Annotated in this window: 42 protein-coding genes and 1 pseudogene (2 of these 43 running past the window's edge); 10 read left to right on the plus strand and 33 right to left on the minus strand. The window is 40.5% G+C overall.

Features of this window, described 5'->3' with window-relative positions; all coding sequences use genetic code 11:
* The 6 genes from NSS67_RS25075 to NSS67_RS25100 all read right to left on the minus strand — a co-directional run.
* Positions 1 to 7 carry the beginning of a 4Fe-4S single cluster domain-containing protein gene (locus NSS67_RS25075; protein ID WP_339316397.1) on the minus strand. Its footprint begins 602 nt before the window's first position, so the window shows 7 of its 609 coding nt (coding positions 1-7); its start codon is at positions 5 to 7; the stop codon falls past the left edge of the window.
* The gene (locus tag NSS67_RS25080; protein ID WP_339316398.1) at positions 4 to 630 is read right to left on the minus strand and encodes an FHA domain-containing protein; all 627 of its coding nucleotides are present in this window, start codon (positions 628 to 630) and stop codon (positions 4 to 6) included. Before NSS67_RS25080 ends, NSS67_RS25075 begins: the two co-directional genes overlap by 4 nt.
* Entirely contained in the window at positions 630 to 1,820 is a 1,191-nt protein-coding gene (locus NSS67_RS25085) for a hypothetical protein (protein ID WP_339316400.1), read from the minus strand. Before NSS67_RS25085 ends, NSS67_RS25080 begins: the two co-directional genes overlap by 1 nt.
* A 197-nt stretch (positions 1,821 to 2,017) precedes the next feature.
* Positions 2,018 to 3,709, minus strand: coding sequence for a protein kinase (locus NSS67_RS25090; RefSeq protein ID WP_339316402.1), 1,692 nt, complete (start codon positions 3,707 to 3,709; stop codon positions 2,018 to 2,020).
* Complete coding sequence (locus NSS67_RS25095) at positions 3,702 to 10,823, minus strand: DUF4011 domain-containing protein (RefSeq protein ID WP_339316403.1); 7,122 nt, start codon at positions 10,821 to 10,823, stop codon at positions 3,702 to 3,704. The genes NSS67_RS25090 and NSS67_RS25095 overlap by 8 nt, the downstream gene beginning before the upstream one ends.
* 40 nt (positions 10,824 to 10,863) lie before the next feature.
* Entirely contained in the window at positions 10,864 to 11,100 is a 237-nt protein-coding gene (locus NSS67_RS25100) for a helix-turn-helix domain-containing protein (protein WP_339316404.1), read from the minus strand.
* Between the two features lie 569 nt (positions 11,101 to 11,669).
* Between NSS67_RS25100 and NSS67_RS25105 the strand changes: the two are divergent.
* The 4 genes and pseudogenes from NSS67_RS25105 to NSS67_RS25120 form a co-directional block, all read left to right on the plus strand.
* A pseudogene (locus NSS67_RS25105) lies at positions 11,670 to 11,837 on the plus strand (SpoVR family protein); the annotation flags it as partial.
* Positions 11,838 to 11,909: 72 nt separating this feature from the next.
* Positions 11,910 to 12,167, plus strand: a complete 258-nt coding sequence (locus tag NSS67_RS25110) for a hypothetical protein (protein WP_339320702.1) — start codon at positions 11,910 to 11,912, stop codon at positions 12,165 to 12,167.
* Entirely contained in the window at positions 12,157 to 12,540 is a 384-nt protein-coding gene (locus NSS67_RS25115) for a retropepsin-like aspartic protease (protein ID WP_339316405.1), read from the plus strand. Before NSS67_RS25110 ends, NSS67_RS25115 begins: the two co-directional genes overlap by 11 nt.
* Positions 12,541 to 12,686: 146 nt before the next feature.
* Entirely contained in the window at positions 12,687 to 12,989 is a 303-nt protein-coding gene (locus NSS67_RS25120; protein WP_339316407.1) for a hypothetical protein, read from the plus strand.
* 136 nt (positions 12,990 to 13,125) lie between these two features.
* On the opposite strand, the gene NSS67_RS25125 is transcribed toward NSS67_RS25120, so the two are convergent.
* The 5 genes from NSS67_RS25125 to NSS67_RS25145 all read right to left on the minus strand — a co-directional run bounded on the left by NSS67_RS25125 (position 13,126) and on the right by NSS67_RS25145 (position 18,432).
* Entirely contained in the window at positions 13,126 to 13,689 is a 564-nt protein-coding gene (locus tag NSS67_RS25125) for a Uma2 family endonuclease (protein ID WP_339316408.1), read from the minus strand.
* Between the two features lie 129 nt (positions 13,690 to 13,818).
* Positions 13,819 to 14,925, minus strand: a complete 1,107-nt coding sequence (locus NSS67_RS25130) for a glycoside hydrolase family 88 protein (protein ID WP_339316410.1) — start codon at positions 14,923 to 14,925, stop codon at positions 13,819 to 13,821.
* A gap of 65 nt (positions 14,926 to 14,990) precedes the next feature.
* Positions 14,991 to 15,866 (minus strand): carbohydrate ABC transporter permease, encoded by an 876-nt coding sequence (locus NSS67_RS25135; RefSeq protein WP_339316411.1) that lies wholly within the window; start codon positions 15,864 to 15,866, stop codon positions 14,991 to 14,993.
* Positions 15,867 to 15,875: 9 nt separating this feature from the next.
* A complete protein-coding gene (locus NSS67_RS25140) occupies positions 15,876 to 16,829 on the minus strand; it encodes an ABC transporter permease subunit (RefSeq protein ID WP_339316413.1) in 954 nt (317 codons plus the stop codon).
* Positions 16,830 to 16,842: 13 nt separating this feature from the next.
* Positions 16,843 to 18,432 (minus strand): extracellular solute-binding protein, encoded by a 1,590-nt coding sequence (locus NSS67_RS25145; RefSeq protein WP_339316415.1) that lies wholly within the window; start codon positions 18,430 to 18,432, stop codon positions 16,843 to 16,845.
* A 339-nt stretch (positions 18,433 to 18,771) separates the two neighbouring features.
* Between NSS67_RS25145 and NSS67_RS25150 the strand changes: the two genes are divergently transcribed.
* Positions 18,772 to 20,163, plus strand: a complete 1,392-nt coding sequence (locus tag NSS67_RS25150) for a SpoVR family protein (RefSeq protein WP_339316417.1) — start codon at positions 18,772 to 18,774, stop codon at positions 20,161 to 20,163.
* A gap of 117 nt (positions 20,164 to 20,280) precedes the next feature.
* On the opposite strand, the gene NSS67_RS25155 is transcribed toward NSS67_RS25150, so the two are convergent.
* The 9 genes from NSS67_RS25155 to NSS67_RS25195 all read right to left on the minus strand — a co-directional run bounded on the left by NSS67_RS25155 (position 20,281) and on the right by NSS67_RS25195 (position 36,603).
* Complete coding sequence (locus NSS67_RS25155; protein WP_339316418.1) at positions 20,281 to 21,873, minus strand: extracellular solute-binding protein; 1,593 nt, start codon at positions 21,871 to 21,873, stop codon at positions 20,281 to 20,283.
* A gap of 61 nt (positions 21,874 to 21,934) precedes the next feature.
* Positions 21,935 to 22,819: a carbohydrate ABC transporter permease gene (locus NSS67_RS25160; RefSeq protein WP_339316420.1), complete on the minus strand. Its 885-nt coding sequence runs from the start codon at positions 22,817 to 22,819 to the stop codon at positions 21,935 to 21,937.
* A 116-nt stretch (positions 22,820 to 22,935) separates the two neighbouring features.
* A complete protein-coding gene (locus NSS67_RS25165) occupies positions 22,936 to 23,910 on the minus strand; it encodes an ABC transporter permease subunit (protein ID WP_339316422.1) in 975 nt (324 codons plus the stop codon).
* A 193-nt stretch (positions 23,911 to 24,103) separates the two neighbouring features.
* The gene (locus NSS67_RS25170; RefSeq protein WP_339316424.1) at positions 24,104 to 26,422 is read right to left on the minus strand and encodes a helix-turn-helix domain-containing protein; all 2,319 of its coding nucleotides are present in this window, start codon (positions 26,420 to 26,422) and stop codon (positions 24,104 to 24,106) included.
* A 230-nt stretch (positions 26,423 to 26,652) separates the two neighbouring features.
* Positions 26,653 to 30,066 (minus strand): hypothetical protein, encoded by a 3,414-nt coding sequence (locus NSS67_RS25175; protein ID WP_339316426.1) that lies wholly within the window; start codon positions 30,064 to 30,066, stop codon positions 26,653 to 26,655.
* A 20-nt stretch (positions 30,067 to 30,086) separates the two neighbouring features.
* Positions 30,087 to 33,251 carry a heparinase II/III family protein gene (locus NSS67_RS25180; RefSeq protein WP_339316427.1) on the minus strand — a complete coding sequence of 1,055 codons (3,165 nt, stop codon included), beginning with the start codon at positions 33,249 to 33,251 and terminating at the stop codon, positions 30,087 to 30,089.
* A 47-nt stretch (positions 33,252 to 33,298) separates the two neighbouring features.
* Positions 33,299 to 34,210 (minus strand): carbon-nitrogen hydrolase family protein, encoded by a 912-nt coding sequence (locus NSS67_RS25185; protein WP_339316429.1) that lies wholly within the window; start codon positions 34,208 to 34,210, stop codon positions 33,299 to 33,301.
* A gap of 133 nt (positions 34,211 to 34,343) precedes the next feature.
* Positions 34,344 to 34,505, minus strand: coding sequence for a hypothetical protein (locus NSS67_RS25190; protein WP_339316431.1), 162 nt, complete (start codon positions 34,503 to 34,505; stop codon positions 34,344 to 34,346).
* Between the two features lie 211 nt (positions 34,506 to 34,716).
* The gene (locus NSS67_RS25195; RefSeq protein WP_339316433.1) at positions 34,717 to 36,603 is read right to left on the minus strand and encodes a beta-L-arabinofuranosidase domain-containing protein; all 1,887 of its coding nucleotides are present in this window, start codon (positions 36,601 to 36,603) and stop codon (positions 34,717 to 34,719) included.
* 124 nt (positions 36,604 to 36,727) lie between these two features.
* On the opposite strand from NSS67_RS25195, the gene NSS67_RS25200 reads away from it, so the two are divergent.
* Positions 36,728 to 37,582 (plus strand): AraC family transcriptional regulator, encoded by an 855-nt coding sequence (locus tag NSS67_RS25200; RefSeq protein ID WP_339316435.1) that lies wholly within the window; start codon positions 36,728 to 36,730, stop codon positions 37,580 to 37,582.
* A 346-nt stretch (positions 37,583 to 37,928) separates the two neighbouring features.
* On the opposite strand, the gene NSS67_RS25205 is transcribed toward NSS67_RS25200, so the two are convergent.
* From NSS67_RS25205 to NSS67_RS25235, 7 genes are all read right to left on the minus strand, one after another.
* Positions 37,929 to 38,855, minus strand: a complete 927-nt coding sequence (locus NSS67_RS25205; protein ID WP_339316437.1) for an AraC family transcriptional regulator — start codon at positions 38,853 to 38,855, stop codon at positions 37,929 to 37,931.
* A 503-nt stretch (positions 38,856 to 39,358) separates the two neighbouring features.
* Entirely contained in the window at positions 39,359 to 41,152 is a 1,794-nt protein-coding gene (locus tag NSS67_RS25210) for a glycoside hydrolase family 2 TIM barrel-domain containing protein (protein ID WP_339316439.1), read from the minus strand.
* A 69-nt stretch (positions 41,153 to 41,221) separates the two neighbouring features.
* Positions 41,222 to 42,385 (minus strand): Gfo/Idh/MocA family oxidoreductase, encoded by a 1,164-nt coding sequence (locus NSS67_RS25215; RefSeq protein ID WP_339316441.1) that lies wholly within the window; start codon positions 42,383 to 42,385, stop codon positions 41,222 to 41,224.
* Positions 42,382 to 43,254, minus strand: coding sequence for a TIM barrel protein (locus tag NSS67_RS25220; protein WP_339316443.1), 873 nt, complete (start codon positions 43,252 to 43,254; stop codon positions 42,382 to 42,384). Before NSS67_RS25220 ends, NSS67_RS25215 begins: the two co-directional genes overlap by 4 nt.
* A gap of 25 nt (positions 43,255 to 43,279) precedes the next feature.
* Positions 43,280 to 44,161 carry a carbohydrate ABC transporter permease gene (locus NSS67_RS25225; RefSeq protein ID WP_339316444.1) on the minus strand — a complete coding sequence of 294 codons (882 nt, stop codon included), beginning with the start codon at positions 44,159 to 44,161 and terminating at the stop codon, positions 43,280 to 43,282.
* A gap of 1 nt (position 44,162) precedes the next feature.
* Positions 44,163 to 45,041, minus strand: a complete 879-nt coding sequence (locus tag NSS67_RS25230; RefSeq protein ID WP_339316445.1) for a sugar ABC transporter permease — start codon at positions 45,039 to 45,041, stop codon at positions 44,163 to 44,165.
* A gap of 79 nt (positions 45,042 to 45,120) precedes the next feature.
* The gene (locus NSS67_RS25235; protein ID WP_339316447.1) at positions 45,121 to 46,422 is read right to left on the minus strand and encodes an extracellular solute-binding protein; all 1,302 of its coding nucleotides are present in this window, start codon (positions 46,420 to 46,422) and stop codon (positions 45,121 to 45,123) included.
* A 296-nt stretch (positions 46,423 to 46,718) separates the two neighbouring features.
* Between NSS67_RS25235 and NSS67_RS25240 the strand changes: the two genes are divergently transcribed.
* Positions 46,719 to 47,636 carry an ArsR family transcriptional regulator gene (locus NSS67_RS25240; protein WP_339316448.1) on the plus strand — a complete coding sequence of 306 codons (918 nt, stop codon included), beginning with the start codon at positions 46,719 to 46,721 and terminating at the stop codon, positions 47,634 to 47,636.
* Between the two features lie 451 nt (positions 47,637 to 48,087).
* Here the strand turns inward: NSS67_RS25240 and NSS67_RS25245 are convergent, their stop codons facing one another.
* The gene (locus NSS67_RS25245; protein WP_339316450.1) at positions 48,088 to 49,983 is read right to left on the minus strand and encodes a PrkA family serine protein kinase; all 1,896 of its coding nucleotides are present in this window, start codon (positions 49,981 to 49,983) and stop codon (positions 48,088 to 48,090) included.
* 181 nt (positions 49,984 to 50,164) lie between these two features.
* On the opposite strand from NSS67_RS25245, the gene NSS67_RS25250 reads away from it, so the two are divergent.
* Positions 50,165 to 51,094 carry a DUF2161 family putative PD-(D/E)XK-type phosphodiesterase gene (locus tag NSS67_RS25250; protein ID WP_339316452.1) on the plus strand — a complete coding sequence of 310 codons (930 nt, stop codon included), beginning with the start codon at positions 50,165 to 50,167 and terminating at the stop codon, positions 51,092 to 51,094.
* A 574-nt stretch (positions 51,095 to 51,668) separates the two neighbouring features.
* Here the strand turns inward: NSS67_RS25250 and NSS67_RS25255 are convergent.
* A complete protein-coding gene (locus NSS67_RS25255; RefSeq protein ID WP_339316453.1) occupies positions 51,669 to 52,886 on the minus strand; it encodes a PLP-dependent aminotransferase family protein in 1,218 nt (405 codons plus the stop codon).
* A gap of 139 nt (positions 52,887 to 53,025) precedes the next feature.
* Positions 53,026 to 53,682 (minus strand): response regulator transcription factor, encoded by a 657-nt coding sequence (locus NSS67_RS25260; protein WP_339316455.1) that lies wholly within the window; start codon positions 53,680 to 53,682, stop codon positions 53,026 to 53,028.
* A gap of 282 nt (positions 53,683 to 53,964) precedes the next feature.
* On the opposite strand from NSS67_RS25260, the gene NSS67_RS25265 reads away from it, so the two are divergent.
* Together NSS67_RS25265 and NSS67_RS25270 are read left to right on the plus strand one after the other, a co-directional pair.
* A complete protein-coding gene (locus tag NSS67_RS25265; RefSeq protein ID WP_339316457.1) occupies positions 53,965 to 54,372 on the plus strand; it encodes a hypothetical protein in 408 nt (135 codons plus the stop codon).
* Positions 54,369 to 55,436, plus strand: a complete 1,068-nt coding sequence (locus NSS67_RS25270) for a phosphodiester glycosidase family protein (RefSeq protein WP_339316459.1) — start codon at positions 54,369 to 54,371, stop codon at positions 55,434 to 55,436. The genes NSS67_RS25265 and NSS67_RS25270 overlap by 4 nt, the downstream gene beginning before the upstream one ends.
* A gap of 416 nt (positions 55,437 to 55,852) precedes the next feature.
* On the opposite strand, the gene NSS67_RS25275 is transcribed toward NSS67_RS25270, so the two are convergent.
* The 3 genes from NSS67_RS25275 to serC all read right to left on the minus strand — a co-directional run.
* Positions 55,853 to 56,107 (minus strand): AbrB/MazE/SpoVT family DNA-binding domain-containing protein, encoded by a 255-nt coding sequence (locus NSS67_RS25275; protein ID WP_339316461.1) that lies wholly within the window; start codon positions 56,105 to 56,107, stop codon positions 55,853 to 55,855.
* A 122-nt stretch (positions 56,108 to 56,229) separates the two neighbouring features.
* Positions 56,230 to 56,694 carry a tRNA (uridine(34)/cytosine(34)/5-carboxymethylaminomethyluridine(34)-2'-O)-methyltransferase TrmL gene (trmL, locus tag NSS67_RS25280; protein WP_339316462.1) on the minus strand — a complete coding sequence of 155 codons (465 nt, stop codon included), beginning with the start codon at positions 56,692 to 56,694 and terminating at the stop codon, positions 56,230 to 56,232.
* Positions 56,695 to 56,817: 123 nt separating this feature from the next.
* On the minus strand, positions 56,818 to 57,671 hold the 3' portion of the coding sequence (serC, locus tag NSS67_RS25285; RefSeq protein WP_339316464.1) for a 3-phosphoserine/phosphohydroxythreonine transaminase. 235 nt of this gene lie beyond the right edge of the window; 854 of the gene's 1,089 nt are visible here — the last part of the coding sequence; the start codon falls outside the window, past its right edge; it ends in the stop codon at positions 56,818 to 56,820.

Raw genomic sequence — 57,671 nt, forward strand, 5'->3', positions numbered from 1 at the left:
TGTTCATACCGATACCTCTGCTATGAAATATGCTGCTTGGTTTTGCCGCTCACCATTTATCATTTTCCCACCTATCCCTATCTCATCTCCATTTTTAAGCAAATACGGTATATTGGCTGGGATTAGTGTGTTGTTTACGAACGTATAGTTTGTACTGCTCATGTTTTCAACATAGACTTCTCCGTTCACAATAGTGAACTTTGCATGTTTACGGCTAACATAAGTTTTGACCTCGAGATATTGCCGCATTTCTGCTTCGCGCCCAATGATTGTGACAGGCGTCTCAAGAGGAAAAATAAATTCATCGTTAATAGAACGAAGCACAGCCTTATTGGACGCTTTTAATGAAGACTGTACTTCCATTGCGCGAATATCAGATATATCCTCGCCACATGAAGAACACTTCCGAGCTTGAGGGGAATTAACTGTGCCACAATCACATGTCTTTACAAGACTGTAGTTACTACTTAAGACAGTTACACTTTTAACAGATTCATTAACAAATGATAGTCCCGCTTCATCAACAATCTTAATTCCAGTAAGATCTGTTTCACACTTTTTGCATTCCAATAATGCAGGAGGATTATGCTCATTGCAGGCAGGACACACCTTAAATTTGGTTAATATCATCAATTATTCTCCTTCCGCAGCATCTGTTTTGCTGAATTTTTTGACCTTTTTTCCTTAACTGCTATGTCCCTTGCAGGTTTCGTTGTAGTAATATTATAATCAGCAACATTAATAATTGTAGCGTATTCAGTGCTAGGCGGAGCCATAGATACTCTCGATTTTATCATTACGCCCTTGGTTTCGAGCCTCTCTTCAAAATCCTTAAAATTCAAACAAAAGGATTCCATGTCTTCGTACAAGGCATCAGCCTCATATGAAGTAGGGATTCGGTCTATTCTATCAATCCCCCCAAGTTCCATAGCGATTTGTCCATCAGTATCATAAGTCACATTGATTGCTGTACCATCTCCGTACGAGAAAAGCTCATTTCGGAATTGCTTCCCGCTGCGTTTTGTCACAGACCGGTTACCGATTATGTCATATCCCATTTCAGATATAACCTCATTAACACAATCACTGATATACTCTTGTTCAGCTTGCATAACAACCTGCTTTTCAAGAGCGGCAACATCCTTCTTAATTGCTTCAAGCCCATTACATTCTAATGTGAATGTTTCCGGCTGAATCCCAGAGATTGAACATAGTGTAGCATAGCGTACTTGAAGATCCCTGAACCCTTCCTTCCGCTCTTGAACTTGTATACGAGCGCCCTCAAATTCCCGTTGCAAAGGCTGTATTGAAACGGCGTAGAATGTATCGAGCTGTTCTTGCTTTGTAATTTTAGAAAGTAATGCTACTGTACTGATAGCTTTATCCTTAAGGTCAGCAGAGCAATCACTACACAACATTAACGCTCGAATATGTTCTTCGAGTTTTTTCTTTTCAGCCTCAAGTTTCACATCAGCATCTTCAACAGGTGCGACGAAAAATGAATGTATACTGGCTATATCTTCAACTATTTCACACTCCATAGCTTTTTTACACTGCGTTGCTCTTGCTTCCAAACCCTGCAATGAATCCTCAATATCCTTCTGCTGAGAGAGTACTTTTCTACGTAAAGTTCGCAGTTTAGTAAGTAGTTCTTTCTTAATATCTAATTCAACGTCAGACATTGTAATGTTACCCACCTGAACAATGGGTTTGTTCTGCGATAGATCATCCAGGTATGCCGAACAATCTTGTTCAAGTGTAGCTTGAAAATCAGTTAAGGTATGAATTTCTTTAGAGCAATCCTCAGTTCGTTGATTCACTAGATTAAAGGTAGAAATTAGTGAATGTATCTGACCTCCTAATCCCATTAGATAACTTACAGATTTCTTTATTTCCTCATAGCAAACGGAGCTCAGTTGGATACAGTTCAGCTGCGCTCGAAGATTCTGTTTCTGCTGCGCTGAAATTTCATACACTGATATTTTAGGCCCGCTCATATTCCCACCTCATTCATTCTCTATTCACTCATAAGAGCTCTCCAATTATCTAACTCTCTCTTTTTGCCAATGGTAGTGAGCCACATTTCAAGCTGATTATCGAGGTTACCATCATAGTCAACCAATTTGTGACAAAGCTGTTCGAATAATTCAAAAGAATCTTCAAGTCGCTCACGCATATATTCAGACAATTCCTCGACCGTTCGGAACCGATGACCCTCAATGTTGAGAAGTTTCTGACCTGAAAGTGTGTATGCCATTAAGTAGAATGTCTTTGTCAAATTAGAGTGTTCATTCTTCTCCAGTTGATAGAATTCTTCTATTGACGCCGCTGCCCTTTTTAGAGAATCGTTTTTAGGTGCCGCAGATATAACGTATTCCGTCAATAGTTTTTCGGACAGGACACTCTCGTAATATTTATCTTGAGTTTTGTCTTTCTTCCATAGATTGTCAAGCATATTACGACCAAGAGCAGGAAGACTTTCAAAAGTTCTACCTCTCCAATAAAACCCTTTTAAATTCGGATTCAGTTTATATAAAAGTTTCCAAAAGATAATATCGTCTTTTCCATTCATTTTGCTTGCTTCTTCTTCTGCAGCCAAGCAATGTTTTGAGATTTCCTGGTTGAAGATACGAAAATGTGCCGAAACAAGTCCACGAAAAAGATCTTTTTTGCCCATTTCCCAGTTTTTAGAAAATTCTTCAACTAAAATTATTGGATCAGTTATGGACTGATTCATAAAGTGATATGGCGGCATTGCACCTTTTCCTACATTGCCAACACCTTCACCGGGAATGATGAGGCTTTCGCCATCAAGCCACTTTTTCACTTCGGAGTATGTCCATCGGCGATTTGGATTGTTCTTATTGTTGCGAGAAGTAATGTCATAATATGTTAATGCTGAAATAAAATCGCTTAGCACTGCCGGCATATTTTCAGGGAAAGGAACTCGCTGAACTGACACATATTGCCCAATTTCTTCCGCACTCATATTGGCATAAGGCACATAACCAGTGAACAACTCGAAAAGCGTTATCCCAAAAGAATAATAATCAGATTCTTCAAGGAATAAATTCTTGAAGGTTTCCGGAGCAGAATATTCTGGTGTCATGCCTGTCTTAGTCACAACCACAGATCCACTATCGTTCATCACGGAGCTGATGCCAAAGTCAATTATAGCGACACTTTTTCCGTCATCAGCCATCATTATATTGGATGGTTTCAAATCCTTATGGATAATTCCTACTTGATGAAGCACTTGTAAACCTTCGTTAATGTTAGGAATAATCATCCTCATCAATTCTTCCAAAGAACAATTTTTCCCTTGAAGACTTCCGTTTTTAAAATAATGAAGAATTTCGACTGGAAACCCAATGTATGTGAATGATTCATAGAGTTTCGCGACATAAGGAGAATTGATCTGCAACAACCGCTTTACAACATCCTCCTTAATCGCTGCCTGACGCTTATAAAGTTTGGCAACATATTTTTCGTTCTTGCAGGAGCAGAGATATAGGTCAGCTTCCCCAGAGGTGACTTCTAAGCGCTTCTCGATGATATATTTATCATGGAGAACAGTACCCGCAGCCAAAAGGTCATTGGTTAAGGATACACTTTCAGTTCGCTGCTGATATTGTGCACCAATATCATTATTGATTGCTGTTCTTGGAGTTTCTTGAAGCTCCGAGTTAATTATGGTTCTCTTATTCACAGCGTCCACCTCCGATTACACGCACCTTCTCGTCAACCAACTTGATACGACCAACTTTAATCAGTCGGTCGAGTGCATTATTCATGCAAGTCAACATCCGAACGCCTCTCCTTGCATATCCTAACGCTCTTATTGTGGCGTCAATTAAACTATCCGAGGTAAGCCCGATAGCATGTTCGGCGATAGTCAGCATCGCAAGCCCAATTTCGTCAGGAGAGATAAAATCAATTTTTCTGGGCGAATTTCCATCGGATGCAATCCTAACTTTTAAGTCATGGAAACCCGCAAAGGTAACAAATCCTTCTTTATCTATAACAATCAGACTTTTTAATTGATTACCTCTTATTACCCTGTCGACCATATTCCTTACAGGTGACGTCGCTTTTTGATTACCAAAAGCACCAGCCATGCGTTGATAGAGCAAGTCAATATATATCGGTTGTTCAATCCCAACAATATACTTGATTTCTTCAGCCACTCTATCGTCACCGAAGAACTCCATTATCTCAGGTGTTTCGTGCCATACAGCCTCCGTGTATTCAGTAAAGTCGTATGGATTACTCAAGTCGGCTTTCAGCGATGGTACGCTTGCCTGAACTTGCAATTCGTTTTCAGCTTCCATTTCTTCAGTGAACGACTCAACTAGTACATTTTTGCCTGACGGGTCTGATACTTCCGAGCTTATTTCTTCTTTAAATTCCATTATTGCAGTATCGATGAAATTCAAAAGCTTTTCACCTTCAATATCCTGCCGGACCATCCACTCTGGTGACCAAGCACGGTAGATGCGCCAACCCATAGCTTCCAAAACAGACTTGCGTAAATGGTCACGGTCTCGCGCGCTTTTGGCAGCGGCATAGGAGAAGCCATCACACTCAATTCCTGCAACAAAGCAATCATCATTGTGAGGGTGGATAACTGCCAAATCAATTCTGTAGCCCGAACAACCAACATACTTCTTGATTTTATAACCATGATTCACGAGGTACTCCGCCACTACATCCAAAAACACATCTTTTCTGCCCTCGATGTGATCGATCCCCAAAGCAACAGCACCATTCATCGCAAAATCAATGTACTGCCGCAGCATTTTTACTCCCTCAGACTCTGCATGACTCAAATCGTAAGGCAATATGGAACTAACTAGCTTAATATTGCTCTTTGCTCTAGTTATGGCTACGTTCAGGCGACGTTCCCCACCTTTTTGACCAAGAGGTCCAAAACGTAATGCCATAGAACGATTATTGTCAATTTGTTCTCTTGTTTTGGCATAGCTTACGCTGAATATAATAGTATCTCGCTCGTCGCCTTGAACATTTTCAAGGTTCTTTATGAAAAACTCACCTTCTTTATTCTCGACAAAAAAGCCTTCATATTCTGGATGTTGTTCTCTGAACTTTTGTATCTCCAATGCAATTGTTTTTTGCTGGCTTTCGCTAAATGCTATTATACCAAGCGAGCGATTTGGGGTCCTTTCTATGTGTCGCTTAACAAGCTCCACACAACGGCGGGCTTCGGATGTGTTTCTCCCTTTGCCTTCATAAACACCATTCTTTACATAGACAAATTCTACACCTGTGTCAATACCATGACTTACATTACTAGGGAATGTGACTAGTTCGTTCTGATAGATTTCCTGATTCGAAAATGCAATCAGGTTTTCATGTTTACTGCGATAATGCCATAATAAAGTGCGATTCGGCAGGACATCTGTTGTTTCTTCCAATATGGAATCGTATATCTCCGTACCGACTATTTCATCATCCTCCTCGTCATATTCTTTGTCGTTACTGGTACTTGTAGCAAAAAAGTTTGATGGCGGTAGTTGCTTGCTATCGCCTGCAATAATTACTTGCTTGCCTCTAAAAATTGATCCAATGGCATCTTGTGGGAAAATTTGAGATGCCTCATCAAAAATCACCATGTCGAATTCATATGACTCTGCCTCTAAAAAATAAGCTACAGATAGGGGAGACATCATCATACATGGCTTCAGTTTTAACAATAGATTTGGTATGGATTTGAATAAATTACGCAAAGACATAATACGACGTTTTTTGCCTATTTCCCTTAGAAGAATACTTAGTTCATCGTTAGCAGCCAAAACCCTGTTTGCGTCAGGGATACCACTAATAACACTTTGCTTAATGCGCTCTTGTGCGATTAACAGCTGCCTCTCATCTAGAGAAACGAAACGATTAATTTTCTCATCGTGATTTTGGCGTCTAAAGTATTCAACAGTCTTTTTACTACCGAATACAGACTGTGTCCAAAGGGTAAAGAAGCCTCTCTTAAAGATACTTGGAATATCCTCAAGAGTATTATCATGCTGTTCAATTCTCTCTGTAAAATCCGAAAGCCCAAGCTCATCACAAGCGGCTTTTGTCTCGACACATGAGATCCAATTATCAAGCAATTTTATGTTATTTAGGCAGGACGAAACTTTGTCAACAACTTCAGAAATTTTGACGTTATCAAGATCAACTTTTGTTGCAAACAGCTTTTTAAATTCAGTGAACCTGGTTTTATTTTCCTCAATACAGGAGTGCAATTTGTTTTTTGTAGTAATAATTCTATTTCTATAATCCGCATCATTACAGAATAACGACACAAAATTTTCCACCATCAGACTTGATTCGCTGCTTTCAAACAGTGCTGAGACAGATTCTAGATCAGAAATAATGGCATCCCAATTTGTCTTAAGACCCGCAATCCGATTATCAAATTTCTCTTCATAATGTCGACAAGAAATATCCAAAATATTGCGTTTTTCAGTTACCTTACAGGCAGCTATAACCTTTTCAATTAACTCATGATTAGGAACTTGGCTTATTACGTGAACATTCATCTTATGAATCAAATCAATTAATGAATTGTTTAGCTCATTGAGACGATTAAGAAAGGGAATCAAAAATTCTTGAATTCCATAATCGGAATAATCTGATAACACTTTTCCAATATTTTCATTGATGCTCATAAGTTCATCTGTATTTATAGCAGGTAACACTTTCGTCAATTCTGCATACTCCGAAGCATGGGCTGATTTATCGCATAACAGATCTACAACCCTTTGAGGCACAGTGGACTTGTAGAAAAGAACGAATAGCGAACGAATTCGTTCAGTAAATGAGATTCCAGTCTCAATGGCAGTCCAATCAGATAACTCGCCAACATTAAATTGACCAAAATTTTCATCAAGAGTATTTTGATTTATAATAAACCAGCGTTTTTCATCGGAAAGCATTATGAGGTTATTAAGTAGAGTTCGAATATCTACATTCTCAAAAGCAATCCCTAATTGGGCTGCCTCATCAATATATTTGATGAGAGCATCAAGCGTGTTTAACTCAAGCAATGATAACTCATCGCGTTGTACCAATGGTATTAACATCCCGCATACTTCAAATATCCTTTCAAATCTTGGCAGCATAAAATCAATTATGTTGCAATTGGTGCAATCAGGAATTATTTCGCCTATAAGCCCCTCTACAATTTTAAGGTTACCATCGCTCAGCAAAGGCAATGTTTTTGCAAGTTCAGCATAGCTATTGGTGTGTGATGATTTCTCGCATATGATATCAATTACTTTCTTAGGAACAGTGGCATGCGGGAATAGCGCAAAAATGCTCTCAATGTAAGATAATCCAGCCTCAATCGCTGCCCAATCAGACTTTTCAACCAAGTAAAAATCACCAAAACAATCAAAAAGAACCTGCTGGTTCTCAACAAACCATCTCTTTTCTTCGTTAATATCTATAATATTTTGTAACAGATCAACAATGTCGTTAACGGTGAATTTCACACCTACTTTTTTTGACACGCTGCGTATTTTTTTTATATCAGAATGATACGAAGTCTTAAATATTTTTAAGATCGATGTGTATTCAGTCTTAAACCTAAGCAACATATCATCGGCATCTATACTTAATGCTTTAATATCCCAGGCCTGTAATAGGTGATTTTCTTTATCTATTAACAAGGATGCGTGAATTGAAGCTTCTTTCAACATTTGCTTTGCATTTGCGAAAATCTTGTCATCAAACCAGTTATGTTTAACACCGGGAGCATTAAAAAGATCTGAAATGTGATGAAACAATATGCTTGCATCATTAATGGTACTGTTACTTAGAATTGGGAAAATTGTAATGCTCCGCTCTAAGGCGTCCGCAATTGGCCTTAATTGTGTAATAATGTCGCTTGCCGATTTCTGGTATTCACATACTGAATGCGAAATAGTTTTGCAATCCCACTGAATTCTAAACGTATCTCTTAATATGCCTATGGTGTCAGCATGCCCTCTCGCAGCCAACAACATTTTCCGAGCGCTATGTAATGTGGACTCATCGAACCACTCACGTATAATAATTGGAGATTCTAAAACATCAGAAATAACAGTGGAATATAATTTTAAATCTTCTAGTGTTTTAACATTCAAAGGCAGCAGCTTATACCCCAGTTCATATGCAGTAATAACGGATTCCAACTGCTTAAGCACATCATTAGTTAATTCTTGAGATTCATCTATCTTCTCTAATATCGAATTATTATTAAGTGACAATCGACCGTTGATATTAAAAATATCGCTGATTGTTTTTTGTACAGCATCTAACCAAGTTGGCAAGTCTTCATTAAAAATACTCTCATTAAAATGTTTGAGAACATCGCTTAATGCAGTAAGGTATTCTTCTTTTTCAATTTTAGCCTTCTTAGCCTCATCAAGAAGACTTTTTCGGCTTTCCATCTTTGCCCATTCCGGAGGAAACAAAGGAGTACTCTCTATTGAGTAAAATAAAGCAGTAATGCGTAACGCACCATACCAAGTGCAAGCCTCTTCTAACTCAAAAGTAGATAATGTATTCGATAACTCTTTATCTAGCATATTTAAAGAATCGGATAAACCCGAAATGTTCCGGAGTAAATCATCTCTGAAATTCTGAGTTACCATTTTCACAACAGTCTCTCTCCACGGATTGTCAGAGAGCTTCTGCCCGAAGTTTTTCATTGCTTTCGCATAATTATTAACACAATAAAGCATCGTGTTATAAGAAGCTGAAGATATCTCAGCAGGGCTTGCTACGTTAAATTGAATGTAAGGAACATTCTGTAGCGAAATGAGTTCACCGAATATCTCATATAAGCTCTTCTCTAACGGAAGAACTTCTTCGTGTAATTCTCGCACATATTGATTCAAATTCTGTTTGTTCTGAAATAACTCTGTTAGTTCGAACAAAGCACTATCCTTAATCCTTTTCCGAGGCAGCTTAAGGTTAGCTGCTATACTATCAAGAATATCCTTTTTATTTGCTTTATGGCTATGCAACGCAAGACAGAAGTCATCCAACCCTACCTCAGAAAGTCTTTTATAGACGACCTGAAGAGCAGCAGCTTTTTCAGATACAAAGAGAATGGTTTTGCCATCCGCCAATGCTTCCGCAATGATATTTGTTATAGTCTGGCTTTTTCCAGTACCTGGAGGTCCCTGCATAACAAAACTGACCCCTGCTTTTGAAAGCAGAATCGCTTCCTGTTGACTCGAGTCCGAATTCACAACCTGATAGTAGTCATTTGGTGAGACACGGTCAATATCAAAGTGAGTCAGTTCACTCGGTACATTGTTTGCGGCATTTATGTCTCCCGTTATCGCGCGAATTACAGGATTTTCAAGCATACGCTCATAGTTATTGTTTAGATCGTGATACATACTAATTTTGAGGAACGATAGCAATCCAAGACTTACTTCCCGAATCACTTTCCAACCGTGTTGGTCAGCAATTCCCTCAATAGTTTGCATATATTGGACAATACTGTCTTCGCCGTTAAGCTCAAAAGTAGGTAAATCTATACCGTAACGCTCGTTAAAAAGATAATCGAGTGTCGGATTCACTTCAATGTCATCATCATAGCGTAAGAGGGTATACGGTGCTTGAATCGACTCAAGTTTCAACGAGACAGGCATCATTAATACCGGCGACTTCATCCACTGAGCTTTTGTTGAATTACTCTCTTTCCATTCAATAAAACCAAATGATAAATATAGAATATTTGTCCCTTGCTCATCTCTTGCAAGTTTTGACTTCGAACGAAGGTTATTAAGTGCATTCCTCCTCTCAAGTAGTGAACCGTCGGTCTTAATGTCCCCAACATGAACAGGGATAGGGTATGATAATGTTTCTAAAAGAGATAGCATTGAAAAGGTTCGAAGGTCAGAATCTTTATCAATAGGACGTTGAAAGGTCAATTGTTCCTCAGTAACAGCAAGACGGTTAAACAACTCTGTAAATTCTGGATCCAGTATTTTCAGTGTCGCTCGTTTTGTTTCACGGTAATTAATCATTTTATTTCGCTTTGAAAGATCTAATAGTTGCTTTTTCCAATGCTCTACCTTTCGCTTCAATACCTTTTCGTTTGAGTGGTTCCTATCACCTATAGGTGCCACTTTTGGAATCTTAAGAGCTTCGTACATCGGGCTTGGTCCAGAAGGTTTATTCTGTTGGGGTTCGATATTTTCTACTTCCAGGCCTTTCGTTGACTCTCCAACGGTAATGATGGCAACTGTTGTAGATGCAACTTCTAGATCGGATGGTCGCATGTCCGTAAGCGATACTCTTTCATTAACCACATTTGAATTCTCAATAGAATTTGGATATTGATTGTAGGTGGCAAATTTATCAGCTTTATGACCCTCTGGTAAAGATGATGTAGCTTCAATTGCAGATACTTCTGCTTCTCTATTTCTATTAGATGCCATTTGGCGGAGGATTGAACTGAGTGCAAATATAGCGTCATTACCAGATGCACCTGATGTCTTGTTAAAGTTCTGCAAATTACGATTCTGTGTTGATATGTAGGCAGTATTAACATCAGAGTTATATAATTGTTCGCCTTGAGATAAATATCGATCATATGAGTTAGAATATTTGCCACTCTCAGCACAAGATGTTGAACTATACTTAGTATTACAAACTGGGCAAATGTGTGAACTATTAAAGTTAGCAATGATTGAATTTCTATACTCATCCTTTAGTATTTGACGGCTTATCCTACCACATTTTGGGCAAGCCACAGTTGCCACTTTAGAGGCATTTTTGCTTGCTAGAAGCACCATATCAGACATCACAGTAAACCTCCATTCTCTCGAATTAAGTCATATAATTTTAATTATCACTTTCTTCTATTGCATTAACTGTATTGGGTTTGTCTGCTGCACCACCACTTCTGATCCACTCATCTATCTCGGATATCTTAAACTTCCATTGCCGCCCGACTTTGTGTGCGGGCATCCCCTTCTTATCAATCCATTGCAGAACAGTCTCACGGCTTACACTGAGATATTCCACAACCGTAGACATGGGTCTCCATTTTTCTAAATTTTCAATACTATCTTTTTTCATGACGGTCCTCCTTTCTTAGTTTCCATGCCGTGAACTATCTTCTGTGATGATAGTCCGCTCCTTAGCCTAGTTATCAAGCAATTATTAATACTTCAAATGTTAAACGTCTTGTCAGCCCACTTTCACAGGCCGACTCAACTCCATCACTAGAAAAATAAAGGGTTTTTGGAGTTAATAGTTTGGTTATGCTTTGGAAAGCTATCACATTGATATAAATATATATAGTAAATTATAAAACTAAAACGACAAAAATCATTATATATTTTGTTTATCTTATATATTTTATCTCTACTTTACGTAACTCCTCTCAATTACTTATAAACAGACAGTAAATACTGAATTCCCACATACAGTGACAGCGAAGAGGAGTTCGTCAAGTTGCTCAATGAGGTCGAAAATGAAAAATAGCCTTTCCTACAAATGAAATCACCCTCTCGTCATCCCCCCCCAACCACCCATATACATAATATGAACTATATTGATCGATCCATTTACATGTAGACAACCCCATTAGTGAGGGTTTATTCAGGTTGCAATCATGGACATATTCAGGAAGGAGCAACAGAAACATACCAAGCGGAGAAATTAATGCACTGGAGCGGGCAATCGCCGAAATTACGGAAATGGCCACGGGCTTTGGGTTGGATTTTTATCCCATGCGTTATGAAATATGCCCCGCAGATATTATTTATACATTCGGCGATTATGGAATGTCTACACGATTTGATTTTTTTTCAAAAATTACATGCGCTTCTCCTTGTCCAATATCTGATACAATTAAAGAACAAACTGAACCGGAGGTGCCAGTCATGCAATGGGAAGAAGTTCGTAAGATTTATCCCGATCAATACGTCAAACTGCAAATTCTTGCGTCACATACCGAAGGCAACACCAAGTTTGTTGATGAAGTGGCATTGATCCGTACCATTCAAGACCCGAAAGAAGCGACGAAAGAACTGCTCCAATCCAGGGACGGTGTTATCGTGTCTCATACCGCAAATGACGAGCTGAAGATTGAGATTCGTACACTTCGTGGTTTGCGGGGAGTTGTTCAGCATGAAAATTGAATTTGTCGATGGACTGTTGCAAACATCTTTAACCTTGAATTTTAAAGGACAAACAATCACCATAGACAAACTTGTTATTGATACAGGTGCCTCTCACACATTACTCTCTGCTGATGCTGTAGCAGATATTGGCGTTTATTTTGAGACTGGAGATGAAATCGTCACTGCGTTCGGTATCGGTGGTGAAGAAAGCTGCTTTCGCAAAACATTTGATTCAATTCAGTTAGGTAACTTTCATATTGATAACTATAAATTGGATGTTGGATCACTTCACGAGAAGCTCTTGATTAATGGATTATTAGGACTGGATTTGATGATAGATGCTAATATTGTGCTTGATTTAGCGGGACTTGTTATGTATTCGACAAAGTAAAAGATTAGGTTTGATTTGAATTTATACCTGTAGATAATGAATTTCTTCGAGATACAACGAAACGTTGATTAGGTGTTAATAAGTGGATTTTTAATATAAGTAATCCATCTAGCTTCTCATATAATAACGAAAAGGCGGTGAGCAGAATGTCCATCTCTAAGGAGCAATTGGAGCAACGCTTTAGAGATAAATCGTATGTTGAACTTAAAGATCTAGTCCAATTAATCGAAGAAAACTTTGAATTCAACGTTTCGCAACAAAGGAAAGAAGAGCAACCTACATTCACAGATGAACAAAAGAAGAGAATGACTTCAGTACTTTTCAAAGATGAGAGCGTTCTGGACCAACTTCAGCAAGCTCAGAAAGATCGTAAAGATGGAATTTCCACTTACAGTGACAGCGAAGAAGAGTTCACCAAATTGCTGAACGAGATCGTAAATCAAAATTAATGGCTGTAAGGTTTTCTAGACTACTTATGCACGCATAGCGTTGGCGCGAATGAAGGCGTTTAAGTAGAACCGATGAATGTATTTAAACGCTCAATAACCGGTCGAGAATGATCTCACCGGCTGTTTATGTTTGTTATTATAGACTAAATAAATGGTTCATTGGAATTTGTAAATCTTTAAAGATGTTGGATTGTATCGTTTCCAGCTCCGTATATAAGTGACGCACCTGGTAAGTGCCATCCTCCAAAGTATATACATGAACCGTTCGATTGCCAGGATCAACAATCCAATATTCCTGAACTCCATGCCTCTGGTATAAGTTGAACTTCTCATTAAAATCCTTCAATGCCGTGGAAGGTGACAGCACTTCAATAATTAGGGTCGGAGCACCGTTGCAGCCATTCTTAGCTATTTGGTCCTTCGAACAAACAACCGAAAGATCTGGCTCAGTAATATGATCGGGTGATTGATATTCTTCACTTTCACTGAAGAACACATCAAACGGAGCCACAAACACATAGCAACTCCGATTCTGGAAGAATGTCCGTAGAGCGAATTGAAGTTCTCCTACAATAAATTGATGCAATGAGGTTGGAACTGGAGACATACTATAGGCTTTACCGTTAATGAACTCCCAATTCCCCTCCCATGTCAGCCAATCTTGATAGTTATGGATTTTCTTCTCATCTGGATTTGACACTATGTTTGACCTCCTTCTGATATGCGTACGTTTTTTTACTAATTGTACCAGATCAAATGGAGTGATCCAGGGACGGCGTTATCATCTCCCACACCGCAAACTGAAGATTGAGATTCGTATTGTATAAACTTACCCTTTATTTAGCAATAACATTTCATGGAATGCCATTATCAGTGGTGCAACGCCATGTCCATTGTTTTCTACGATCCGCTCACCATGTATGTAATAGTGATAACTTCCATCACGTACAATACCAGTATCAGGATTCCTTCCTAGACCTGCGCTCTTACATATCCCGGCTAATCTCACTTCGCTATCCTGTTCATAAACATATCTATCTACCGTTCCTTGAAAAGCCTTTTCTCCATGAACCGCTAAACGATTAGGAAGATATCCGAGTCTGACACCTTTTAGGATGGCATATGAAAGCATTAACGTTCCGCTCGATTCCAAATAATTGTCCTCTTTGTCTTGCATGTTCACAACTTGATACCACATTCCATCGTCATGTTGATATACCACTGTTTCCTCAATGGTTTCTCGCAATAATTCTACTAACTGTTCACGATCTACGTTCTCTCCTTCTAATAGTTCAAGTACATCTACTAATGCCATGACATACCAACCAATAGCGCGACACCATACATGGGGAGAATGTCCCGTAACCTTGTCACACCAAAACATCTCACGGCTTTCATCATACGCATGCTTAAGCAAATGGGTTTGATCATCATAAAGAAACTTTCGGGCATTTATGAATTGATGAATCGTATCCGAGTAATTCTTCACATCTTCAAATTGTTTAATATACTGAACATAAAATGGCTGTCCCATGTATAATCCATCTAGCCACACCTGATTGGGATAATTGTCCTTGTGCCAGAAGCTTCCCGACTTCGTCCGCGGATACACCTTCAGCTGTTCATAAAGCAGATCCAGCACTTGCTTGTAACGTAGATCCTGCTCAATTTGATATAACTGAAATAATACAGAACCCATTCGAATCTGATCAATATTATATTTATCAAGTCTGATACCAGGAATATCACCATTCACATCGTACATTTGGTCTACAAATTGCTTCACATATAGGTAATCTGCTTCATTCCCAAAATACTCGTAGCTATCAAGATATCCTTTTAGGATGCAAGCCTCGACATATGCCCATTTGACACTGTACCCATCTTTCGGTTCTTTGTATTGCTCCTTTAAGACTTGAATCATCGTGAAACTCAAGCGCATGACCTCCCTGCTCATATTCTAAAAGAAATTATCTCTGTCTCAACAAGCCATCTAGCCATTCAACCTTTTATTGAGCCTAACATCATCCCTTTTGTGAAGTACTTTTGTGCGAACGGATACACGAATAAGATTGGGAATATGGCTAAGAATATCGTTGCTGCCTCAATGTTGTCTGGTAAGATCTGATGTCCGTTGACAGTCAAATTCTCGAATGATGTCCCACCATCTGGCTTAATAATTAGACGATACAGAATTAGCTGTAACGGATGAAGCGCCTGATCTTGCAAATAAATCAAAGGCGTCATAAATGAATTCCAGATTGAAACAGCGTAGAACACACCTATGGTTGCAAGCACCGGGGTAGATAACGGCAGGTAAACACGCGTCATGATCTGCCACTCGTTGGCCCCATCGATAAATGCAGATTCTTCTAGTTCACTCGGTATCGTATCTAGAAATGAGCGAGCGATGATTAATAAGAAGGTACTAAGTGCACCTGGTAAGATCATAATCCATCTTGAATTTACCAAGCCAAGCGCATTATTAACAATGTAGCTTGGAATGAGCCCAGCATCAAAAATCATACTAAATAGGAACAACAGCATGATAAAGTAACGACCTTTCAATCTTTTGCGCGATAATGCATAAGCAGTAACGAAGGTAAGCAAGATCGCTACCACTGTCCCTGTTACGGTATAGAAGATAGAATTGAATAATCCGCGCGTTATTCCTAATCGAGTATTACCTAGTACATATTTATAGGTTTCAATATTGAAATCGATAGGCCAGAGATAAACTTTACCACGAATAACCGGTACCCCATCGCTCAATGAGACAGATAATATATTCAGAAACGGATAAATACATATGAGAGCTAGCAAAATCAATAATGTGTTATTCACGATAGGGAACCATTCTATTTTCTTTCTGCTCATACGTACCTCCTAGAACAATCTGGTCTCAGAATATTTCTTAGATATAGAATTCGCACTAACAACCAGCACCATGGCTACCACGGATTGAAAGAGTCCTACAGCTGCCCCAAAACTGTAATTTGGAAATCCTTGCGATGCAAACGCCTGACGATAGACGAAGCTTTGGATAACATCAGCGGTTTCATAAATGCTTGGATTGTACATTAACAGGATTTTGTCCAGATCTACCGAAAGGATGTTTCCGATATTCAGAATGAACATGGTCACGATGATCGTCGATAAGGATGGAAGCGTGATATAGAACATTTTATGCCAGCGATTTGCGCCATCAATATCCGCTGCTTCGTATTGATGTGGATCTATTCCGGCAATTGCAGCTAAATAGATGATCGAGCCATAGCCGAAGGAATGCCATATCCCCATCCCAACATATAGACTGCGGAACCATCCAGGCTCAGCCATGAAGAAAATCGATTGTAGTCCCAACACATCAAGCAGTCTGTTCACTAGCCCTGTCTGCGGTGATAGTAAGGTGTATAGAATACTCACCATAACGGCTGATGAAATGAAATAGGGGAAGAAGCTAAGTGACTGTGTAAAGCGTTTAACTAATGCATTACGAACTTCATTCAAGAATAAAGCGAACAGGATCGGTATAGGAAATCCAAATAGTAAGCTGTATCCTGCGAGCAGTAACGTATTCTTGAGTAATACAAGGAAATACGGATCCTTGGCAAAGGTAATAAAATTATCTAACCCCACCCATTCGCTACCTGAAATCCCCAGAAATGTGTTGTAGTCCTGAAAAGCGATAACTAAACCGAAAAGCGGAGCAAGCTTGAACAGTACCAAATGAGCCAATCCAGGTAATAACAATACATACAGTAGCTTCGTATTCCATAGATGCTTAAGTAATCTACTACGAGCGGTATATGTCACCTGTTGCGTTTGTTTGAGCTCCATAGCGATACCTCCTCTATTTTTCTGTCACGGCATCATATGCAGCTTGGTCAATTTCTAAAATTTTGGAGTAACCTAAATCATCCATTTCCTTCATAAAGACATCCCATTCGCTCATTGAACGTTTACCCGTTACAAATTTAACTAGATTAGACATCAATGCTTCATTGACCTTAGCGGTAAAATTACTACGTTCTTTCAATTGATCCGTACTATAATTCAAGATAGGGAATGATTCCGTATATTTACTGAAATAATCACTGGCAAAAGATTTCGTGAAATCCGCGTTAAATTGATAGAATGCTTCATTATTAGCCGGTACCGGGAACGTCATACGATCTTGAAAGAAAGTCCAAGCACGTGTTCCAAGTGGTTTGGTAGATTCTTCTTCAAAATCCACTATGAACTCATTGTTGCCATCCGTATTTTTCTTGTAAGTCGTACCTTCAATACCCCAACCTAAGAACGTTTGTCCCTTATCGGTGTATAAATAATCAAGGAAATTCAAAATTGCTGGTGCTTTATCAGCCGATTTTGCATTAATGACAAAGGCTCGATCTAATTTGTATTCAGGAGCTGTTGGAAACTTGGATTGCACCCCAGAATCCGTGATGAACGGAGGCATCACATTCATCTTGAAATTCGGATCTGTCTTCTGACCACCATTCATCATAAACCAAGAAGGTCTAGTGTAGAATTCATTACTAATTGCTACATCGTTGTTCAGAACTTTTGTCTGCCAATTTTCTTCCTTCGCAAGTCCACTAATCCATTCCGGATCAACGAGCTTCTCATTATATAGTTGAATGTACCATTCAATTAATTTTTTGAAGCCTGGTGCCTTCAAATCACTGTTCTGACCAACATTGTACAGACCATGAACCTTACCTTCAGCATCAACGCGATCGTTTGCCTCAAATGCGGATTGATATCTCAGGAAGTTATCACGTCCGCCTAACGGATAAAAGTTCTTGTTATCCGGATAAGCTGCCTTCAGCTTTCTCAGCGCCTCTGTGAACTCATCAATGGTTTTCGGTAATTCACTTATACCCGCCTTCTGGAACATATCTTCACGATAGAAGGTTACAATGGATGTTTTCGGGGTTTGCGGAAGCAATGCATATATTTTCCCATCACTGCTTGTAATTAATTGCGTGTATTCAGGATGGTCATCCATATATTTCTTGATATTTGGCGCGTATTGCGTAATATAAGGCGTTAAATCGACAAAGGCTCCTTTGGTGCCGTAGACCTCTGCTTGGCTAAGCTGCACCATACCAACATCTGAGAATTTACCAGATCCGACCTTTAAATCGATATTCTTATAGTAAAGCTCACCATCTCCTCCATTAACAAATTCCACATTAGCGCCCGTCTCTTTCATTAATTCAGGCATCCACTTTAGATCGTTAATCCAGTTAACAAACTTACCAGGAAGTGTATAGCTAAATTCTGCTGCACCAACCTCCTGCTTTATCTCTGAATCTGTACCTTTTGCAGAATCAGTGCCTTTGTCCCCACACGCTGTTGTAAGTAGAACTAATCCTGCAAATGCTCCACATAGCACTTGTCGAGTAAATTTTAATCCATTGAACTTTGAGCTCACAGTAATTCCCCCTTATGAATTAAGCAAATGAGATAAATGGAAAACGCTTACATTTTAACAATTCAATACATGAAATACATTGTAATACATTGTATTTCAGTCCACTTTTGATTAATACATTGTCACATAAATGGGTTTAATCGACCTACACCGAATGAAATGACCTATACCATGTTAAACTTTGAGCCATTTTCACCCTGCCGTCATACTCCCCCCCTCCCATCCATATACATAATATGAACTATATTGATCGACCCATTTACAGGTAGCCAAACCCCATTTAGTGAGGGTTTATTCAGGTTGGAATCATGGACATATTCAGGAGGGAGCAACAGAAACATGCCAAGCGGAGAAATTAATGCACTGGAGCGGGCAATCGCCGAGATTACGGAAATAGCCACGGGCTTTGGTTTGGATTTTTATCCCATGCGTTATGAAATTTGCCCCGCAGATATTATTTATACATTCGGCGCATATGGAATGCCTACACGATTTGGTCACTGGAGCTTCGGAAAAACGTTTCACAAAATGAAATCCCAATACGATTTCGGGCTGAGTAAAATTTACGAGCTCGTCATTAACTCCAATCCTTGTTATGCCTTCCTGCTCGACGGGAATTCGCTGATTCAGAACAAGCTGATTGTAGCTCACGTGCTAGCGCACTGTGATTTTTTCAAAAATAACATGCGTTTCTCCATGTCCAACCGGGATATGGTCGAGAGCATGTCAGCTACAGCAGATCGGATCGCCGGCTATTCAGTAACCTACGGCACCGATGCTGTGGAGAGTTTTATCGATTCGGTGCTTGCCATTCAAGAGCATATAGATCCCAGCCTGATTCAACCGCGCAAGCTAGGGAAGACCCATCTGCTGGAAGCTAAAATGAAGGAACTCAAGGATGCTCCTCAGGGTGGCTCCAAGCCATCCAATCCCTATGACGAGTTATGGAATCTAGACAAAAGCAATTCCGGACCGCAAGAAGCATCCTCCGGAAATCGTGCTTTCCCACCTGAGCCTGAAAAAGATATTGTATGGTTCATCCAGCAATATTCCACCGTCCTAGAGGACTGGCAACGTGACATTATGACGATGCTGCATGACGAAATGCTCTATTTCTGGCCGCAGATGGAGACGAAGATCATGAACGAAGGCTGGGCTTCCTACTGGCATCAGCGCATCGTACGCGAACTCGATCTAACGGTAGAGGAAACCGTTGAATACGCCAAGCTGAATTCCTCCGTCGTACAGCCCTCACGGCAGAGCCTGAATCCATACTATCTCGGACTAAAAATCTTCGAAGACATCGAACGTCGCTGGGACCGCGAGAAAATATTTGAAGTTCGTGAGCTCGAATCCGATACCTCTTTTCTACGTAGCTATCTGTCCAAGGAACTGGTGAACGATCTCGATCTTTATGTTTTTGAGAAAAAAGGCCCGGAATGGAAAATCACCGACAAAGCGTGGGAAAACGTGCGGGATCAGCTCGTACTCGCCCGCGTCAATGGCGGGTCTCCATACTTGGTCATAGAAGATGCGGATTTCGAGAAGAATGGCGAATTGTTTATAACCCACCGATATGAAAGTATCGAGCTGGATCTGAAGTATCTGGAGCGTACGCTTCCGCATATTTACTCATTATGGGGACGGACCGTTCATCTACAGACAGTTGTGGAAGAGAAAAAGGCGCGGTTTTCATACGATGGCAAGAAGGTGCAGCGGAAGTTTATTTAAAGAAAAATAAGAGAATACTGCTTTATTACTTGAAAAACAAAGCGGCAGACCAGGACGCGTATATACGTCATGGTCTGCCGCTTCTTTATTTGATGAGCTGAATTAATGTATACTGTCTTATTTGCCACCAGCGTCTAAATACGCTTGTACTTGCTTTTGCAACTCTGTACGAATTTTATCCAATCCCAAGCCCTTCAAATCACTATTCAGCTTAACAAAATCAGACTTCCAATCCTTCACTTGACCTGCCTTCAATGTCTGAATGAATGGATCTGCCTTTGATTGAATATTTGCAAATTCAGCTTTTACATTCGACGTATCAAATTGGAAGCTGGCTAATGCTGGTGCATAGTAGCTATCTGGTTTCGCGGAATATTCGAAATATTTCTTTGCTGTTTCATCCAAATCGGAAGACAAGCGAATTGTCGTCGGGTTCCAAGTAAACTCATAGCCTGGGAAGTTATAATTCTTGGATGCATCGAGCTGCTTGTATTCATTATCGCCAACAGCTTCCCAATGTTTTCCTTCAATCCCGAACTCGAATAAATCATGATTCGCACGATCCTGGAACATCCAGTCGAAAAATTTCATCGTACGGTCAATATTTTTGCTCGTGACTGGAATCGCTATTGAGTTGTTAGACTTATAGTTTGTGGTAATTGCTTTTGCTTCCATATTGCGCATTTTGTCATTGATTACGAAGAATTCCAAATCTGCTCCTGCAATCGTTTCTTTCAATTGTTTCTTCGATGCTGCATAATCCGCTAGAGTTCCATAGAATGAAGCTGCTTTTCCGGACATAAAGTATGCCTTACGATCCTTCTGACTCAATACATCCTTCTCGAGATATTTACTCCATTCGGCGAACTTATCATACTGAATAAATGCTGAATCCATCGTATTAAATGGCGCTGGCAACTTCGCATATTCAGAAGCTGGATCCCCCAGTGCTACGATATCCTTCACTATCTTCAGATCGTCAGAGAGGTGCACCAAAAATGTAATACCACCTAAATTAATTGGTCGTACGATATTCGTATCAGGTCTCTCTGGGGTAAACATCATTTGGAAGCCTCCATTGCCTTGGACAGCAAGAGGCGTCATACCATTCTCAGTAGCAAGAACCTTATCATAGTATTGCTGAAGTTGATCATAGCTTTCAATCGGCTTCTGGAATCCAAGCTTCTCTCGTAAATCTTTACGGATAAAGACAACCGGTATATCGTAGAAATATTGCGTAAACGGTATCGTATACAGATGGTTATCATAGCGCTTGTTCATTTCAACAAATTCTGAGGAGAACGCTTTCTTTAATCCTGGGTATTCGTCATTATTAAAGTATTTATCCAGTTGTGCGTAAGCCCCTTGAGGAATAAGCTCCCTCAAGTTCTGGAAGTCTGCATCAAATACGAAGTCTACCGATTCGCCTGCAGCCATCGCTAGTTTGACCTTCTGCTTATGGTCAGCAGGTGCATTCCAAGCAATATTGATTTTTGTATTCAATGTATCCTTTGTCCGTTTCTCAAACTCTTGCATCACTAACGAAAGATCCTTTGGCTCTTCACCAAATAACATTCCCTTTAATTTTACCGACTCAACAGAGCTGGATCCCCCGTCTGTCCCCTTGCTCTCTTCCTTACTACCACAAGCAACCGTTGAACCTAATAAAACTAAAGATAACATTAGCATTCCAAATTGTTTAACTTTCATTTTTTTGCCTCCCTTTATATGTGAAAGTACATTAAAGCCAGTATGCATACTACAAGTGAGCTCAACCCTTCACCGCTCCTACCATAAGACCTCTAACAAAATACTTTTGTAAAAACGGATAGAGAAAGATAATTGGCCCAATCGTTACAACCGTAGTTGCCAAACGAACTGTCATCGTAGGAGCGATGAAGTTAGGTATGGATACATCTGCAGAGATCTGATTCACATAGTCCAAGTTGTTCATAATTCTCTGAATCAAATATTGTAAAGGGTATAAATTTTTGTCACTAATATAAAGTACAGCATCAAACCATTTATTCCAATACGCTAGTGAATAGAATAAACCTATAGTTGCTAACGCTGGTAATGATATGGGTAGAATGATTCGGAATAGAATATATGCATCATTTGCACCATCAATTTTCGCCGATTCTGCAATGGAATCATCTATGGAAGCGAAGAAATTTCGCAGCAAGAACATGTTCCAGGCACTCAGCAAGCTAGGAATAATTAATACCCATATCGTATCCTTCATATCCAAGTACTTAGAAATCAAAAGATAAGAAGCAACTAACCCACCATGAAATAGCATCGTGAAATATACGTAGAAAGCAATATGGTTGCGATATTTCATAGATTTCACAGATATGGCATAAGATAAGGCACTCGTCAAAATCATCGAGATAATCGTACCTCCTATGGTTACAATAGATGTCACGCCATAAGCACGATATATCGTGATGTCTTGAAATATCAATTTATAAGCATCTAAACTAAATTCTTTTGGCCAGAAGGTATATCCGTCACGAAGTATTGAAGCTTCACTGGCAAAAGAGCTTGCTACTACTGCCCAGAATGGAATTAAACAGTATATCGAGAATAATGCAATAATTACGTAAAAGGCTACTTTCAATAATCGATCTCCGATACTTTCCTTAATCATCATCGCAACTCACATCCTTTATCAAGCTAAAACGCCTTCGGCGTCCATTAAGGACGATAAGCGTTTATACGAGAATTATAAAGATAATGTATAGCATGAAACTTATACATTGTTATAATTTAAAAAATTGCAGATTCTGGAGCAGCTTTCTTAGCAATCGTATTTACCGTTAGGACAAGAATAAATCCAATCAACGACTGCATAAAACCAATTGCTGCAGACATACTCATATCTCCTAAATCCATCATTGCACGGAACAAATACGTATCAATAACATCTGTAGTAGGGTATAACGGCGGGTTCCGTCCAATAATGGCATAGATCATTCCAAAGTTACCATTAAAAATTCCACCCACGGCAAGAATTAATAATAAGATGATCGTTGGTCTCAGTAATGGAAGGGTTATAAATCGAATTTTCTGGGATCGACTTGCCCCATCAATGGAAGCGGACTCATAAATATCCGGATTGATTCCCGCAATCGTAGCCATATAGACAATGGAACTAAAACCAGCTCCATGCCAGATGTTTAATACCACCAGAATAACAGGCCAATACTCCGGTGAAGACAGAAATTGTATCGGCTTAGCTCCGAACAAAGCTAGAATTTGATTAAGATAACCTCCATCCGTTGATACGAACGCCATAACAAACATGGCTACAACTGTCCATGATAAGAAGTGAGGGAAGATCATTACGGATTGCGTTATTTTCTTAAATCGCTTTCCTCCGATCTCCGTTACCATAATCGCGATTGCAACTGCAGCAATCATGTTAAAGATAATAAAGAGAATATTTAGAAACACCGTATTGAATACAATCCTTATCCAATCATTTGATTGAAAAAAGAACATGAAGTTTTTAAGTCCTACAAATTCACTTCCCATAATACCCTTGGCAGCTTTGAAATCCTGAAAGGCAATCACGATTCCTCCCATGGGCAAGTAAGCAAAAATAAAGAACCAAATCATTCCCGGTAGAGCCAATAGATAAAGGAATTTATTTTTTATTAACTCATAAACAAAGCTTCCGACAACGCCTCTTTTTTTAACTAACCGAATCCGCGTGTCACTTGCGTTCGCAACAATTTTCATTCATGCATATCCTCCTTCAGTCTGTGTACATCTGTTGATAGCTTTACTGTAATTTCAATTTGATGATTAAGAAAGCTCAAAAAAGCAATAAAAAGCTTAATATTACACTAATTCATGTGTTCAAAATCCCATTAATGGTTCAATTCATAAATAAACCCCTCTGCAAAAATGCAGAAGGGTTATCAAACTCATTTTATTCCATTATCGTTGTGCTACTTTTGCGGAAATGATCCGGAGATTTGCCACTGTATTTTTTAAACGAAATATAAAAGTACTTGGTATTACTAAACCCCACCATCTCACCAATTCGATTAGCCGGTAAATCTGTTGTTATTAGCAAATCCTTCGCCTTCTCGAAACGTACATCACTCAAAAATTGATTAATAGAGATTCCCATAATGTCCTTAAATACTTTTCTCATATAATTCACGGATAGTCCAGCTACTTCAACCATCATCTCAACCGTTAAATTGGCATCCTCGTAATTCTCTTGAATATAGTGCTTCAGCTTCTCAACGATTACGATATTCTTCTGTGAGGATTGTTTGTCTCTTGATTGAATGGCATTCTCACACAAGGCAATGAACCACTCTTCCACCTGCTCCAAGGTCTCTTTACTATTTAACTGCTGACTCAAGGATCCCATATCCATTTGCAAAGCAGCCTGATTGCCTGAGGACATAGATTTCGCCGTCCTTGTTACCGATAATAATAACTGATTCAGTAATAACATCATTTCATCAAACGTCGCAATTCGTATCAATTGAATATAGGTTGATAATAATTCATGCGTTCGTTCTATCTCACCTATCTTCATACTATCTGTAATTTGCTTTTCGGATGTAGCTGACAATGTACTAGATATCATATCTCTTCCAACTTCAATATCCACTGGAATAATGCACGCATGACCATAGGCCAGTCGATATCGTGATGCACGAAATGCGGCTTGCCACGAGTCGGGTACTTCTTGTAGTCGACTTACATATTCACCAATTGCGGCAGATATCGATAGTCGCAAATACTTCTTAACATTAGCTTGAATCTCTTGTAAGAACTGCTGAACATGTTCATATGTATCCTGTGTCTTAGATAATAGAATGATAATTCGATCCTCACCATCATCAATGCAATACGTCTTATAATACGTTGCTCCAACCTCATTAACGATATTTGTAATCGCGTACTTTAATAGAAAAATGTCATTCGTGCTATACTTTTCTATACACTCATCATAAGCATCTATACGTAAAATGCACACTTGATATCCGATGTCATCTAGGTGAATTCCAATATGAGCAAGCTTTCTATACATATCTTTCTCCAGTCCCCAACCTCCACGTACCAGTTGCTGCAAAAGATCACGTCGTTCCCCATATTGATATCCAGCGACACTCGTCTGCAAATCCAACACTTTATTCTCCAAGTATCGAAATGTATCTGATAACATTTCAAATTCATTAATTACATGTCCCTCAAGTCGATGTTCCATTGCTTTACTTGTATGTTTAATTAACTGTTGAATAGGGGCATATATCATTCGAGTAAAAAACGCAATACATAACAGTACTACAGCTAATAAAATGGATGTTACTGTTAATATAAATCTTTCAATCGCACTTACTTGACTAAAGAGTATATTGTAATTGATATCTCCTATAAACACCCATTCTAAGCTATCCGATTTTATATAGAAGATACGGTGATTAATACCATCTATGTTCGTTTCGATGATGCCCTTCTCTTTGTCGCTATTTAAAATATTTTTAATCGCCTCATTGTTGTCTAATTTTTTGTTGATCATAGATTGATCAGAGTGCGAAATAATTGTCCCCTGCCGGTTTAGAATCATCGATTGAAAGGATCTACTCCCCTCTCCGTTCATCATCATTTTTTGGAGAACTTGTTGGTTTAAGTTAAGAATTAATGCCCCATTCGTTATTTTTCCAACTCGAGTACTTAGATAGGCTACAGAAATAAGATTGCCAGAAAAGGGTTTCGTATCATATGTAAATGATGTTTCTCGAGGCACAAATATGCTTGCGCGTAACGGGTCTGTATCCTCCAACATTTTTAAGATTTGCTTATCATAAAATTCATCAAAACTTCTCGCTGTTGTTAGCGAAGAGAATACCGTATGGTTCGTCATATTGGCCAGATACACAGAATGTACCAAAGGATTTGTTATCACTAGACTCGACAATTCATTACCTATTCTCCCCATAAGGATGGTATCAATCTTGTTCGCATACAAGCCAGCTTGAATATCATCTGAACTGTATGCGTGCGCAAACTGTTGATAGGTTGAACTTAATATGATATTAGCCGTATTGTAAGATTGCTCTAATTCTTTATCTGTTGAATGCGTCAATTCTGTCTTTAAATTATCCGAGAACTTGGAGGTGATCGTTACAGTAAGCACACCGATTATTAACAATCCAACAACAACATAGGACAGGATGATGCGAATGAGAAAGCTTTTTTTAAGTAAAAAATTTCTGAATGTATGCATAAGATTTTCCCCCTATGATGTTTATTTTGGAGATATTATTCGTGTTTAAAATTTTATCTTTTTTTCTATTATAGATGAATTAATATTTATCCCTATACTAGGATACGAAAAATTATGAATTGAGAGAAGGTATATTATTTAATGATATGATTAAAGTTTAATGCCACGCGACGACAAACAGGGAACAAAGCCATCAGCTTCGTTCCCTAACTCTTCAATTCAATAACATATTATATTTCCGATGCAGCTAACTCTTCTCGAACCATTTTATCACCAAGGCGCTCCTGTAACTCCACTTCACAAGCTAGTGATTCAATTGCATGAACCCTTAATGTTTGCACTCGTCCATCCTTTAATTGAATGTGAACTTCATTCTCGCTTACAGCAACAACATGATCAATAACACTCAACTTCTCATAAGGTTCAATCACCGTTATGAATCGTCCCTTATTTCCTTGGGATCGTATTCCATAAGTGCGGCGACGCTGATCTTCATCTCCGGGGAATGCATCTGCGCCAATAAGTCCAATGAATTTGACTGCATCAAGCCCTGTTAGATTCACACGGATAATCGCATCCTGATCATGGTCAAGCGGACTCGCAGGAATAGCTAGCGGATATTCATTGCCTACGATTGTAACCCGCCCGCCTTCATAGTCCTTTCCAATTCCATATCCAGGATCAGTGTTATGCATCTCCATACCAGCTATATCACTTAAAGTTAGCTTATGACCATCCGATGTCACGATATAAGCTTCTCCCCAGAACAATCCTTGCTTCGATTTAATGGGGTACTTCTGTTCTGTTACGATCGGATGATTTTTTATACGTAATGTTAAGACGTTGGCATCACGAATATCCACATCACATTGACCTTGACCCAGTATCCAGGCTCCAAAACCGCCCTGAGCTGCTACCTGCTCATCAACTTCTACAAAATATTCAAACGGAATTGCAATTCCGTGGTCCTCCGCCGCACGTCCAATAATCTGCTCAGAGTGACGCGGCCACGCTGTATGCACATCCATCTTCAATACACCAGGTTCATTATAGAATGAACGAGTACCGCGTAGATCCTCTCCTTCACCAAATATCGTTTCAAATCGAGCCGTACTTGTTCCCTCTACATCATACCAGTGACAATCCGTAATAAATTGTGCATCAGATAAAGAATTATCATTCCACTGGCTTGTGTGCTTTGTATATGTCAATTGATCTGCGGTTAATCCTCTAAAACCTTTAATTTGAAACAGGCAGTCATATTGATGCTCCTGTCCTCCTTCAATGTAGTCGAATAACACAATATAATCATCTGTCACGGCCATTACACGTTTTTGAAAAATCGACTCTGTATATTCCGATATTTCACCGTATTGTGCACCTTCTGGGGAAGGAGGTAACGAGCAAGCATTGAAGGTGCAGCGTTCCTCCAACGTTTCTCCTTCCTGATAAATCATTCCCCCATATGGTGGATAGGCCCATGTGGTTTCTGTCTCCACAGCGACCACCTGCAAAGCTTGTCCACTGTACATTAGAGTAAGCTTAGAATCTGCAGGTACCTGCATTTTATTGTCGACCACAACCATATTCTTCGTATTGGAATTCTGCACATAAAATTTATACATGAAGTGCAGATACCCCCACCACACATGTTCAGGATTAAAAAAGCTCCGACCATATCTCATTACAGATAGCAATTCAGTTCGATCAAAGTGGCCATGAGCGTAACCATGTGATCCGTAACGAAGGACAGCCTGAATCTGTTCTCGCTGCTCACGCTGCGCGGTCTGACTGCGAACCATAGCTAGCCCGATATTATCTGCTGCAGCGTTGTTCTTACTACAGGTCGATTCATAAGCTGGCAGCTCGGCATGTCCAAAGATCGGATCCACCTGTTGATTCATTCGTATCACGGGAATATACTCAGGATCTTGATAATACGTATAAGCAAGATCAAACGTTGAGCCAAAATGTACCCCTTCTAATTTTTTCTCATCCGAATCACTCATCCCAAACAGTATGCCTCTGTAGTCAAGAAATGGAATCGTAGCGTCGAACATATCCTTTATACGAACGTAGCTTTTGCGATTGCCTCCCCATTTCTCATTGTACATCCCATATTTAATCTTCGGCGGCTTACCATTATAGGTGCTATCTACTTCTCTATTAAATGGAATCGGAAAATGTGTATGCAACACATTAATTCCATAGGGTAGTAAGGCGTGCGCGGTATGAATATACATTGAAGACACCCAGGTATTATATCCTACTGAACATTCATGCCACCAGCCGTCGTTAAACATGCCATATTTTAATTGCTCAATTGAGCCACCAGGACCAAAGGCGAATCGCAACGCGCGTTCCATGTCTTCGATTGCTAATGCGCAATAGAATGCCCCCGTAATCTCAGATAACAACCAATTGGATATATGTCCATTCTGAATGTGAAGATCTAGAATATCCATATAGATACGGAATGATTTCTCCACCGCTTTGTGATCCTCAGGTGTAAGTACACCCGCATCATATATAATATCGTACGGGATAGCTAAATGCTGGAAGAAGTGCCCCTCTTGGACATAACTATGCCAGCACCCCTTCTTCTTCCTCGGATAACCCGTTTCTTCATCCACAAAATATTTTAGAAACTGGGCTACCTTCTCAGCATATTTCCGTTCTCCTGTCAAAGCATACGCATAAGCAGCAGACATGATATAATGCTCCTCGTGTGTTTCATAGCAATAATCACGCTCACCTACAGGTACTGGTGGTTTGACAATCCATCCTTCTGCATCTTCTATTATTTGTTGGTAGCCTGGTTGAAAGATATCATGCTTCTTAATCAGTTCACGGCGCTCTGACCATTGCTTCTCATTATAATAGATATGCGGATGACTTAAGCGACATAATGTCAATAATTCAAGGTGAACAGCACTTCCACTGTCACCGTTTGCAATAAAATGAAGCTGTGTTTTCTCATGCCCACCTGGTACCATATAATCATGCAAACGGACAGTCACATCTACATTTTTCTGTTCATAAGGTTTTAGAATAAACGTTTTTGGCGTAATATCCGCTATGAGGGACTCCCATCCCTCCGAAATCTGCTTGACTTGTACATGTTGATCCGCATCCGTACAATTGTATACCGTCATAGGATAAGTAATGAGATCTCCCTTATTTCCAGCCTTACCGCGGACATCTGCATGAACATGCAATCGCTCTCCATGTTTTAATTGCGCAGATTTAAGCACGGCATCCCCCTGAATCTCGATCGTTTGCAGAAATCGCCAAATATTCGCTTTCGCTCTTTCAATGTCAAAGTCCGTCAGTCGTACCCGAACATCGTGACTCCCTGCGCCAGCAAGGAATAACGTTGTACAAACTTCGAGATCATCAGCGAAAGTTGCCTTGATCTTAATCTGTGTAGCTTCAGCTTCTGTATGCAATCGAAAGAATAGTCCGAACCAATTCATTACATCCATAGCTGAATCATTTATTCGCTCGAAGCCGTATGGAATCCACCCCACAGCATGATCTGATACAGGATATGTTAATAGTATTCCTTGATTCAAACTGTACCCTGCGGAGCCTTGCTCACCTTTTACATTCCACTCTTGCAATAACTCTATTGAATGCTTCATTATCTGTCCGCTCCTTGTCACTATTCCTCAATACTCACTACATGCACACCATAATCGCCTTCTTGTAGCTGGATATGAACATTATGAACACCTGTAAGCAATCGTATAGATCCAGACGAGTCTACTTCTGTACGCAGTCTTGGCTTTTCATGCTCCTTTGGATAGAGCACAGTTAAGAAACCATGTTCCGCAGCAGTTGTTGCACGAATGTAATCCATCATGCCAATCTCTTCATTCTGCATAGGGAAGAAAGCTGTTGTGCGTCCTTTTTCTACATGTACATGATTCAACGGTGTTAAGAAGATTGTCTCTAGATCAACACCATAATGTCCCTCAGAATAGATACGTTGGTTCTCTATTACCGAACTTCTAGCAGCTACAGGTAGATTAAATTGTACCTGCCCTTCGAATTGCTCCACAGTATCGCGAATGATATATAGGTCTGGTTCTTTCACATAAGTAACATGTCGAATATGTCTTCCTTGTCCCTCTGGATTGTCGATTCGGATTGTTATATGATCCGTTGCTTCTCCCAGAGAAACTCCCAAGACTTCACTAGCTTTAGGCACATCTACCCATCCGCGCTCCAGAGAGTACGTTCCTGCAGATAGATTAATTGCGCCACCGCTATAGCGCTTAATATGTTTATTCGCTGTAGCAAATTGCATACAAGCATGAGAGTAAGAGCTAATATACCAGCTCGTGCTGCTATCGAAATATCCTTCGATGCCTGCATCCATAACAAGAGGTACTGAATTTTTATATAATACAAAGGAGCCTTGATCCAAGTGCCCATGTCCTATAGGTTCAGGACTAGACATTATAGCAAAATAACTCTGTTTCGATGTACCAAACGATTTACGAAAAATATAAATCCCTGATTGTGGAAATGCTTGCGTAGATGTCAATGTAAAGTCTGTTAAAGGAGAATACGTATTTCCTTGGCCCATTATATTCTCTAGTACGGTCCCTTCTCCCCAAATCTTCTTGAATGGCTTCCCAGCAGCTGACCACGTATAATACATACGGTCTGCCAATGCTGGGTCTACATCGGCAATATCCATTAAGTATGTTGCAAAGCTTCCAAATTCCTGACCTCCATTCAGCATATGATCTCCGAACGGCGGTGTCCCCACTCTACCCTCAAAGTACGTGTATCCCGGTGTCTGCATTTCAATACTGTAACCGAACATACTTGCGAGCGGTGTCGTTTCGAACCAATTTTCGCCCAGTACATTATGTGCAACCTTGGCATAACCGGCAAATCGCTCTAGCGCTGCATGATGATACCGGATGGATTCAGGCCATGAGCAGTCCGCATTCACATTCAAATCCAATTGTGCTCTCAATACGGCATCTGCGTTATATAACCAAGTCAAGCGATTCGGGAAATCCGTTAATATCATCATCATAAATCCGGCACCTGCACACATATCCGTCTGCCAATTGCTACAACCTTCTTGGGCTTCATACGGTGTCCATTCGGTGCGATCCCTTAAATCCAATACATACCGCAGCAGATAATCAACAAGTCCATAGAACTTTTCCTTGTCATCAGAAGAGAACACATCCGTCTGTCGGATGAAAGAATAACTAACCGCGACCGCGCATAACAACCGTCCACACTGAACAGCCCCATAGCTGTCACTACCCTCGGGTCTTAAATTCATCACCATCCAATGCTCTGCTCCTTGACAGAAATCATGAAGCATATAGAGAATGGCATTCTTAACCTTATGGGCATACATCAAATCCTGTGTGAATGCATATTGAATCGCATCACATTGCATCGCTAATTGAAACCTTCCTCCTGGAATGGAGGATTTGCGATTAAATTGATATTCATATTGACCTGCTGATTGGCCTTGTGCATTCTGATACGTTATGATTGCCTTCAGACCATGCTTCAGCTTCCCATCCAGCTTAGCTTCAAAGGTCAATGTATAATTCATATCTCCAACAATCGGGAAATGATGAGTATAACCCCATGCGCCTTCGTCCTGTCCTGTTGGATTACAAATAAATAATGAGCGCTTACGGTCACCTGATTTATACGTTCGAGATACCTGGGAAGATGGGTTTGCTGTCTCAATCACACAGCGATCACCACCTCCGCAATAGGGATATTCCGATTCCCAGCGAAATTGTGGATGTCCTTTTATTTCAATAGGATTCCAGTCAAAAGGAGCTTCTTCCCCCTCATCAAATCCCGCATTATGAATATCCAAACTCGCTCCACTCGCTGATAATATTTGGACATTGTCAATCCATACATGCCCTAATCCATCTTGCTCATTTTCAACAGACGGCAATACAAAAGATATTGATGCCCTTTCAGCATCTTTCGGAGCTTTGAAATTCACAATTTTATCCGTGGAGCTCCATAGATAAAAATGCCGATTCAACTCTTCATAATCCGTTTCCTCTTGCATAATGAAAGAGACAGCTTTTTCTATATCCTCAAGACTGAATTGTCTAGTCATTTCTGTAATTTTGTCATATTGCTCTCGCACTAACACATCTGTTTCGATAACCTTCTTTACCTGCTCCAGTGCAGGCTGTGTCAAATAAAGAGATGTGCTTGGATCGGTATCTGTTCGAAGTATTCGTGAGTATCGCAATTCACGAAGGGCATCATAAACTTGAACAACCGCCTGAGCGAGATGCTCCAGATGATGTTCACTAATCGACGCATCTTTCATTAACGTTGTCACATGCTCCAACGCACTTGTTGCACGGCAAGCAGCTTCCTCGTCTAGACTCCCTACCGCTGTTCCCGTCTTCGCCTGCGCCATCAGTCTGTCTGCTGCATCCACACATTGCTCTGCTCGTACCCGAAGTTTCTCCATTCCACCTTGTCGCATATCTTGAGTGTTAAACCAAGTAAGTGCCTCTTCCAGTCCATAATGTGTATAAACGTCACCTTCCTGTTGGAACGGAGGTACCATCGTATATCGATGTGTCGCGAATAGAATCTCTTCTTCAGGACGAGGATCATAGAATTCGCGATTCCGCCGGAAAGACAATTGTGTTTTCCGAGTTACCGCCTTTTGTGCTTCACAGATCATATCCTTCAGCGCAAGCTTCGCACCTTGTGTAGTATATTTCTCATGGCTTTTCAGTGCATCCTCTGCTTGCTGAATTAGAGTTAATAGCTTTTCTTTTTGCGGTGATGTTTCAATCATGTTATATCCCATCCTTTTACATGAAAATACATTGTACACAACTACGTTTACTTATATCGATCTAATAAGGGTGGATTAGCATGTACGGTCAAATGATACGTGTCTGGCCGACGAAGAGAAGCTCGAATTTTGCGCATGGATTGATTTCCTGGGGAATCCGTATACTGTTCTACAGGCTCTTTACGAATATCGACTTCTGTACGAATGATTCCAGCTTGATCCTTTGGCCCTACAGCAAGCACCTTGCCCATCGGATCAACAATACAGGATGGATTACACCAATCCCACATGATACCATGTGGCGGCAAAGCATTAGCCGCAGCAATATACACACTGCTTTCATACGCACGGCAAAGCCCATACAAGTTCTCCCACCCCCACGTCGGACAAGCGATTAGATCTGCCCCTGCTAGAGCTAATTCACGAACCGCTTCTGGAAACTGCATGTCAAAGCAAACCAGCATACCCAGATTACCGAACTCTGTCTCGAAAATAGGGTACTGGCTTCCTGCCGTAAGTTGCATTTGCTCTCCCGGAGTCAAATGTGTCTTATCATAGACGCCTTGGATATCACCATTTCGATTAAATAATACTGCTGAGTTGTAAACCTTGCCCTCTCTTGCTGTAAACAGACCAGCTACGATATATGTTCGATAGCTTTTGGCTAATGCAGCAAATTTGGCTATAAGTGGTCCATCCATGGCTTCTGCAGTCTGGATCAAATCATATCGATCATCCCCAGAAAACAAAGAAATATTAACCGACTCCGTTGTTACGATAAGATCTGTTCCTTGCTGTGCTGCCGCTGTACTCAATGTAAATACTTCTTGAAGTACGGCATCTCGTCTTGCAAATAAGTGGTTTACTGAATATTCCCCGGGATGTTTAACGTCATATAAAAAATGCTGGCTTTGTATCAAGCTAATTCGCACCCTTGCATCTTCCTCCCATCTGCTCATGCTTCACAGCAAGTGTATGGCTACTCCTATTTTTTTTATAGATACCCATTTTGAAGAATGGTATATATAATCATCGTTCTTATGCTTACGTTGCTATCAATATTTAACGAATACCCTAAATACCAACAAACTACTAAATTGCACGCAACACAATCTCCTCATAACCTCCTGGTGCGATTCCATAATTCAACTGTACTGTCAAGGCAATCGCTCTACTCTCACCTGGGTTTAGCACCATACAAGCGGGCTCGATCGTAACAGGCATGGATTCAAAACCGTAAGACCGTACATTCAATTAAATAGCTTTCTCTGTATTCTTTATATTCGTTAAAATAGCTTCATAACTTAAAACAAAAGAAAAGCGCGAGCATTAAGCAGATGGACTACTCAAACTCGCGCTGCATATGTAATTAAAAAATTCTTCTTTGCGATTTCAATTTTATTAACGATACGATTCCATAACTCTTGATAATTAAAGGTTGTCAACAATATCGCACCTTTACACGCTAATGGATAGGAAAATATACAGAATACGTCTCATCCTGCACTTCATAGAGCGGTATGAAACGAATACCATGATCAAGCTTCTTCGTCTTATAATAACCTGGGTTCCACCAACTATGGTTACGTTCCTGATCGGGTTCCACTATAGAAGATGGATTTTGAGGGTCACCTATTAATATCCGCTCCGCAGATGTAATACCCGCAAGTACGATCGGACCATCCAGAAAAGCATACATCTCTGAATTACCCGGTAAAACCTCCGTCACAAGATGCTTCTTAAACTCTACTGATACAACGTCCCCATCCTGCCATTCCCGGTTCAATTCCACAAACGTCATAGCTGTCATATTCTGAGCCGAGAACTGCTCACCATTTACAACAATCTTCGGTCCCCCAACCATCCACCATGGCATACGAAGCTTCAATGAGAATACGGATGGTTTTTCTACCTGAACTGTAATTGTATAAATAAATGAATCCGGCCGATGAGTTGGTATAGACGGAATGTTCACCTTCGTAATCGTCGTCATCCCTTCAACAGACCAATTATTCAGTGGATATATGCCATGCTGCCCTTCTTGTTCTATACGAAGACATATTTGCTGTCCTTCCACCATTAACTTCATCTGCGAAGGTAGCCACTGACAGATGGCAATTCCTGCTTTATCTTGTAAATAGATTTGTTGTTCATAAGCTGCATTCGCCTGCATTAATGTGCCATGACAACACCAGAAATGCTGTGTCCGTGAACCCCAATTTTTCTTACTTCCCGGTCCCATACCTAAGAAATAGGAGATCATCCCCGTCTCATGATGCTGATGAGCCAATACACCGTTATAGAACCGACGCTCCCAATAGTCTGCATAAGCTGGATCTCCTGTCCAACGCAGCAGCATATGGGCTAACCTCATCATATTATAGTTACAACAATGCTCTTGCCCAACACCAAGTCGTGCTGACATCTCGCCAGCTGGCATCCAGAGCTCCCCGTTATCGCCCGCACCTGTTGCCACATATCCACGTTGTTCAACTGCACATGTCCAGAAAGCTTCAACGACCTTTCTATAGCGCTCCTCTCCCGTCACTTCCCACGCTCTTGCCGCTCCTAATACTTCCGGTATTTGCGTATTAGCATGCTTATTCGTCAATACATCTTGCCCTTCCAATAAAGCATCGAAAAACCGACGACGATCATATTTGCGAATAAGCTCTAAATGGTGAATATCACCTGTGATACCGTATAGATCTGCCCAAGTCTCCAGCATCCCCCCGGTTTCCAAGTCCAACAGCTCATCCATTTGTTCCTGTGTAAAGCTGCTTGTCCAGCGATAGAACCAGGCTGCTATCCCTTTCATTAATTGAAGCGCGGTCTTATTCGCTCCAAGGGTATACATTTCATTCAAGCCCATTAAGAGTTTATGGATTGTATAATGTGGCGCCCATACGAAATTACCTTTGGCAATGCGGTGCATATAGGTTTCTGGAAAAGCAGCTAACCATTCGCCTCCATTTGCCTCCTGACAACGTGCTAATTCTGATACAATATAGTCTGCTTTGGCCTTAACTAACGGATCCTTCGTCTGTGAATAAATACGTGCTGCCGCAGATAACCAGTGACCCATAATATGACCTCGTAACTCACAGGTGGGAGATTCCCAGCCCCAATGCCATTGGTCAGGTCCTTCCATACTTGTGGTCGTTGCACTCGTTGTACCACCATTACCACTGTAACTCCACAAACCTGACTCTAAATAAAAGGTACGAAGTAAATTTTCATTTGTCAGACTCATAATATATGATTTATTTATCTCAAATCTCTTTTTTAAAGGTCCTTTCAATAAATGAACTTCGTTAGAAGGAATATCATTCAGCATGTTCTTAACAGCCATTGCGCTCACTCACCTCTTCAGTTTTATCTATATTATAGATAGACTTTGACAAAGATCACATGCACGCTGTTTAGATTTGATATATACTTTTTTTGGTTCATACCAATAACAAAAGGAGCTTATTATGAATGCATTCGTTCACATCACAGCAGACCGATTTCCGCTAGTCAGAGATATGGGCTGTAACACGACGGACACCTTATATATCCATCCTGATCGTGTACTCGACTATCATGTCTTCCTGTTCGTTGTTGAAGGTGTGATGCAAGTGATTGAAGAAGACATCCACTATTCCGTAGGTAAAGGCGAGTTCTTGTTCTTAAATAAAAGCTTGCACCACTGGGGGCTACCAGAAACACCTGCAGGAACATCATGGTACTGGATTCATTTTGATACAGAAGAAGATGCATCTGTGCAATATAAAGACCATGCTCCACTGCCCGAATTGCAGTATTACTATCCAGATTTCTATAAATATCATATTCCGTTACCAAAATACGGAACTGCGCCCATACGTACAGAAGAGTTTTTTGTAAATATCCTTAAGAACGTTCATTATCCCACTCAGCATCATATGATTCGGACGAGTAATCAGGTATATCAATTTTTCCTGGAATTCTTCACTCAACTGACACAGCACGACACTGCTCCTAATTCGAAGCAACAGCTTGTAGAACAAATCATGCTGCATTTGACCGATCGAATACATGAACCCTATGATGCTCAAGCTTTACAAGCTCACCTCAATATGAACTATAGCTATGTTTCCTCCATGTTCAAGAAAATAACGGGACAGAGTATCATTAGTGCGCATACACAGTTGAAAATGAACAAAGCTATAGCTTTGATGCGTAACAGCCATTTACAACTTAATGAAATTAGTGATCTACTGGGGTATCAGAATCAATTTTATTTCAGCCGGGTCTTCAAGAAGATTTATGGACAATCTCCCTCTACATTTATGAAGCAATTATATTGAACCTAAAACTGTTTTCATACGATAGCAAGAAGGTGCAGCGGAAGTTTATTTAAAGAATGAGAGTACGCCCTATAACAAGAAAGCCCGCAGCGTATAAACCGCTGCGGACCTTCTTACGTCGACACCCCGTATCGACTGAATAATTGAACTTTGCAAATGCTGCTGAGGTGAAGTAACTTAGGGAAGTTTGGAACTGTAGGAGCGTAGCGCTCGCCTTTGTCTCCGGATGTTATCCGCATAAGCGGTAAAATCAAGAACATCTGGAGACAACAGCGACCGAAAGCCCAAACATTCCCGTAGTTACTGTCATCACCGAGCAGTCTTTGCTATAAGAATTTCATTCAAATCATTCGGTCGATTTTTTCACAGGAACATAAATCTCCATCACCGTATCCGGCCGCGAATGGCAGCGTTCGTCATAGAATTCGAAATCCAGCTTGCTGTCATCATAGACGTAGCCACTATCCTTAAACCATTCTTCGAAGATATACTTCCATGTGCTTTTTATGACCTGCGCAAATTCTACTTGTTCGATATCCGTTGAAGTATCCACTGGCGGCGTTGTGAACACGGCATATTCAGCCTCTGGCACATCCATCGTCAGCATGTCGTCCTGTACCTTGGAATAGTCCTCCACAATAACACCCAGAAGATAGGTGGCATTGCCATTGTCTGAGGATGGAATACACAAACCGACTTCTCCGTGTTTAGGTGGGTTTAGTATTTTGTACATTTTTGACTCTAGGTTCTCACCCTCATAGTGGCTCCAAAAAGAAGCAATATCCTTCGTGTACATACTTCCAGCAACATTAGTTTGGATCCCATACCCAGCGACCTTAAATGCAGGCTTGCTAACAATAACAGGGTTCATTATAAAACCTCCGATTTCAAATAGTGTTTTTCCATTAATAAATCCGTCCATCCGTGCGGCATATTGTGTCGGACTATATCCGAATGCCTTACGAAAGGCCTTAGTGAATCCGCTTTGTGTCTCAAAACCATAGTCCAGCGCAATATCAATGATCCTTCTACCGGCAAACAATTCAATCGACGCTAAAGATAACTTCCGGCTCCGCACATACTCCATCACGGACATTTCCTTGCATAAGCTGAACACTCGGCAAAAATGATACACCGAATATCCCACCTCAGCGGCTATTTCTTCCACCGTTATATTTTCTTTGATATGAGTCTCAATATATTCAACACACTTCTCTATATCTTTACTGTAATTCAAGTGCAGCACCAGCCCTCCCCCGTACGGTGATTTCATTATATCAACTGCGAACGAGGAGGATTGTTCCTGTTTTGCTGAGCTGATGAACACTACCTGATTCTTGCCATAACCAAACTATAGAAACCTGCGAATCTGCAGCTTCTTACACTGGTATCTTCCTCATCCGACTCAAAACCTGCAAAAGTACACGCATTCACCCTACTTAAGGCTTGAAAGTGTCTGACAGCGCAAGAAACCTGCAGATTCGCAGGAATCACCAGATCAAGAAGCTTTACCATATAAAAAAATGTACTTCTGCAGGTTTCACTTATTGATGCACGTAAACATTCTGACAGTATAAAAAAAGACCGCCAATTGGCGGCCTGCAAATGTACTTGTATTCTTTTTAACCGATTGAGCAGACTCTAACGCATACTTTAAAAGCCCACTCCCCCAAAATCTCTAAACGATTTCACGATTTTTTCACGTTTATCCATTGTTTCAGGAAGTTTTGCTTGTGAAGATTTCAAAATAATATTTTTCACAAGTCAATCATTTTATTAAATTCGAGATAAATGAAACATATTGTTCAGCTCTTTTATTTTGCTTAAATCACATTTTGGTTGCCGATCATAAGTCACAATCCCATTTATTTCTTGCTCAACATCTGTCAACTGAGTGTAGCAGTATCCCCAAAGAATTTCTGAAGAAAATACGGCTTCCATAAGACGTCGATAGTCTTCTAAATACTCTTCAACGTTCTCAACAGAAGTATATCCCCAGCCGGGCTGCCCAGAAACATCAAAACCAATTCCTCCGAATTCTGTTAAAAGAATCGGCTCTCCCTTATTTTCAAATCCTTGTGCATAAATATCTCTTGAAGTAGATGGATAATGAATAATATTTTCCTTCGTCCGTAAAGTTTCTTTGAAGAATTGATATTTCTGCTTTTCCTCGCTGGATCCATGAGCATAATTATGAATAGCACATATATCTGTTTCGGTCGCATCCCAACCATCATTAGAGATAACTAACCTAGTAGTGTCTATTGAATGAATGTAATGATACATGGTTTGAGAGAAGTGCTGCTGTTGACGATCAAAATGAATTTTAGGAACGCCCCAGCTTTCATTTAGTGGAACCCATGTCACAATGGAAGGGTGATTATAATCACGATCTATGATTTCAGCCCATTCTTTCAGTAGTCGGTTTACAGCTTGGTTATTATAGATTGGCGCAGAGGCGCATTCTCCCCATACTAAAAAGCCCATTTTATCAGCCCAGTAAAAAAATCTTGGGTCCTCAGTTTTCTGATGCTTACGGCAACCATTAAAGCCCATTTCTTGTGCAAGCTGAATATCTTTTATAAAATCTTCATCGGATGGAGCCGTTAATAAACCTTCTGGCCAATAGCCCTGATCCAAAACTAATTTTTGATAGTACGGTTTATTATTCAAATAAACCATTCCGTTTTCAATATGGATTTTTCTTAACCCAAAATAACTAGAAATTGAATCAACTGTTGTATCATTGCTAACTATATCTATTTTCAAATCAAATAGATTCGGGTTTTCTGGTGTCCAAGAATAGCCATCATCGTGAAAATTATGGCGGAAAATCCGTTCCTGCAACAATTCCACATCAAACACGCATTTCTTTTCAACTAATTGTTGAGTTCCTTTAGCGATTAGTTGATCTTTAAAAGAAATCTCAAATTCAAGAATTCCAGCAGGCAACTCTTTATTTAGCACAGCTTCAATCTCTACTTTTCCTACATCATAAAGCGGTGTAAGTCGTAACTTTTGAATATACGTTTCCGAAACTTCCTCTATCCATACCGTTTGCCAAATCCCCGTTGTATTTGTATACCAAATACCTCTGCTTTCATCCTCCCAAAACTGTTTCCCACGAGGAATACTTTCATCTTTCTGGGGATCGAACGCTCGAACTACAATTAATTGCTTTTCATGAGCAACCAACTTATCAGTAATATCTACCTCAAAGGAAGTATGACCTCCTTCATGTTGGCAAACATGTTCTCCATTAACAAAAACATCCGCTAAATAGTCAACTGCACCAAAATGTAATATTGTTTTTTTTCCTTGTTTTTTTGTTATTTCAATTTGATTTTTATACCATACAATATCGTGTGCGCTAACATCACCTATTCCACTTGCCTTTGCCTGATAGACAAAAGGTACTTGAATCTGTCTGTCAAATTCTTTATTTCCTTGATACCATTTCTCTTTCAAACCCGAATTGTTATCATCAAAACAGAAATCCCATGCACCATTCAGATTCTTCCAACTATTTCGAACTAGTTGTGGTCGTGGATACTCATTTCTCATTATCATAATTTGCACCTATCTTATTATAAATTTTAAGTATATTGAAGTTCTTTAAATCTATTCAATCAACAATCACTAGTAGGTTGTACTTGTATCAAGTACTTGGTCTGCTGTTTCTTTTTCTTTTGAAGAATCAATGCGTTTTTTCAATTCCTCATAGTATTTATCTTCGTCAATCGGCAAGTCTACCCACTCTCTCAACCAGGTTGAGAGATGCATAGCATTTGAAATACTCAATCCATTAATTCCATCTGTTCCTGGAGCTAATAGTTCTTCATCATGTAAAATATGATTAACAAAGTTTTGAGTCACTTTCATATGACCATCGTCTTTAAATGGGTCCATCGGTACATCGATTTTCCAAACTTCTGGCTCACCAAAACCGCCATCCCAAGTAGCATTAAATTCTTTCTCATCAATAACTGCTTTCCACATTTGTAGTGTATTATTTTCGATTACGATTTTCCCTTGAGAACCCATAATTTCAAGGCGATTTGTTCCAGCAACTTCTGATACTGAGGTTACAAAAACGCCAGTTGCGCCATTAGGATACTCTACAAAAGCTGTTACTTCATCTTCCACTTCAATATCACGTTGTTTCCCGAAATAAACAAAGCTATATACTCGGCTTGGCATACCACAAATCCATTGCCACAAATCAATTTGATGCGGATCTTGATTTAGTAATACACCACCACCTTCACCCTTCCAAGTTGCTCGCCAACCACCAGAATTATAATAGCTTTGCGAACGATACCAAGTTGTGATAATCCAGTTTGTTCGACGAATCTCTCCTATTGCACCATCCTGAACCAACTTTCGAACCTTTTGATAAAATGGGTTCATTCTTTGGTTATAAACTAAGCCAAAGGTTAGTTCTGGATGTTTGTTTGCAACCTCATTCATTTCACGAACTTTTTTCGTGTACACACCAGCTGGTTTTTCTATTAACACATGTTTTCCAGCTTCCATTGCTGCGATTGCCAACACGGGATGGTCATAATGAGGGGTTGCCACAATTACAGCATCAATATTAGGGTCTTGAAATACCTCTTCATCCGTACTATAAAGTTTGAATTTGTCACCATATTGTTTTTGAATATTTTCTAATTTAGCTGGATTCGTATCGCAGATTGCTACTAATTCACATCCTGACACCTTTCCATCATTTAGATAACCAATATGAAAGGATCCAATATTACCAGCACCAATAACTGCAAATTTTACTTTTTTCATCATTTCCACTCCTGTTGCATATCATCAACGATAATTTTTTTCAATGCCCCTGCTGCTACATTAAATAAACGAATATTATCATCTTCTTTAAGTCCAGAAACATTTCTATTTTCTAATTCTGCAAAGCCTTCAAACATCGTTAAATGTGGCTCCAAAGAGGCAAAACCTTTAAAGTTATTTTTCGACAAGCTGTTCAATACTGCGTCTATTTTCCCGTCACCATGACCCGCTGGAGTTACTTCGTGATCACTATATTTCGCATCTTTAATATGCATATAAACAATATGATCTTGTAGCATTTCAAAAGCCTTCGGATAAACTTCCACATCGCATTGTACAAAGTTAGCCGGATCAAATGCAGCCTTCAGCTGTGATGAATTCAACTTATTTAACAAATTAAGACATCTTTCAGGAGTATCGCCATAAATTTCTTTTTCATTTTCATGAAGTAAAGTAATGTTTGGGTAGTTTTGGGCTACTTCTAAAAATTGTTGCCAGCGTTCAATCACTTGTTCCTCGTAATCATCATAATTTTCTTTTTCATCAATGAAAAAACTAAACATACGAATAAATGGACTTTCGAAAACTTCAGCAATATTCAACACATGTTCGAAAAGCTCAAGATGTTGTTCAAATGGATCATTGATATTAATTTTCCCAATAGGAGACCCAATGCTAGATACTGAAATGCCTGCCGCATCAAATTTCCCCTTGTATTCTTTAGCTTCTTCTAAATTCAACTCACTTACATTTTTGCCATCTAATCCGCGAACTTCAATATGAGAAACACCATTTTGTGTTAAAATCCGAATTTGTTCATTAACATCTTGACTGATTTCATCAGCAAATGCTGAAATTGTAAAATTATTCACGATTATTCACCTCGAAGTTAAGTTATTATCCTTTAATTCCTCCGGCAGTAGATCCACCAATAAAATGCTTCTGAGCAGCAAAGTAGATTAAAATAGAAGGCAACAATCCAATGATTGACATCGCTATGTTTTTATTCCAGCTAAAATCTGCTGACGTCGTATCTAAAGCCATTCTAAGTGCAATTGCAACGGGATACTTATCTACTGAAGAAATATAAATTAATGGACCTTGGAAATCAGTAAATGTCCAAATGAACTGAAATAAAGCGACCGTAATTAGCGCTGGTTTGATAATCGGAACCAACACTCTCGTCATTATCCCAAAAGAGTTGCAGCCGTCTATTCTTGCTGCCTCATCTAATTCCGTAGGAATCGTTCTGAAAAATTGAATCAGCATATAAACAAAAAATGTATCGCAAGCAAATGCAGAATTCGCAATTAAGGGAATATAAGAATCTAATAGACCCGCATTTTTCCAAAAAATATACATAGGGATTCTAGTAACGATTCCTGGTAAAAAGAGTGTTGCTATCATCATTGGGAAAAGAATTTTCTTCATAGGAAAATTAAATCTTGCGAATCCATAGGCAGCCAGCGTACAAGAAATTAACGTTAACAACACTTTAGGTATTACAATTGAAAATGAGTTTAAGAAGTAGGTTGAGAATGTATACTGGCTAGAAGTCTTCCACCCTTCAACATAAGGTGTGAAATCAAAAGAGCTAGGCACAAACCAAATGGATTTAAAAATCTCTGTGTTACTTTTAAAAGATGCACCAAATAACCAAAGAATCGGATAGAGCATAAGCAATGTGCCTAAGATCAAAAGGAAATATTTGAAAAAAACACTAACTTTCTTTTTCACTCGTTCATTTCTATTCTTTTTGAAGTTTATTGCTTGTTCCATGTTATTTCCCTCCGTCAGCGTAGAATACCCATTTACTTGACGTTTTGAATAGGATCGTTGTAAAGATCATTATCATAACAAATAACACCCAAGATAACGCTCCGGAATAACCCATATCAAAATTCTTAAACGCACTTTCATAAATGTACATCGGTAATAAATAAGTACTCTTCATCGGGCCACCGCCCGTTACTAAAAACGGTCCATCAAACTCTTGGAAGGCTTGTACTAGCTGTAAAATTAAATTGAAGAAAATGATTGGTGTTAACTGTGGTAAAGTTACTGAGAAAAACTGTCTAAACTTTGATGCACCATCAATAGATGAGGCTTCATATAATTCTTGAGGTATTTCTGACAATGCATTTAGAAAAATAACCATAGCAGAACCAAATTGCCAAATCCGTAATAAGACAATGGTAAACATGGCTCCATTCGGGCTTGAAAACCACCCTATACTATCCATTCCAACCATATTTAATGCCATATTTATTAATCCATCACTTTTGAACAGGAACTGCCATAAAACAGCGATAGCTACGTTAGCCCCTAATATAGATGGAATATAATAAGCGGTTCTAAAAAAACCGATTCCCTTTAATTTGAAATTCATGATATAGGCAATAAATAATGCAAATATTAATTTTAAAGGTACGGTAAAGATTACGAACTTTATCGTGGCTTTTAACGATACCCAAAAGGTAGGATCATTTGTAAACATTCTTATATAATTATCAAAACCTATAAAAGCAGGCTCATCTAATAACGAATAGTTGGTGAAACTATAATAGAATGACATTAAAAAAGGATAGATAACAAAGAAACAGATTCCTATTAACCACGGAGTTAAATAAAACAAGCCTGTATACTTATTCCTTTTCACGGTTTTCCTCCTTGTATACACAGGACATGAAGGTGGACTTTCATATCCTGTGTATCCTTTGTTTCAATTACTTACTTTCTCACTTTTTAAAGCTTTGTTCTTGTTCTTTAAAAGCTGTATATAAAGCATTTGCAGCTTCTTTTTTATCCATTTCACCATAATCCAGTTTTGTAATTACATCTAATGTCACATCATTCAATTTTGCAGTATCCCATTTGTACATAGTAGAAAGATTGGTATCCACTTTTTTCTCACCTAATTCCAAAATTTTAGAGGTTAGTGGAGAAATTAACTGCTCTTTATCAAGTACCGCTTTTCCAGCTATACTATCTGGAATACCATTTTCAAGCTTTTGAATTTTGTTTGCTTCCTCATTATTCATTAAGAAGTTAATTAATTTTGCAGCGCTTTCTTTATGCTTGGTTGTTTTAGGTACAGAATAAACCATGGATGGCTTTGTCCAGACACCTGTTGATTTCTCATCCTTCATTGATGGATAACTAGCAACTTCTAAATCAAATCCTTGTTCTTTTAATTGATTTTGAATGGTATTCGTATTAGCTATAAACTCAAAGAAAGTTACCCACTTACCTTCCATAAGCGCCGGTGCTGGTGCTCCTTCAATGGAACCCGAGTTATCCACTTCTTTTTTGGACGGCATAATTTTCTTTTCAACCAAGTCGCGATAGAAAGTTAACAAGTTCTCAAAGTCTGATTCTTTATAGTTCATATTGCCATTATCATCAGAAATCGGCAGTCCCGTTTGCTGTGCTAATATCGAGAAAAACACGATCGGAGAAGCATATTTTGAACCGAAAAAATTAGCCATTGGATAATAATCTTCAGGCAGCTTATCTCTCATTGCAAAAACATCATCCCAAGATTGAGGTGCTTCAATTCCGTACTTATCAGTCACTGTTTTATTATAAAGTAATGGCCTATAGTTAGTTGAAAGTGGCAGCCCTAATAACTTGCCGTCAGATTCTAAAGGTGCCAGCACATCTTCAGAGAAATTAGAGATTCCAATGCTTTCACCAAGCTCCTTCAAATCCATTAATTGATTTTTATATTGATCCATCCACATGGAATCCAAACGGATCACATCAGGCGCTGTTCCTCCAGCTAATTGTGTAGTCATTTTTTCCTGATATCCACCATAGCCGCCGAACTCTGTCTTCACTTTAATGTTTGGATTTTGTTCTTCAAACTTAGTAATGGCTTCTTGAATAGCTTTATTGCGTGAATCCCCTCCCCACCAACTAATTCGAATCTCTTCTTTTCCATCTTTACTAGTTACATCACTATTTTTCCCACATCCTGATAAAAGTGATACTCCCACCAAAACTGTTCCACAAATAGTTAACATTCTTCTCAATTTCACTTCGAAGACCTCCCAATTAAAATTAACCTTATGTAAATCTGTTCTAAGTTCAAACCAAACATTATCACAATGAAAGCGCTACTTCAACGTAATAACAACGTTTCTTTCAAACTTTTACTTTATTGTCAACTATACATAAACCTTATTTACCTATCGTTTTTTATGTTTACAAAAAAGTTAACTATATCGAGTTTATTAGAGTATAAAATTGACATTGATTTCACTACCTTATATAATTTTCTCAAAATGAGGTTGTTCAACATTGAATGAAATTCTAATTTGCAAGGGGAGGTAATATGTTAATAGAGCTTGATAAAGATGGCATTTCCGTTTTGAAAGCACTTGCATCCGATACAAGAGTTTCAATCATCAAATTGTTATTAAATACACCTCTAACTGTCAGTGAGCTTGCCATAGAGCTAGGATTAAGCAAAGCTATCATTTCACGCGATATTCGATTGCTAGAAGATTCTAAGATAATTAAACTTCAAGAAAACTCAGAAATTACTGATAGTCGAAAAAAGAAGTTTATTCTTAATGTTGATCATATTGAAATCAACTTCCCCAAAAAAATACATCTTCCTTTTAAGGAAATTACTAGTGAAATAAAATTAGGTTATTATTCTAATTTCTCAGTCGTCCCTACTTGTGGACTGGCTAGCTCAACAAAAGTAATTGGAGACTTAGATGATCAACGTGCGTTCGTTTCTAATGATCGTGTAGACGCTTCGTTATTGTGGTTTGCAGATGGTTTTGTTGAATATATAATTCCAAATCATTTGAAAAGAAATAGCCAAGCCGAATTATTAGAATTATCCCTAGAATTATCTTCAGAATTTCCTGAATCCAACAATACTTGGCCAAGTGATATTTCTTTTTATATCAATGATATTTTTTTAGGAACTTGGACTGCGCCAGGTAATTTCTCAGACGTACGTGGAAAGCTGACACCAAATTGGTGGGCAAACGGTCTAAGCCAATATGGTTTGCTAAAGCATTTAAGAGTCACCAAGAAAGATACTGGAATGGATGGTCACAAAATATCCTCTGTTACACTTGCAAATTTAAATATCGAGGATTCCCCATTCATAAAATTAAAGATTGGTATTGACGAAAATTCTAAAAACAAAGGCGGACTTACGATTTTCGGACAAGATTTTGGTAATTATCCTCAAAATATTTTATTAAAGATATACTACTCTGAAGGAGAATAATGGACGCTTGATCAACAATGCGTTCGGACTCCAAAGCTCTTATTACCAACAAATGCGCTGTTCTGGGATGCTAACGGACTCCAGGGACTTTATCGGACTGAAAACACACGATATCGCCCCTGATTATGATGATTAACGTCTCTCGAGTCCGCAACTCGCCCCAAAAGCATCAAAATGCGCAAATAGCTGTACCTGAGTCCGTTACACATGAGCAAGTGGTTCGTAAGGTTACGTTCGGGTAGGCTCGTTGTATTTTGTGCAACAGAAATTTTTTGAGCTGAAAGAGCGCTTTCTATTGTACAATCTGCAATGACCACATGTAATTGAATGGACGGGCCAAGTTTATATCTCTCCCTTTTTCATGAAAATAAAACGGTCAAGTTCAAGGGCTAGTTTGCCCTGAACTTGACCGTTTTCTCTTTTAAAGACATATTGTATTCTTGCTTGACGTTTACCGATTGAGCAGACTTCCCACATACTTCAGTAGCTCATTCGCGCAAATTGGGCAGTATTGGTGTCCATCAATAAGTCTGGCGCACACCTCGTTGATCCGTTTGAGCTGACTTTCATCCGGCGTTTTGGACGAGGTGGTGATTTTGACGATATCTTTGAGATCTGTGAACAGCTTCTTCTCAATCGCTTCCCGCAGGCGGTCGTGATTGTTGTACTCGAATTTCTTCCCTTTGCGTGAATACGCGGAAATCCGGATCAGAATCTCTTCACGGAACGCTTTTTTAGCATTCTCAGAGATACCAATTTGCTCTTCAATCGAACGCATTAACCGCTCATCTGGCTCCATTTCCTCATCCGTCAGTGGATCACGGATTTTGGACCAATTGCAGAAGGCTTCAATATTATCGAGATAATTCTCAAATAATGTCTTAGCCGACTCCTCGAAGGAGTATACGAAGGCCTTTTGCACTTCGCTTTTAGCCAAAATATCGTATTCCTTACGAGCAATGGAGATGAAGTTCAAATAACGCTCCCGCTCCTCTTTTGTAATCGATGGATGCTGATCCAGACCGTCTTTAATTGCCCGCAGCACATCCAGTGCGTTCATGCACTGCAGATCACCTTTAATCAAAGCGCTGGAAATCCGGTTGATAACATATCGTGGATCAATTCCGGACATGCCCTCATCCAAATACTCCGTTTGCATTTCCTTCAGGTCTGCCTCTTTGTAGCCCTCGACCTCTTCACCATCATACATGCGGAGCTTTTTGATCAGATCCATGCCTTGTTTTTTGCTCTCTTTTAAACGGGTGAGGATCGAGAAAATAGCAGCGGCACGCAGCGCATGCGGCGCAATATGCACATGATTCATATCACTCTGGGCGATCAGCTTCGCGTAAATTTTTTCCTCTTCCGACACTCTAAGGTTATACGGGACAGGCATGACAATCATACGGGACTGAAGCGCTTCATTCTTTTTGTTCGAAATAAATGATTTATATTCCGTTTCATTGGTATGTGCAATGATCATTTCGTCAGCACTAATTAAAGCGAAGCGTCCAGCCTTAAAATTGCCTTCTTGCGTAAGTGACAGCAGGTTCCACAGAAACTTCTCATCGCATTTGAGCATTTCCTGAAATTCCATCAGCCCACGGTTAGCTTTATTCAGCTCTCCGTCAAAACGGTAAGCGCGCGGATCAGATTCCGAACCAAATTCAGTAATGGTCGAGAAATCGATACTGCCGGTCAAATCGGCGATATCTTGAGACTTCGGATCGGATGGACTGAAGGTACCAATACCTACCCGCTCTTCTTCTGACAAAATAACACGAGTCACTTTGACCTGCTCAATATCACCCGCATATTCATTTCTCAGCCGCATCTGGCAGGAAGGGCACAAGTTGCCCTCAATGCGTACACCGAGCTCCTTCTCAATCTCTGGACGTAGTTCTAGCGGAATCAAATGCAGCGGATCTTCATGCATCGGGCAGCCCTCTATTGCGTATACCGCACCCGCGTCGGTCCGCGAGTACTGTTCCAAACCACGTTTAAGCAGCGTGACTAGGGTCGATTTCCCCCCACTGACAGGTCCCATTAATAACAAAATCCGTTTTCGAACATCAAGCCGACGTGCTGCAGAATGAAAATATTCCTCGACCAACTTTTCGACTGCGCGATCAAGTCCAAAAATCTCCTGTTCAAAAAACTTATACCGCTTGCGTCCGTTTATGTCCTCTACGCCGTGTGACTTAATCATGTCATAAACGCGGGAGTGAGCCGTTTTAGCGGGAGAGGGGTCTTTTCTCAAAAGTTCTATATACTGCTTGAAGGTCCCGCTCCACGCCAAACGGTCGTTCTCAGCCCGATACGAAGCTATTCGCTCAAAAATGTCCATTGCTCGCTGCCTCCTCTTGCGCTCCTACTTGCTCTCCTATAGCGATAAAAAGTGTATTACATACCTATGCGGAAAGCGCTGAATAGTTGACCTCTTTTTTGCTGTGCTATAATAGAGAATCATAAAATCGCAGTAAAACCTTAATGGGAAAGCCGAAAAAAATGGCTACGGGAGTGACACTATGGCGGTACGACATGAAACGGAGCTGTATGCTCCTTTGAAGGTTTTTTTTGAAAAGCAAGGATACAGCATCAAAGGTGAGGTTCGAACTTGCGATTTGGTGGGTATTCGTGAAGATTTAGAGCACCCTCTAATCGTGGAGATGAAAAAATCGTTCAACCTCGCCTTGCTGCTGCAAGGGGTCGAACGACTAAAGCTTAGCCCTAACGTCTATCTCGCAGTGGAACGTGTCCGTGATAAAAAAGGCGCGGTGAACCAGCGCTGGGGTGAGCTTAGCGGGCTGTGCCGCCGTCTCGGCCTCGGACTGATCACCGTTGTCTTCTATAAGACGAAGGCACCGCTCGTCGAGGTGCTCGTCGAGCCGGACGAGACGCCGCCTACGCAGCGCAGCAACAAGCGGCGGCGCGAGCGCCTGCTCTATGAGTTCCGCGAGCGCAGCGGTGACTATAACATCGGCGGCAGCACGCGCGTCAAGCTCGTGACGGCCTACCGCGAGAAAGCGCTGCGTGTCGCGCTTTCTCTGCAGGCAGCGGAGGCGGAAGCCGCCGTCGCTGCCGAGAAGGCCGCTGCGAAGGCTTCGCTCGCAGCGGGCAAACGTGCAGCGGCGAGCACCGCTGCACAGGCTCCGGCGCTGAGCTCAGCGCCGGAGGGGCGTGCTGCCGGGGACACGGCAGCACGGGAGGCAGCGGCGGCTGGCACGCGAAGCGGTGCCCCAAGCGCTGCCTCAAGTACGCGCTCGGCCGGGATCACTCCGGCCGAGCTGCGGAAGCGTAGCGGCGTACCCACCGCCGCCGCTATGCTTCAGCACAACTACTACGGCTGGTTCCACCGTGTCAGCCGTGGGCGCTACAGCCTGACCCCAGCCGGTCAGGCCGCGCTAGTGGAGTACGCCGCTATAACTGGCGGCGCCTCCCATGACAGCAATCTTTAACAATAGCTAGCCCTACCTTAAGCGAAGCTTCTTTCAACTTAATCTTTTGCTCAGGCTTTTATCTTTTACTCGGGCTTTATACGTATATTCCATTGCAAACGCAGCAATGTCTAAACAACGCCAAAAAGCATCCCACCTACGGGATGCTTTTTGGGTATTCCAATCTTGCCACATTAGTATCTGATTTCCTACCACGTTCGTATTGCTGACACACTAAAAATTAGGGAAATCCTCCCTAAAAATCTTCACTTTACGCGCTATAAAGCGAATTTCAGGGAATTTCCCCCTGATTTTCGCCAGATTCGCCCCTAAAAAGGTTTTTTCCTTATTTTTTAGGGAGAAATTCCCTTAAAGCTCCATTTCAGAGTTCATATTGGCCAGTTTTAGGGAAGATTTCCCTAAAATGATCTCACACCATACGCTGCGTCATGCCAAATGTAAATTATATCCTAATAATCGGTTCAAGCGCGTCCTGCGTTCTTTTTTGACCATTCCAGTCTTTCCATCCGTCCATTCATCTCCACGCTATTTACTCAGTCAGCAAGATCCTTTAATCAACCACATCAGCCCACACCTAACTCCGAGCCGTAAACTCCTTAACCGCCTCGCTCATCAGATTCATGCCGAGCAGCAGCTCATCCCGACCGGGATGACTGAAGTTAAGACGGATGTGATTGCCGCCTCCATCTACGCTACATAACGGTCCTGGCAAAAAAGCCACTCCTTTACCTAGGGCACATTTAAACAGCGCCATAGCATCCATTCCCTCTGGCGGAGATACCCATAGAAACATGCCTCCTGACGGCAAGTCGTAGGAGCTCCCTTTCCAAGCTGGACGTTTTAGTAGTTCCACCATTAACTTCAGGCGGGTGTTATATTCTCGGTTCAGCTGAGCGATATGCTCACGAAGATCAAAAGCAGACACATCCAACAAATGATGCAGTAGCCGCTGATTTAATGCACTCGACTGCCAGTCCGCCATCTGCTTGGCAGCAGCCATCATCCCTATTACTTCCCGGCTACCTGCAGCCCAGCCCGTCCGCAGCGCAGGCGCAACGGTCTTGCTGAACGAACCGATATACAATACGTGTCCGCCATCACTTATATTTTCCAGCGCATACAAGGATGGATATCTTGTGGCCCAATGTTCACCATACTTCTGGAAATGTAAATCACCATAAGAATCATCTTCCACAATTAGGATGTTATACGCGATACAAAGATCCAACACCTGGCGCCGTCTCTGTAAGCTCCACAGGATGCCACTTGGATTCGTAAAGCTTGGGGTTGCGAACAGCATCTTAGGCTTATGCAGTTCAATTTGCTTCCGCAAATGATCTGGATCAAGCCCGTCCAAATCACCCTCTACGGGAATAATGATGGCCCCCTGCATCCGAAGCGTTTGCAAGAATCCTGGAGAGGTTGGATTTTCTACTAATACACGATCTCCTGGATCAATATATACCCGCGACAACAAATCAATAGCCTGCTGGCTACCCGTTGTTAGCAGAACTCCACCTTCGGTAACAGTTACCCCTTTTTCTCTGAGCCAATCCCCGGCAAGCCACTCCCGAAGTGGCCCATACCCTGCAGGATCACCATACTGAAGTGCCCCTGCATCTGCAGATATCACCGTAGAGGCTGCTTCGGCAAGAAGTGATAATGGGAACAGTTCTTCCGCTGGTAATTCTTCAGCAAGCGATATCATGGAGCTTCTCCGTGTTTGGGTGCGAATACTTAGAAGCGGTGACGATAGTAATGTGTGTGCGCGAGCAGAAAATTGGTAAAGCATGCGAAATCCCCCTTCCCTAGTACCAAGTAGAAATGGCTTAGTTATCCTCTTCCAAGGACGGTTAACCATTCAACGTGATATGTATTCTTCTATTTCAAGAATATTCCGCCTTTACAGCCATTATGTCGTATAGCTTGGATTATGCGTAGATTTGCCTGCTTTGTCTTGAGAAAAGAGCAAATTTCTCAATGGCTTGTGCTCGCGTCGAAACATCAAGCTTCACATAAATTTTGCGCAAGTAATTGTCAATCGAACGACGGCTTACTGCAATTTCGAGCGCTATTTTATCATAGGTAATCCCCTGTACGATTCGTTCCATAATAAACATCTCTGTCTGCGTCAGCTGAAGAACATCATCCAGTCCTTTAGATGTCGAAATCGGCCAAGATCCTTTTTCTATCCATTCTAGCGGCATGGAAAGAAAACCCACCCGCAAACCCAGGATCAGCTGTAAAAGCTGATGGGGAGAAGCTCCCATGGAGAAAATCCCGCTGGCTCCTAGCTCTATGAGGGGCTGAAGCAGATCCCTGCCGTCTTCATCCGTCATCACGACAAAATGAGAGTTTGGTGAGCTTTTTTTCATATCTAACAGCACACTCTCAATATTACCCTCAGGCATATGATAGTCTGCTAGCACTAGCTCGGGATTTTTTTCCCTAACGATGGAAGAGCCTTCGTTCCAAGTCGAATACATGCCTAGAACTTTAAGCTCTCCTCCCTCTTCCAAAATCAATTTTGTCCCCAGCATACTTGTAGGATGACATCCCACAATGACCACCTTCCAAACCTTCATCATTAATGCCCAGACCTCCTGCTCTATATAGTCATCCAGAAAGGAAAGCGCCGCAGCGTTTCCGGTTTAAACGCAAGCAAGGAAGTATGATGACTTGTCCGATGATCCTCTCGCTGGTTACCTTGAGTACGTCTATCAGAATTCCAATCTATAGAAATTGTATCGCAGTAGTTTAATAGGATGCAATTACTTTTTCTAGTTTTCACGATCTCTTTCATTTTTGCGAAACTAGTCAAAGTCTGATAGAATGGGGACTTGAAAAAAAGACCAACCCGAGGTGATCAAATGCAACCGCTAGCGGAAACGTCCCCGGTACACTCGCGCCGTACTGCTGTGAGAAACGGCCCTTCCGTAAAATGGTTTTTACTGTTCTGGATCGTGATGATTGGAATTGGCGTATATGCTGTATACAGCTACACGAACCATCTGAAGCAGCAGGTGCTTAGCGAAATTAGCACTCAAAGCCAACAGCAGCTTACCGTTCTGAAGACCGACTATGAGTCGAAAATTGCCGTTCTCACTGAAGAAGTTAAGGAATTACAGAATACTGTGCAAAGCTTTAACGAACTATTAACCTTTACTAAAGATAATGCTAGTGCCAAGACAGACAATAGTAACAAGCTATATACGCAATTGAGTGAAGTCAGAAAACAGTTAGAAGCCTTGAAGAAAGAAATGGATCTGATCAAATGATGACGCCAGTCAAAAGAGTGAACCGTTTCTTTATGCTTCTAACCGCACCTTTTCTTGGCTTACTGATATGTATGTCGTGGTATCGGCCATCGCTCGAGTTGGACCTTGATGTAGGCCAATTCACACCTATCTCTGGGCCTCTGAATGAATCAGCTGTCCTAAAAAAAGACCTAACCCTAGCCCATGGCACTGCATCCTACACCATAGATGCAGTTAGCGCTAGCGCCAATCTATATAAAAAAACCACTGCTGAGATGAATAAGCTGGTCGAAACAGCGAAGACCCAGGCTAGCCGCCCTGAGCTCATTTATAACCGCCGGATCTCCGCCAAGCTTGGGATACCTTCTGAGGTTCTTAGCAGTGACCGAATTCGAATCGAGCTATACCATCTGAATCCAGGCAACTATAAAGCTTATGCTTTAAAGATCAAGTTGAAGGACCCGACTGCGATGCAGATGAGTCTAGCTGAGGAGGCTACTGGTGGCGCAGAAACCACTATGCATGCTGTACAAAGTCATGGCGCTATTGCAGGTATTAATGCTGGAGGCTTTGCCGATAAAGCCGGAAAACGTTATCCCTTAAGCACGACCGTGGTTGATGGAAAGTATCTTTACGGTTTCGAGCCAACGTTCAAGGACCTCAGCTTCGTGGGTCTGAACAAATCCGGACAGTTAATCGGTGGAAAATTTTACAGCCGGGCACAACTGGATCAACTCGAGCCTGTATTCGGTGCAACCTTTGTACCCGTTCTGATTAAGAACAACGTCAAAGTTCCCATACCCGAAAAGTGGAAAACAACCCCCAATCGGGCGCCACGTACAGTTATCGGTAATTATAAGGATGATCAGCTTCTGCTCTTTGTAGCGGACGGATATAATGAGCTAGGCAGCTCTGGAGCACAGCTAGAGGAAATACAGAACAAGTTATATGACATGGGTGTGACTGATGCTTATAATCTAGACGGTGGAGGATCGTCTTCGCTCATCTTCAACGGAAGAGTGGTCAACAAACCATCCGACGGAAATCTAAGAGCTGTACCAACAAATTTCATGTTTTTTGAATGATTATAGTAAATTGTCTATGCAACATATCACATTTGCGTTTATTTTTATTGATTTGCAGGTTATAATCTTGATAACGAATACATTCGCTTTTGGAGGTGCCAGTATGTCGTTCTCATTAACCTTTTGGATCGTAACGCTCGTATTTGTGTTATTTATGGCCGGCATCCTTACCTCATCTTACAACGACGACAAAACAAAAGGCTTGTAAGCAAGGAGAAACGGGTACCGACCTTTTAGGGACGGTACCCGTTTCTTATATTTCCACTAATGCTTCAGCAGCCACTCGGCTTCTGAGGCATTTTTTATGCCATTATAAAAAAACTGCCCCATAAGTAGAGGAAATCTACGAATGAGACAGTTTCTTTATTTAGAAAACTATAGGCTGTCAGAATTCTAAATGTGTAAATATGTACTTCCTAGGCGTGCCTTGGCAATTGGGTCATTTCTGAGAGGCATGCAGAGCAAATATAACGATCTTTATATTCGCTCACACCTTCCATCGATCCACAGAAAACACATTTTGGACGGTAGCGCTCCAAGATGATATGGTCACCCTGTACCAAAATTTCAACCGGGTCGCCTTCATTCATCTGATACCTTTTACGCAGGGACTTAGGCAGAACAATTCTACCCAGCTGATCCACTTTGCGAACTACACCAGCAGGTTTCATATCTAACGTACACCTCTCCTGTTAACTAATAATTTGTAGCTACTATTTATTTCGGCTCATTCATTATATTTCGTTATCAAAATGTCGAATCCTGCTGAAAAAAAACAAAAAAATGTCTTTTTTTAAACAAGATTAGGAAAATCCAGCTGTCGAAGTGCTTCATATACAATAATAGCCGCAGAATTCGATAAATTCAGCGATCTCACAGCATCACTCATTGGCATGCGCATTTTTGTTTCTTTACCCGCTTCTAGAATTTCAGCAGAAAGCCCCTTCGTTTCCTTACCAAAGACAAAGAAATCTCCATCTTGAAAATCAAAGTCGCAATATTTTTTCTCGGCTTTCGTCGTTGCATAAAAGAAGCGTCCCTCGCTATACTTCTCAAGTACCTCAGCAAAAGAGTCGTGATATTCAATATTAACGGCATGCCAGTAATCTAGTCCCGCTCTTTTCAGTGTTGCATCGTCTGTACGGAATCCGAGTGGGCGAACCAAATGAAGATGAGTGCCTGTTGCTGCGCAAGTACGTGCAATATTACCGGTATTGGCCGGAATTTCCGGCTCAACTAGTACGATATGGAGTGCCATAGTATGGTTCCTTCCTCTCAATAGGCTTCATAGCCTGATGTTTAATTGTTGTGCATAACCATATCTTCTCCAAACAAACTGAAAACCTTCCACCCATAGGCGGAAGGTTTACGATATAGTTCATTAACCTTGAGTTTGCCGGAAATGGTTCATGAAATCGGAAAGTGCTTTTACACTTTCATAAGGAACTGCGTTGTAGATGGAAGCACGCAAGCCACCCACACTTCGATGTCCCTTTAAGCCGACAAAACCTTCCAGTTCAGCGGCTTTAACAAAGCGCTTTTCGAGTTCTTCCGATTGCATCCGGAAGGTAACGTTCATAATGGAGCGACTGCTCTTCTCAGCAACCCCACTGTAGAAGCCGTCACTTCCATCGATGTGATCGTAAAGCAGACCCGCTTTTTCAAGGTTCTTGGCTTCGATGCCAGCTAAACCACCTTGCTCCTCAATCCATTTTAATACTTCGTTAACCATGTATATTGAGAAAGATGGAGGTGTGTTGTAAAGAGAGTTATTTTTATAATGAGTACTGTAACGCATAATTGTAGGAATGTTAGAAGGTGATTCTGCAAGCAGTTCTTCTTTGGCGATAACTACAGTTACACCAGAAGGACCGAGATTCTTCTGTGCTCCAGCATAGATCATTCCGAATTGATTCACATCAATTGGACGACATAGAATATCACTAGACATATCTGCAATTAGCGGGATCGAGCCAGCATCCGGGAATTCCGCATATTGCGTTCCTTCGATGGTCTCATTGGAAGTTACATGAAGGTAAGCAGCATTATCCGCAGCCTTGATCGAGCTTAACTCAGGAATCGCTACGAATTTCTTATCTTCTGAAGAAGCAGCTACATGAGCGCCTCCAAGCATTTTAGCTTCCTTAATAGCCTTATCAGCCCAACTTCCTGTCATTACATAACTACCTACTTGGCCCTCAGAGATCAAGTTCATAGGGATCATAGCAAACTGTG

It is taken from the genome of Paenibacillus sp. FSL R10-2734 (assembly GCF_037963865.1).
Taxonomy (GTDB): Bacteria; Bacillota; Bacilli; order Paenibacillales; family Paenibacillaceae; genus Paenibacillus_AQ.

Coding starts and splice junctions, on each gene's coding strand:
- NSS67_RS25110 (WP_339320702.1), top strand. CDS start 11,910: ATGCAATGGGAAGAAGTTCGTAAGATTTATCCCGATCAATACGTCAAA.
- NSS67_RS25170 (WP_339316424.1), bottom strand. CDS start 26,422: ATGCATACATTCAGAAATTTTTTACTTAAAAAAAGCTTTCTCATTCGC.
- NSS67_RS25140 (WP_339316413.1), bottom strand. CDS start 16,829: ATGGAGCTCAAACAAACGCAACAGGTGACATATACCGCTCGTAGTAGA.
- NSS67_RS25115 (WP_339316405.1), top strand. CDS start 12,157: ATGAAAATTGAATTTGTCGATGGACTGTTGCAAACATCTTTAACCTTG.
- NSS67_RS25155 (WP_339316418.1), bottom strand. CDS start 21,873: ATGAAAGTTAAACAATTTGGAATGCTAATGTTATCTTTAGTTTTATTA.
- NSS67_RS25270 (WP_339316459.1), top strand. CDS start 54,369: ATGATGACGCCAGTCAAAAGAGTGAACCGTTTCTTTATGCTTCTAACC.
- NSS67_RS25195 (WP_339316433.1), bottom strand. CDS start 36,603: ATGGCTGTTAAGAACATGCTGAATGATATTCCTTCTAACGAAGTTCAT.
- NSS67_RS25260 (WP_339316455.1), bottom strand. CDS start 53,682: ATGATGAAGGTTTGGAAGGTGGTCATTGTGGGATGTCATCCTACAAGT.
- NSS67_RS25245 (WP_339316450.1), bottom strand. CDS start 49,983: ATGGACATTTTTGAGCGAATAGCTTCGTATCGGGCTGAGAACGACCGT.
- NSS67_RS25160 (WP_339316420.1), bottom strand. CDS start 22,819: ATGATGATTAAGGAAAGTATCGGAGATCGATTATTGAAAGTAGCCTTT.
- NSS67_RS25205 (WP_339316437.1), bottom strand. CDS start 38,855: ATGAAATCACCGTACGGGGGAGGGCTGGTGCTGCACTTGAATTACAGT.
- NSS67_RS25250 (WP_339316452.1), top strand. CDS start 50,165: ATGGCGGTACGACATGAAACGGAGCTGTATGCTCCTTTGAAGGTTTTT.
- NSS67_RS25225 (WP_339316444.1), bottom strand. CDS start 44,161: ATGGAACAAGCAATAAACTTCAAAAAGAATAGAAATGAACGAGTGAAA.
- NSS67_RS25240 (WP_339316448.1), top strand. CDS start 46,719: ATGTTAATAGAGCTTGATAAAGATGGCATTTCCGTTTTGAAAGCACTT.
- NSS67_RS25215 (WP_339316441.1), bottom strand. CDS start 42,385: ATGATGAAAAAAGTAAAATTTGCAGTTATTGGTGCTGGTAATATTGGA.
- NSS67_RS25275 (WP_339316461.1), bottom strand. CDS start 56,107: ATGAAACCTGCTGGTGTAGTTCGCAAAGTGGATCAGCTGGGTAGAATT.
- NSS67_RS25255 (WP_339316453.1), bottom strand. CDS start 52,886: ATGCTTTACCAATTTTCTGCTCGCGCACACACATTACTATCGTCACCG.
- NSS67_RS25150 (WP_339316417.1), top strand. CDS start 18,772: ATGCCAAGCGGAGAAATTAATGCACTGGAGCGGGCAATCGCCGAGATT.
- NSS67_RS25210 (WP_339316439.1), bottom strand. CDS start 41,152: ATGATAATGAGAAATGAGTATCCACGACCACAACTAGTTCGAAATAGT.
- NSS67_RS25095 (WP_339316403.1), bottom strand. CDS start 10,823: ATGTCTGATATGGTGCTTCTAGCAAGCAAAAATGCCTCTAAAGTGGCA.
- NSS67_RS25200 (WP_339316435.1), top strand. CDS start 36,728: ATGAATGCATTCGTTCACATCACAGCAGACCGATTTCCGCTAGTCAGA.
- NSS67_RS25165 (WP_339316422.1), bottom strand. CDS start 23,910: ATGAAAATTGTTGCGAACGCAAGTGACACGCGGATTCGGTTAGTTAAA.
- NSS67_RS25185 (WP_339316429.1), bottom strand. CDS start 34,210: ATGAGCAGATGGGAGGAAGATGCAAGGGTGCGAATTAGCTTGATACAA.
- NSS67_RS25135 (WP_339316411.1), bottom strand. CDS start 15,866: ATGAGCAGAAAGAAAATAGAATGGTTCCCTATCGTGAATAACACATTA.
- NSS67_RS25175 (WP_339316426.1), bottom strand. CDS start 30,066: ATGAAGCATTCAATAGAGTTATTGCAAGAGTGGAATGTAAAAGGTGAG.
- NSS67_RS25100 (WP_339316404.1), bottom strand. CDS start 11,100: ATGAAAAAAGATAGTATTGAAAATTTAGAAAAATGGAGACCCATGTCT.
- trmL (WP_339316462.1), bottom strand. CDS start 56,694: ATGGCACTCCATATCGTACTAGTTGAGCCGGAAATTCCGGCCAATACC.
- NSS67_RS25180 (WP_339316427.1), bottom strand. CDS start 33,251: ATGATTGAAACATCACCGCAAAAAGAAAAGCTATTAACTCTAATTCAG.
- NSS67_RS25080 (WP_339316398.1), bottom strand. CDS start 630: ATGATATTAACCAAATTTAAGGTGTGTCCTGCCTGCAATGAGCATAAT.
- NSS67_RS25120 (WP_339316407.1), top strand. CDS start 12,687: ATGTCCATCTCTAAGGAGCAATTGGAGCAACGCTTTAGAGATAAATCG.
- NSS67_RS25265 (WP_339316457.1), top strand. CDS start 53,965: ATGCAACCGCTAGCGGAAACGTCCCCGGTACACTCGCGCCGTACTGCT.